This is a genomic window from Desulfosediminicola sp., from assembly GCF_048381775.1.
Classification (GTDB): domain Bacteria; phylum Desulfobacterota; class Desulfobulbia; order Desulfobulbales; family Desulfocapsaceae; genus Desulfopila; species Desulfopila ganghwensis.
This window is the reverse complement of sequence record NZ_JBLXGE010000004.1, coordinates 288357-346027: the sequence shown is the minus strand read 5'-3', so window position 1 is coordinate 346027 and position 57671 is coordinate 288357. Positions and strand designations below refer to the sequence as shown.

The window sequence follows — 57671 nt, the reverse complement described above, 5'->3', positions numbered from 1 at the left end:
TGTTCCGCCAGCCGAGATACCGCTTGTCATTAAGCAGATCCTCATTGTCTGTGCCCACATCTAGGGAAATCGGCAGACAATGCCAGGGAGCAATCCCCCCCCCCTGAGTATAGAGCATCAACTTACCGAGACATATCGCAATGCCGCCCGCGCCCTGATCACCCATTCCGGGAATGCCCTGATTATCAGTGACAACTGCAATCCTGATATCACGGTGCAGGTATCGACGCAGAATATCTTCTGCCATATCGATGTTGCCGGGATAAAAATGTAAACCATTCGCCTGCCGGTACAGTGCAGAAAAACGCTGTACAGCCTGGCCTATCGTCGGGGTGTAGACAATGCCGACATATTTTCTCAGATCGCTCCGTATTAGCGCATGCGCCAGAGTTACGTTTCTATCGAAAAGGGCACGGATAAAAATAAAACGCTCAATATCGTCGACCTTGTTTTCGACAATACGCCTGGTATTTTCAACCTGCTCCTCCAAATCTCGAATACCTGGAGGCAGTGAAGCCTGAAGGCCAAGCTGCTGCCTCTCAGACTCGTTAAATGCTGTTCCTTTGTTTACAAAACTTATAGAACTGACAGCGGTGCCGCTTCCATAGACGATAACTTCGCGCGTATTACCATACTCATCGTACTTGAACTTATACTGAATTTTTGACATTGTCCCCGGAAGCTCCTTCGATATCAATTAGATTCATTGACAATCAACCTGCTTTTCTCCATAATGCCGACCATGAAAACATGGCAACACATACTCAAAGACAGTATTACCACTTATGGCGATTTGAAGAAACATCTTGGTTGCGATAATTCCGTAATTCAAGATGTCATAGAGCGTTATCCACTCAGAATCAATCCGTACTATCTCAAGCTCATCCAGGCCCCTGGTGACCCAATCTGGCGACAAGCTGTACCTGATCCAGCTGAATTTTATGACAACGTTTGTCATATAGACCCACTGGGTGAGGAAAATCTGAGTGTCACACCGAATCTTGTCCACAAATATCCTGACCGCGCACTCCTGCTTGTTACCGGCCAGTGCGCGATGTATTGCAGGTTCTGCACGCGTAAGAGGAAAGTCGGCACCTCCCGCATGGTGATTTCAGAAGATTCGTTACAAGCCGCATACCAATACCTGAGGGAACATCCTGAAGTTCGGGAGGTACTTATTTCAGGAGGAGACCCCTTATTGCTTGCAGATGAAGTTCTGGATGATATTTTGTCAGAGCTCAGGGCAATTAACTCAATCGAGGTGATTCGCATCGGCAGCAGAGTCCCTGCAACTTTGCCAATGCGGGTAACCCCGGAGCTGGTGAATATACTCAAGCGTTATCACCCGCTCTATATCAACACCCATTTCAATCATCCCCGGGAACTGACACCCGAAGCGGAAAAAGCAGCAACAATGCTTGCCGATGCTGGCATTCCACTCGGCAACCAGACCGTACTGCTACGCGGAGTAAACGATTCTGCAGATACCTTAAAACAACTCTTTACAGGTCTTTTACGCCTACGCATCAAACCCTATTATCTCTTCCAGGCCGACCTGTCCCGCGGTACTGACCACCTTCGCACACATAGTTCAGTCGGTATAAAACTCATGCGTCAGCTCTATGGACATATCTCAGGTATGGCGGTGCCTACCCTGGCTTTGGATGCACCAGACGGGAAAGGTAAGATCCCTCTCACACCGCAATACATACTTGAGCACGGAACCTCGCTGGTCTTTGAAAACTTTCAGGGAGAGCGCTGTAACTATCCGGAAGCAATCGAACCTGGCTAGCAGGCTACATCATATTCTCCGGATCAACGTCAAGCAGTAACCGGCAATCTCTGGCCGCCAGTTCATTTTGGTGCTGATGAATATAATTGCATATACCATGCAAAATATTCAGCGACTCTGTCTTAATCATTACCTGCCAGCGATACTTCTTTTTAACCCGGTCAATCGGCGATGGCGCAGGTCCCAACACTTCTGCAGAACCCAGGGTGTTGTTGGCATCCCTGGAACCCTGAGCTGATGATCCGGGTAACGGCTGCTGCAGAAGGGCCTTGCAGACTTGAGCTACTTTCATGGCGCTATCCACCACCCTGTCCTCGGACTCACCGTGAATGTGGATAGCTACCATTCTGACATATGGCGGAAATTTGGGGTTTCTGCGCAGCTCCAACTCACGTTCAACCAGTTCTTCATACCTGTGTCCCCTGGCATAAAGCAAAGCATAGTGGTCAGGTCGCATAGTCTGGATGTAGACTTCTCCCGGGTCATCTCCCCTACCCGCTCGCCCTGTAACCTGCGTCACAAGCTGAAATGTTCTCTCGGCCGCGCGATAGTCAGGGATACTTAACCCGGCATCGGCCCAGACCACGCCAACTAATGTTACCCCCGGAAAATGGTGCCCTTTGGCAACCATCTGGGTACCAACCAGGATATCAATCTCCCCGGCACGGGTCTTTTTCAGTGTCTCCAGAAAAACTTTTCTGTCGAATGCGGTATCTGCATCCAACCGTGCTATCCGCGCCTCCGGCACTAAAGCACGCAATTCCTCTTCCACCCGTTCTGTACCAAACCCCACGGGAACCATGGACGTTGAGGAGCAGTTTTCGCAAACTGTTCGCTCATGCACTGAGTAACCACAATAATGACAGAGGAGTTGCTGCTTGGACCGGTGCAGAGTCAGTGAAACGTGGCAATCAACGCATTCAACCGGCGTACCGCACTCCTGACAGATAACATTTACCGAAAAGCCACGCCGGTTGATAAAAATTACACTCTGCTTACCCCTTTCAAGATTGTCGACCAGGGCTTTCTGCAAAGGCGGCCTGAAAATACTTTTCTTGCCCCCCCTGGCCTTCTGTCTCAAGTCAATGATATTCACTTTGGGAAGGGGGCGGTTTCCGACCCTGTTTTTCATGGTCAGGAGATTATATTTGCCAATTTGAGCGTTATAATAACTGACCACGGATGGGGTGGCGGAGGCAAGCAGTACGGTACACTGCTGCTGCCTGGCCCGGACCACCGCCAGATCACGGCCATTGTAACGTAACTTATCATCCTGCTTGAGGCCGCCGTCATGCTCCTCGTCTACCACAATCAAACCGAGATCCTTGAAAGGCGCAAAGATGGCAGATCTTGCGCCGATAACGATCCTGGCCTCACCCGAGACAACAAGACTCCATTGGTCAAACTTTTCTCCGGCTGTGAGGCCTGAATGAAGCAGAACGACGTTTTCTCCGAATCGTGAGATAAAATGGGTCTCAAGCTGTGTTGCAAGGGCAATCTCCGGAACAATGACCAGTACACTTTTGCCCAGACTGAGAGTTACGGCAGTTGCCTGAAGATAGACCTCGGTCTTGCCGGAACCGGTTACCCCATGCAGCAGAAAAGGCGAATAACCACCCTTTTCAACTGCGGGTACGATCTCGGCAAGAGCTGCCTGCTGTTCCTCTGTCAATACCTCAGGGGCTGGGAAAAATTCGAGCTGCTCCCCCAGCGGACTTCTGAAAACACGGCGCCGCTCCTCGACCACCATTCCTGAGGCTATCAATGATTGAAGCTGCTTACCTGCACCGGAGTAGGATGCCAGCAATTCTTTTCTTGGCACCGCTCCCTTTTCAGAATTCCCCCGTAACAGTTCCAGGTAATACATTGTTTTTGCTTCTGCGACCCCCAGGCTCAAATTGTTTTGCCTGTTAAGTCTGGCCCGATAAATTGAAATTGCATCTTTTCCGGAACCAGGCAAGCCTTCCAGGCCGGCAGGTTCTGCCGTCAGGGAATAGCAAATCTCGTGCTTTTCCTTAGACGTGCCCCCACTCACGGACTCATGCATCTCCAAAACGCCATCAGCAACAAGTGAGTCTATGTATTTCTTTACCTTCTTCGACTTAAAAATTTCTTTGGTCTCTGCTGATGTCAGTTTGCCGTTCTGACTCAATTTCAACAGATAGGATTCCACATCTCTGTGATCCTTACCCTCGCCTGTTCCAAGGGCGATACTACGCAGAATATCCTGTAGTTTTTCCCCGCTGGCCGAACCGGCCTGAAGCTGGCGGGCAGATTTTGGCGTCAGCCCCCCTGGCAGCGCAGACTTGATAACTTCACCGATCGGATAATGGTAATATTCAGATATCCAGCGGAAAAGCGGGATCAGATTTTCCGGAAAAAGTGGGGCCGCATCAAGAATTTCCGAAATATTCTTGATCTTGAATTCTTTGGAGTCTTCCATGCCGGTTGCCAGCACATATCCGGTCACCTTTCGCCTGCCAAGAGGTACCAACACCCTCCTGCCAACCAGAGGTTCCTGGCAGAGTTCAGTATTCAGCAGGTTTGGCGGCAGCCTGTATGTAAGGGTATTTTCAAGCGGTGCCGCGACGGCGATTTCCAGAAGGTCCATAGTGATTTTATAAACGGTAAAGACGAGATACCTGCAGACAGGCAGGTGGTGACATTAACTGTAGACAGGATACCCTGTGTAAAGGCGCTTCCTCCCCTGGCAAAAGACTGACAATTCCCCGCTTTTTTCGCTAACGAAAATGTCTAACGTATGTTATGAATCATGAGCCCGGTCAAGGGGAGCAATACCATAATTCTTTTTCAGCATCCAGCTATTAATGAACATCAATTACCCACACGACTTGCCTGTTTCAGGTAAGAGGAATGAAATACGTCAGGCCATTGCCGACAACCAGATCGTCATCGTCGCAGGCGATACTGGCTCAGGCAAAACCACGCAGATTCCAAAAATCTGCCTTGAGCTCTACCCAGATTCTAATTCGCTCATCGGCTGCACCCAGCCTCGCAGAATTGCCGCATCTTCGGTTTCAGAAAGAGTCACTGAAGAATTGGCCGGACTTGGTAATATTGTCGGCTATAAGATCCGTTTTCATGATCACACCGACAAAAATACCAGAATCAAGTTCATGACAGATGGCGTGTTGCTGGCTGAATCCAGAAATGATCCGTTGCTCAAGCAATACGGGGTAATTGTTCTTGATGAAGCACATGAGCGAAGCCTGAATATCGATTTTCTGCTCGGCTACCTGAAACGAATTCTGCCTAAGCGGCCTGACCTCAAGCTGATTATCACCTCGGCCACCATAGACACTGAGGCCTTCAGTAAACATTTTGGAAATGCCCCGGTGGTCAACGTCAGCGGACGCACCTACCCGGTGGAGGTCCGGTATCAGCCTGCCGGCAGTGTCGACGAGGAGGCAGCGGATGAGGGTAACATTGATGCCAGCTACGTTGAGCATTGCGCTGAAGCCATTATCCAGCTCTACAAGAATGAACCTCCTGGTGATATCCTGGCATTTCTGCCGACTGAAAAGGATATCCGGGCCTGTTGCAATCTGGTTGCGAAACAAGCCACCGGCGCAGTAGTTCTGCCAATGTTCGGTAGATTGCAGTCTTCTGATCAGCGACGCATCTTTCAACATCATTCAGCGCCCAAGATAGTAATCGCAACCAATGTCGCCGAGACCTCAATTACCGTCCCCGGTATCAAATATGTTGTCGATTCCGGTCTTGCCAGGATGTCCTACTACAATGCCCGGGCAAAAACCACCAGCCTGCCTATACACAGGGTATCCCGAGCCAGTTGCGATCAAAGGAAAGGACGTTGCGGCCGGGTTGGTCCCGGATTGTGTATCCGCCTTTACACAGAGGAGGACTACCTTGGGCGGGAAGAGTTCACTTTGCCAGAGATCAAGCGGGCCAACCTTGCTGAGGTAATCCTGCAGATGGTGTCGCTGAAACTGGGAAAACCTGAAGATTTCCCTTTTATCGAACCGCCCCATCGCAACACCATCCGCGACGGTTATAAGCTTTTGCAGGAACTTGGAGCAATTTCCAATGCAGGAGCACTTACCGAATCCGGCAAGATTATGGCCCACCTGCCAATAGATCCATGTATTTCCCGCATTCTCCTTGAAGCAAACAGTGAAAATTGTCTTTCAGAAGTAAAAGTTATAGCCTCAGCCCTGGCTATTCAGGACCCGAGAATGCGACCGGCCGAAAAAGAAAAAGAAGCCGACACAGCACACCAGCGATTTGCCCACAAGCACTCTGATTTCATGACTCTTTTGAATATCTGGAACGACTTCCATGATGATCAGGGAGACACACGTTCATGGTCGAAACTCAAAAAATATTGCAAGGCAAACTACCTGTCATTTCAACGCATGCGTGAATGGCTGGACCTCCAGGAGCAGTTAGGCAGAATTCTTGATCGACAAAAGGAGTTCAGCGACAATTCCATTGATGCAAGCTACCAGCAGATCCACCGGGCTTTATCTTCTGGTTTTTTACGAAATATCGCGGTGAAAAAACAGGGTAAAATATATCAGGGTGCAGGCAACAGGGAGTTAATGATTTTTCCCGGCTCCCACCAGTTCCTCACTGCCGGTCAATGGATTATCGCTGCTTCCTTCCTTGAGACAAACAGACTCTACGGTCTCACAGTTGCTACTATTGAGCCTGAATGGCTTGAATCTCTTGGTTCTCATCTGGTCAAATACTCCTGGTCTTCACCACGGTGGAATAAAAAGAGCGGGCAGGTAATCGCAGATGAAAGAGTGTCGCTCTTCGGGCTGATTATAGTTGCCGGCCGCACAGTCAATTTCCCTAAAAGAGCCGCTAAGAACATTCCCGAAGCACGTCAGATATTTATCCAGGCTGCCCTCCTAGAAGGAGAGATCAAAGGCAACTACCCATTCCTGAACCATAACCAGCAACTCATCACCAAATGGAAAGAGGCTGAGGACAGGCTGAGGACAACAGCCATCCTGCTTGACGACACCGCTCTTTTCTCTTTTTATGACGAGCGTCTGCCTGACTTCGTCTGTGACCGGGCGACGCTGAACAAATTCCTCAAGAGGAAGGGGCAAAAATTACTGCAGATGTCAGACGAAGACATCGTCAATAGCAGGCCTGATGACAACCAGCTCGCCAATTATCCCACTGCCATCAATGTCGGCTCGCTTGAATTACAGGTAGAATATAATTTTTCTCCCGGCAGGGACGATGACGGCATGACTGTCCGCATTCCCCTTTCACTCGGCGCCAACGTCTCCCCTGCTATTTTTGAATGGTTGGTGCCCGGGATGCTCAAAGAGAAGGTGCAGCTGCTGCTCAAAGGTCTTCCCAAAAGCTTACGCAAACATCTTGTGCCTGTAAACGTAGCTGTCGACAGAATCCTCGACGATATCAACGGCTCGCAAGGCTCACTCTACCACGCACTCGAGTCCTCTATTTTCAAAATGTACCGCATATCCATAAAACGATCGGACTGGCCAACTGAACTTCCAGGCCATCTTCGTGCCAGGTTTACGCTTTTTGATCTGGACGGCAGGGATCTATGCTCGGGCAGGGATCTCGGGAAACTGCTCAAAGAGGTGGAGAACACCTCTAATTCCACCAGTGCGTCTGAAAAACTCGTTCCTGCCCAACAGCAGCTCATGGATACCTGGCGTGACCGCCTCACCCGTGAGTGGGACTTTGACGGTCTGCCGGAGTCCATTCCTCTCAAAACACCGGATGGAGTTATTGCCGGCTTTATTTTTCCTGCGCTCGTTCCGTATGTCGATAAAGGCGGTGTTGGCGTCACTTTTGAGAAAGACCGTGCTACAGCGTACAGCAAAAACCTGGAAGGTGTGGAGTTCCTGTTCAAGCTTCAGTTTGCCGACGGTTTCAAGTCTCTTAAAAAATATTGCAATTCCATGCTTTCCGGCCCCACCGGTAAATTTCTGATAGCGACAGGGCTTGATAAGAAGACCGCTGTTGACCAACTCTTACGCTTTATCTTCAGAGCACTTTTCCCGGCTATTAACGGAACGATTCCAGATAAGGCTCTCTTTGAGCAGCAGGTGGCCGAGCAGAAAAAACTAGGTCTGTATCGGCAGGGACAAGCCATTGCCGAATCAGCGGTAGCGGTGTTGAGGTTGCGAAGAGAAGTAAGCGAAAAACTCGCCCACTATGTTCGCCTTGATAGTCGTAAACTTTTGTTTACCAAGGATGCGCAGCAAAAGTTTATAGATTTGCTTAATGATATAGTCCCCGGCGATTTCTTCCTCACATCCTCCCTAGCCGGGCTGGATCTTACCCAAAGGCAACTGCAGAGTTATGCAATTCGGGTGGAACGATTCTACAACAACCCGACCAAGGATGCAGAGAAGGAAAAACAGCTCAAACCCCATCTGGAAAGCCTCAGACAACTGAACAAACGAGAAGAAGAACTCAGCGAAGAGGCAAGAGAACTTCTCAATCAATACCGCCAGATGATCGAAGAATACCGGATAACTCTGTTCTCACCTGAAATAAAAAGCAGGACACCGGTATCAGCCAAGAAGCTGAAGCAACTCCAGCAGGCTGTACTGTCGAAATGTTAGAAAAGCACCATGGCTGGATAGCGTAAAACTCTTTTTAAAAGCCACCTGGACCGAACGTATATCCGGGAGATAAAAAAAGTACTCTTAGGTGTTGTGCTGTGTATGGTCGAGTTGATATGCTGAGCAGGAATCAGCTGGCAATAGGCATAATGCTCTTCCTGCCGGGATTTTCCCGTATGAGATGGCGCCATTGAACCAAGATACTTTATTCAGTTCCTCTTCCCTCATTTGCCTTACTTCCCTGCCGTGACCAGAACATGTCTGAGACTGTCCACAGTAAACGGTTTGGGTAAGGCATTGGAGTATCCGTATTGACGGCAATCCTCGACCACCGAATCAAAAATAGATCTGCCGGTAACGATGATTTTCAGCTCGCTGTTCTGCTCTTTTAAAGCTGAGCATATTTCCTGATGCTCAAGGAGTTCACTGGCTGGGTCAAGAATAACAAACTGGGTAGTTTCACCTCCCTGTTCCCTTTCCGTTCTCAGGTAGGCAAGGCCTTCACTCAAACCATTGACTATCTCAACATCATGATTGAGATAATCGAGCATGGCTTTACCAAACTGCTGCAACTGATTGTCTTTTTCTATAAGCAGCACTTTTTGGGGTGATGCTGTTTTACGCTGTTGGTCAGCGCTACCTTTTGTATTCTTTTTTTCCGTCGCCCCCGTTTGGTAACACGGCAGAAAGCATGATACGGCGGTTCCCTTGTCAGGTTCAGAATCTACCACAACATAGCCTCCATGGTTCCGGAATGTGGCATATACCACAGTAAGGCCCAGGCCAACGCCTCTGGAAGCCCCACGTGCTTTCGTCGAATAATATGGATCAAAAATATTCAACAGCTGGTCCTGATCTATCCCTTCCCCTCTATCCTGAACTGTGACACAGCAGTAGCACCCGGCAGGAACATATTGGCCAGCCATTAGAAGTGGCTCCTCATACTCAGCCAACTTAGTGTGAACTTCGATCTCACCGAGAGGATCTGCCTCCATCGCGTTTTGAAGAATATTGGCAAGTGCTGTTTTGACCTGGCTCGAATCTATCTGAACCATCGATGTTTCAGTGCCAGGCGTACGCTTATAAGGTACTTTATGCTCTTTGGCAAAGTCCTCCAAAACGCTAGAGACGATATCATCGAGGTCGACGCTATCTCTTGAGACTATTCCAAATGGAGAAGAGCTGGAAATCTTACGGGTAAGTTCAACCGCCATATATGCTGCAGTCCTGGCATGCTCCAGCATCGCCCGGCTTAACTGCTCCCCGTCAGACCGTTTGCCTGCCTGGGTGAGCATATCGAGATTGCCGCATATAACCGTCAGCAGGTTATTGAAATCATGTGCGATACCGCCTGCCATACAACTCATTGCATCCATTTTAGTGATGAGCTTTATCGCAGTATCGCGGGTTCTGTTCTCCTCTTCAGCCCTGAACTGCCGGGTAATGTCTCGCAAAATACATAGATTAAACCTCCCGCCCTGCTCATAGACTGCAACAAAAGAGGCAGTAACAATTTTCTCACTGAAAAAAAGAGGGGCTTCTCCTAAAATATCAAGCTGCTCTTGTTCAGCGCTATCGGTCCGCTCCTGCAGCCAGTACTCAACCTCAGCCTGATGGGATCCCCAGCCAGTTGCAACCAGGGGTGATCCAATCATCTGCTCAGCACTATGATCAAGAATCTTCTGGGCAGCATTGTTCATGGAGACGACCACACCTTCCCGGTTCATCCCAATGACACCTTCACTGAGGTTTTCAAGTATACTGTTCAAGTGTCGTCTTTCCGAAAACAGTTCGCCGGCAACCTTAGCAGTAGGGCCCTCAATATCTCCAACATCCGAAATTAATGTATTTTCTTTCCGACTGACGTGACCATCATTCCTATACCTCAAAAGAGCCGAGCGTATGTGCGTTCGAATCTCACCGAGATGCCCTTTTTCAATGCACAGATCGTAATAATCAAAATCCAGTATGGTATGCATGTCTCCGGCAACCATAGCGGTGACAATGACAATGTAAATATCTGAATAACTGGGATTGGTTTTGACAATCCTGCACAGTTGTTCCCCACTTACATAGGGCATTACCAGGTCAGTAAAAAGTAGATCGGGAGTATCTTCCTTGAGCTTATTCAAGGCATCAAGGCCATTTTCTGCTGTCTGAACCAGACAACCTTCCTGCTCCAGAATTGCTGAAACGGCAAGTTGAATAACAGGGTTATTCTCAACTACCAATACGGATAAGGACATACTGAAACCGTCTTAAGCATTAGTCAGAAAGAGGAGCAGAACTGCACGCAATTCTGCGAGGAATTTACGCTATACCATACAAATGCTTATAAAAATTTCATGTCTTTTTTCAGTGGTAATTGAATTTAGCGGAATGAAATGACAGATCTGATAACCCCTCAAGCTCAGCTGCACGACACGAGGCGTGAGGAGTATGGGGGTTAGGAGGAGGAATTGAATAAAGGATAGCAGGGGAAGCTTAGGAATCCCCAACCTGCTTAAAGACTACATCACGGAAGAATTTGATGAGCTTATACCTCCTCCGGGCAACTTTCTTTTGTTCTGGAATCAAGTCGGTCTGGGGGATCTTCATGACCGTCATCTTGTACTCAATCTGTGGGGACAGCCGGTTTTCCAGATACCAGACATATGAAAGCCCCATAAGCAAACCAGGCGGAGTAAAACCCTCATTGCCATTGAGCAAACGAGTATATTCAAGATAGGAGCCACCTCTGAACATCCGGGCCAGATGAAGATAATCATCAAGTTCGCGAGTATTTAAATAACAATTTCGCTCTTGCTCGTCGCGCAACTCAAGGTTATATACCTTCCCCACTATCCGCTCATTTAAGGTAACCTCCTCAACCTGTTTTTTAAGGGCATAATCTCCTAATAAAGATTCACCAATGGCGATCAATATACCTGTTTCCAGTTTAGCCTTATGGCACAACTGGTCTTTGCGGATCTTGATCATCCGGTCAACAGGGTCATAAAAAGCAAAGATATTATCCCATTGCTGGTTTCTTGGCCAGAGTTCCAGCCCAATACAGGCTACTCCATTGATGTATTGAAGATGATCAAGAGGTATGTCATGGTGCCTCCAGATCAAATCTTCAAAAACATCCCGAATATACGATACTCCCCTACAACAGTCAGACGTACATCCGGCATTACACCCTATTTCGAGCTGGTGTATGCGTTCAATCACCTTCTGATAACGAACACTTGGAATCTGGAAATTTCGACACGGGTAGTCGACGGCTCGCCCTGCCTGCAAGAAGGTATCGCCAACAGGGTTCTCAACGCCACTGCCTTTCTCACTGAAATCACTATGCTTACTTTCAGCAAAACATTCCTTGCCGGCGTAAAGCACCCGTACAGCTGTTGCCAGCATCGCAGGGTCGTGTTGCAACACTCCTCTTTCAACAAGTGCCTGGCGGGAATATATACCACATTCGACCGGTATGAACCCCTGGTTACGTACCACCTCACGGTCAAGGTATATTGGAATCTTACCTTCCACCGCATAACTTTGGATTACTGAAGCGGGCACATCTTTCAAGGAAAGACAAAGTACTTCATGAAACAAGCCCTGAATTCCACCAGGAATATTCCGCTCATAGGCCTTGATCATATCGGATACCCTGAACTTTCGCTCAGGGTCACTCATACTCAAATCGGTTTCACCAGCCTGCACCCAGAGATTTGATACCAGAATCTTTAGGGCCTTGCCGTTCCGACGAACGGCATCAGCAAGCCCCGGCACTTTAAAAACAGGAATAATGGAACTGTAAAGACTTCCTGGTGCCATGACAATGATATCTGCATCATCGATATAATCAATTATCTCCTGATAAACCTTGGGCTCTGTACAGAAATCCACATGGGCCGATTCTACAGGAACTCCCCGGCGCGAACCTCCCGCCTTGGACTCACCTGTAGTTTGCACACCATTGGTGTAGACAAGACGCAGCTGGCATGGGGTGGTTGTACAGGGGAGAACAGCTTTTATGCCCACACCCAGGCTGAGTGCCAGATATTCCAAACCTTTATAGATCGGTTCATGAAACAACCCAGGGTCTGAAATAAGTAGCTCATTGTCGACACCTTCGGGCAGATGGCGATATATAGCCGACACCACAATCAGGTTGCCAAGACAATTTGGCCGGTTTAATACCGGCTCCAATTGATCATCTGTAAATACCTGACTTATAAGGTCAAGCAAGACTTCAGACAATCTTCCTGGCATCCGTTCGAGGTCAGCGCCCGTCCAGCTGAAAAGTTGCTCAGCACTATCCGGTTTCGTGGAAAAACGATAATTGAAGAGTTTGGTAAGCTCTTCAATTATCAGCAAAGCGTTTGGCACTGAGACCTGATACGTTCGTTGCAAAGCGGAAAGCTGAATGGATGAAAGCAATACATGACGGATATCGCCGATTGCTATGAGGGGGAGATCCTTCATTATCTCACCCGTGGAACCACCATCGTCGGTTACACAAACCACAGAACGTGTTCTTGGAAAAATCTCTTTAAGACCGTTGAAAGGTGACCTTGCCCAGCCCTCCAGGCGACTGTCACCCCCAATGATATTTGAAAGACCGGTACCGCCACCAAAAACGACCACCTTCGCCCCATCGATTCGATGGGAATTCAATGCCTCGACAAGACCGCTGTATAGTCGTGTGATTTCAGGATCCTGATGTATCGGTTCACCATTCAGGACCAGATCGATGAACTTCTCACGCAGGTTCTTGTGTGAAAGCAGATCAAGCGGCGAGACTTTCTTAGCCAATATTTTTTCCAGGCTATCTGCTACTTTGTCGTCTTTTCTCACTGTCATTCCCCAACCACTCCAAATATTCACCAGGCACCAATCAACATCATCAGGTCTTGAGCACACATCTGATTACTGCCGGTTCTGAGTCAGCATGCCCTTTGAAAAAGCCAATCAACGCTGCTGTTTCAAAAACTCCTCAACTCGAATAAGATCTTCCGGGGTATCGACTTCTATTGAGTCGTGTTCGGTGAGTACAACCTTGATCTTGTACCCATACTCAAGAGCCCGAAGCTGCTCCAGTTTTTCAAAACGCTCCCACTCTCCCTCCGGCAAGGCCACAAATGTGAGCAGGAAACCTTTACGATAGGCATAAAAGCCTAAATGTTTGTAATATGTCGGAGAGATGTTATCTTCTGGGTTACGCTGAAACGGGATTGGAGATCGTGAAAAGTAGAGCGCGTAGCTATCTCTATCAAAAACCGTTTTCACATGGTTAGGGTCGTTAATTTCCTCTTCCCTGATGATCTTGTATATCAAGGTGGACATGGGCAGTGCCGGGTCTTCCAGCAGGGGCATTGCTACCTGTTCCACGACTTCTGGTGGAAACAAAGGCTGATCTCCCTGAATATTTACTACGACGTCATGCTCCGAGATACCTACAAGCTCCGCCGCTTCAGCCAGACGATCAGAGCCTGAAACATGATCATTTCTGGTGAGTACATATTCGCCACCAAAAGATTCTACACAATCACCGATACGCTGATCGTCCGTTGCCACAACGACTCTCGACAGCAGGCTAACCTGTTTGGCCCGCTCAACCACATGCTGAATCATTGGCTTGCCATCAATCTTTGCCAGCGGCTTGCCTCTAAATCTATTCGACTCATACCTGGCAGGTATGATCGCAACAACTTCTATCTTTTCTTTTTGCATTTTTGTACTCGGTAATGTTTGCTATTATTTTAAACGGGTAGTACTGACTCTTTCGACTTTGATCGACGTTACATCATACCGGAACCACAACCACATTTTTGCTACAGCATGACAACCTCTTCACATCTTTCAATTTCATCTACCGCACTTTCTGAGACAATACTACAAAAAGCTCTGGATGCCGCAAAAAAGTTCAACATACCGTACATTACGCCCGATCGTTGTGAAACTCAATACATCCTGACATTTACAGATCAGCGCTTGGAACTCAGGGCCAATCCGGCTAACAAAAAATCCGAAACATTCGCCCCCATATACGTCGACTTTGTCCAAGGCAGCACAGGCTACCGACACCAGAGAAACACTACGATTAAACAACCCCTGGCACGTGCTGTCGGGGTAAAATCAGGATTCAGACCGGATGTCTTTGATGCCACAGCAGGCTTGGGGATTGATGGCTTCGTGCTTGCTTCGCTGGGTTGCAAGGTAATACTGAGTGAACGATCACCTATTCTGCATGCCCTGCTGGAAGATGGCCTGGAACGCGCGGCAAACAATGAACGAACTCATGAAATTGTTACCCGGAGAATCACCCTGCTTTCCGGCAATTCCATTAATAATTTGATAAAAATGGATAACCAGATACACACTGTCTACCTTGATCCTATGTACCCGCATTCCGCCAAATCTGCTCTGAACAAAAAAGAGATGCGGGTCATCCGTGATCTAGTGGGCGATGACGAAGATGGCCCTGAACTACTCAAAGTGGCCTTAGAGGTTGCAGGCAACAGGGTTGTCGTCAAACGTCCTAAAGGCGCCCCCCGCCTTGATGGTTCCTGCGAAAACCCACTAGAGCCAAGTCATGAAATACAAATGAAGAATAGCAGGTTCGATGTCTACCTTACCGCGCATCTCAAAAGGACATGAACCACTATTTATGATACTTTTCGCCTGCTTTTATGGTGTAAGCACGGTAAATCTGCTCAACCAACAGCATTCTCACCATATCGTGGGTAAAGGTCATCTCAGACAGTGAAAGACAGAGATCAGCCCTGCTGATCACCTCCCCGGAAATCCCGGTAGGCCCGCCGATTAGATAGCAAGCACCCTTGACCCCACGTTGTTCCCAACCGCTGATGGTTCCCGCAAACTGCTCTGATGTGTATTGTTTGCCCCGTGAGTCAAGAGCGACAACAAGCCACCCGGCAGGAATTGCCTCCAGCAGTTTCCTTCCCTCCTGGGTGATATCCGCCTTGCCGCCTGCTTTTTTTTCTTTAATAACCCTGGTGACAAACTGGGTGTAATGCTTGAGGCGGGAAGTATACTCTTTTATTCCCTCTGAAATAAAAGAGTCTTTGGTCTTGCCCAGAAAAATTACTTCATGTTTCATCACATTCTTCCTTGCGAAAGTGTGCCTGTATATAGCTCATGGCTTGTAAGCCAGTTAACAGCTTATCTTTTTTCTGGTAGCCATCAACTTTTTCAACGCGCCGCAAAACTCTTCATAGCTTGTGTCTTTCCTGATTCCAGGACAGGAATCTGATATGGTGCTGAAATTGTTAACATCGCTAAGAATAGATGGATGCAGAGGCCACTCCCGACACCGCCAGGGCCTCCCTGCATGTACAGAGCATCCCTCATCGTAAAAAATACAGTGGCCATCAACGATTTTCATCTGCACAACATTAGCGGTAATTCTCCAATACTTTTCTGCTACTTCGTCTCTTTCCATGCCAAGCGCTTCGCACATTATCCGCTGATCGTCCTCATCAAGGGATACAGTTGTCTCTCCCTGACAGCAATAACCACAGCGAGCACACGAGAACAGTTGTTCGATATCAGACATATCTACTCCAAATCCTGCAACACCTTAATTATAAAATGTATAAATGATCACGATATGATCGAAAATGAAATTTTACACCGTAAAATCATATTTCTGAGAGTTGCATATATAACAATTCCAGATGATACCAGCCTCAAAAAAAGAGGCGCTCCCGAAAAAAGGGAGCGCCCTGATGCACTACTGTAAAATTCGTTATTCTATCACGCGTATCCTACAACATCTAAGAATGTACTTATATCAATACCGTACTGAAGTGCAGCCGCTTTCCATTTCATTTCGTTGGGGAGATCGAAAATTATCGTATCATCAGCGGGCACCATTAACCAACCATCATCAACGAGTTCCCTTTCCAGCTGCCCTGGCCCCCAGCCGGTATAACCAAGTAAGAACAGAAACTTCTCCGGGCCGCACTCCTCTGCTATATCCTGCAACACCTTGGTCTCCCTGGAGAGTGATACCGTAGAGGTCACTTCCAGCTGATACTCGGTTTTATATGTCGAGGTATAAAGAATGAACGCTGACTCCAGTTCGACCGGACCACCGATGTATACCGGCGGGAGTTCATTTACTGGGATGGGCAAATCAGCGCCCTGCAACACTTCGGCCATGGAAAATGCGGGGTTAGGCTTATTTATGGCTAACCCCATTGCCCCCTCCTGACTGTGTGCGCATATGTATATTACCTGCTCTTCAAAGCGCGGATCCGGCATTTGCGGTGTAGACACCAGAAACGAACCTGTCAGGTCCTTTATTATCGGGGCTTTATCTTCTTTCATTTTCCGTCTCCGTGAACAATGGCGTATCAGGCCAGTTACAATTCTTGCCTTATTTTGGTCTTGAATTGTACTGTCTACAGTTTATCAAAGGTGTCTTGACCCAGTCAAGTTCGAGCTAGTACGGTAATGCCGGGGCACGGCGTCAGATTTATTTTTCCAATTATCTCCCTCATTGACATGACAAAACTTTTGAGATTACCTAACATGGAATATCCTGACTGGTCGGCATTTTGAGGATATTGATTCAAGCTTTTAGCTAATATATTGATTTACATTTAAATGTGTTACAATCTCTGTAACCTAAAGCAAGGACTTACCAGATCCTTAAAATATAATGTAATGCAACTCCATGATAAATGAACATCTCGAACGTATCCTTTACACAGGTCACCACGATCCCTTTAAATATCTTGGGGTACACTTTTCCAAAAGTGACAGTGAGCTTGTTGTAATCCGTACCTTTCAGCCCCACGCCGATGGCGTCGCCCTTTTGAGCGGGCACAGGCGTAAGGTGCTGCCCAGAATACACAAGGAAGGGTTATTCGAAATTCAGCTGAAACGAGATTGGTTTTCAGATCCCCATCTGGACCCATATACCTACCAATTTGAACTATTTTTTTCGGATGGTTCAAGCAAAAGGATAAACGACCCCTACAGATTTCTCCCCCAGCTCGAAGAAACAGACAGGTATCTGTATAATTTTGGTACCAATTACCGTATTTATGAACATCTCGGCAGCCATAAGGCGATTCTTTCAAATATCAGCGGAACCTCTTTCAGAGTTTGGGCACCAAACGCCAGAAGTGTTTCGGTCATAGGAGACTTCAATCGTTGGGACGGCAGAGTACACCCCATGCGAACGCTCGGCGCTTCCGGCATTTGGGAACTGTTTTTGCCTGGGATCGGGGAGGGAACTCTTTACAAATATCTGATTCGCAGCCAACAAGATAAATTACTGGAGAAAGCTGATCCATTTCAATTTCAGGGTGAACTCCGTCCCAACAGCGCATCCATTGTCAATTATCTGAACCATCACCAATGGCAAGACGAGAAATGGGTGCGACAGCAGCATCATTCAGAGCCCTACGACAAGCCACTGGCTGTTTATGAGGTACATCTTGGTTCCTGGAAACGTGATCCAGAAGATCACTGGCGATTCCTCACGTATAAAGAGCTTGCCGCCCAACTCATCCCTTATGTGAAAAAACTCGGCTTTACCCACATTGAAGTCATGCCAATCATGGAGCATCCTCTTGATGAATCCTGGGGATATCAGGTCACCGGCCCCTTCAGTGTTACCAGCCGTTACGGCACCCCTGAAGAATTCATGTATTTTGTCGACCAGTGCCACCAGCACAACGTAGGTGTAATTCTCGATTGGGTACCAGCCCATTTTCCACGTGACGAGCACAGTCTGGCCCGCTTTGACGGTACCGCACTCTATGAGCATGAAGACCCTTTAAAAGGCGCCCACCCTGAATGGGGCACCTATATTTACAATTATGGCAGAAGAGAGGTCAGTAATTACCTCATTTCCAACGCTCTGTTCTGGCTGGATAAGTTCCACATTGACGGGCTGCGGGTCGATGCGGTTGCCTCCATGCTCTACCTTGATTATGCACGAAAAGACGGAGAGTGGTTGCCAAACTGTTATGGAGGCAGGGAAAATCTCGAAGCTATTGATTTCATCCGCCACGTAAATTCTGTGGTGTATGATCTCTACCCAAACACCCTGATGATCGCTGAGGAATCTACAAGCTTCTTTGGTGTTTCCAGACCGACCAACTTGGGTGGGCTTGGCTTCGGTTTTAAATGGAATATGGGCTGGATGAACGATATGCTCAACTATTTCGCCAAGGATCCTCTCTTTCGGAAATTTCACCATAACACCCTCACATTTTCATTAATGTATGCCTTTTCCGAAAATTTTCTCTTGCCCTTGTCACACGACGAAGTTGTTCATGGTAAGCGCTCTCTGTTAAGTAAAATGCCGGGTGATGAATGGCAAAAATTTGCCAACCTCCGGCTCCTGCTTTTTTCAATGTGGACTCATCCTGGCAAAAAGTTACTGTTCATGGGTGGGGAATTCGGGCAAATTAATGAATGGTACTGTAAAACCAGCCTTGATTGGCACCTGCTTGAAGAAAATGTTCGTCATGCAAAAATGCTTGATTTTGTTTCAGATTTAAATACCATATATCGGAACAATCCCAGCCTTTGGCAACAGGATTTTCAGCACGAAGGATTCAAATGGATTGACTTTGAAGACCGTAACAACTCGGTAATCTCTTTTACCCGATATGCAAAGGAGAACAATGATCACCTCGTCTGCATACTGAACTTTACGCCCCAGACCTATTATGAATACCAGGTGGGCTTGCCAAGCGGACAGAAATATCGATTCCTTTTTTGTTCTGACGATACTGCATATGGAGGAAGCGGTTCGTATACTAAAGAAATGGAGATTCAGCCTGAACCTGGCCCCCACGGCTCAGCACCTTTTAAAACTGCTATTACCCTTCCCCCCCTTGCAGGAATTATTTTACAGCCTGTTGCCAACGCACAGGCTGAAGGAGTAAACGATGACAACAAAGCGCCCGACTGAACTTCCTGGAGATAAACTCAGAAAAGCAATAGACGAGTACAGCCAGTTACGCACAACAACTCCTGAGCTTTCTGCAAACGCGACCATCAATAAAGTCGCCCAGAAATTTGATCTTTCTCCTATAGAATGCGAATTTTTGCGCAGGCAATTACTTGAAAACAGTTAAACAGCACGGGGTAATTTAGAAGTATACAATTGCTACTGATAAAGAGAGAAATTAGGCAGGTAAATCAGTTATGGACGAATACCAGACTATTATCGCAACCATCGCACTGACCATGGGAACAGCATGGGCCAGTGGAATTAACCTGTATGCTACCCTTGCCATGCTTGGAATACTTGGCTCTACAGGCAATATCGCACTTCCAGAAGGACTCGTCGTACTACAGGATCCTCTTGTTATAATGGCTGCCTGTACCATGTATGCTGTAGAGTTTTTTGCTGACAAAACTCCGGGAATAGATACCGGCTGGGATACCATCCACTCATTTATCCGCATACCTGCAGGAGTCATCCTGGCTGCCGGTGCTGTGGGAGATGTAAGCCCTGCCTTCTCTATCGCAGCGGGTATACTGGGGGGAACTGTTTCTGCCACCAGTCATATGCTGAAAGCTGGGTCCCGCGTCCTGATAAACACTTCTCCAGAACCATTTTCAAACTGGACAGCATCAGTTACAGAGGATGTCGCAGTAGTTGGAGGGCTTTGGGCCGCCTTACATTATCCGGTCACGTTTCTTGTACTGTTTGTCGTATTCATTTTTGCCGGAATATGGTTACTGCCTAAAATCTGGAGAGGTATCTGTCTGCTCATCGGCAAGTTGAAACGCTTCTTTTCCCAGGACCGTTCTCCTGATTCGAACATCCAGCCTGAAATCAAAGAGATCGGCAGACAGTAGTATCTGTATAAAAAAAAGCCTGTTATGGAATAAACCACAACAGGCTTTTTAAAACGGTACCGCAATTCTGACTATGTCAAAGCAGTTTCACCACATATTTTACCTTCACCAGCTTAGCTTGAGAGTCCCAAGCGCCCTGCTGCAATACCTTTTGCCTCCAATCTATTTTGCAGGCATCGGTAATAAACATCCACAGTCTGTTCACACATCGACCGTGTCGTGAATTTTTGCAACACACGCTTTCTGCCGTTACCACCGAATTGTTCCAATTCCGGTTTTTCCAGGGTGAGTGCTTTTTCCAGGGCTCTTGCCAAAGCCTGAAAATCAGCCGGCTCAATAAGCCAGCCAGTCACACCATCCACAACAGTCTCAAGACTGCCACCATGGGCTGTGGCGATAACCGGCTTCCCCATGGCCATAGCCTCAATGGAGACTCGACCAAATGCTTCCGGCTCGCTTGAGGACGCAGATACTACAATGTCTGAAAGCAAATACGCTGCAGCCATATCGCTGCAATGCCCGACCATTTTCACACGATCATGCAATTTATGCTTGGCAATTATGGTGTTCAGTTCTTCAGTATAGTTGGGTGTCTCATTCGGATCTCCCACTAAGACTGCCTGAAAATCAAGAGCACTCAACCGCGAAAGGCTCCTGAGAAATACATCCTGCCCCTTCCAGCGGGAAAATCGACCCGGCAACATTACGACGGGTTTGCTCTCATCAAGTCCCCAATCTTTACGCAATGCTTCAACACGGGAAGCAGGTATCACTTCAGGGTTAAAGACCTCTTCGGCCACGCCTCTGAAAATCGGTTTTACGTGAATATGATCGCCATAAAACTCGCGTATGTGTTCTTTCACAGACTCTGAGACAGCTATTACAATCTCACCCTTGGTCATTATGGCGCTATAGGCGTTAACCGAGTAAAAACCATGAAAGGTAGTAACCAGAACTGGTCTCTCGGCTGCAGGCAGACTCTTCCAGGCCAGATAACCTAACCAGGCAGGAAGCCTGGAGCGAAGATGGAGAATATCGACACCTTCCTCACGCATCAACTTTCTGAGAGCGGGGATATACTTCAGACCGCTTAAGGACTTTTTCCCGACACTCATCTGAAAATGTTGACTACCTTCCTGTTCAAGCTGATCAACCAATCGCCCACCACCGGATACGACCAGAGAACGGTGGCCATTTGCGACCAAATGCTTGCCCGTTTCCAAAGTGCCCCGCTCAACGCCACCGCTTTCCAACTCGGGCAACATTTGAAGCACTGTCAATTTCTTATCTTTAAAACGTGAATCCCTTTCTGCAAGCATTTGCCTATACAGTGTGAGATTTCCCTCACACATCCTTTCTGCCGTAAAATACTTCAGCACTCTGCGCCTACCGGCTTCGCCAAGCCTGTTCCGACGGGCTCCATCTCGCAATGCTGTATCAATTGCCTGGGCCATAGCGTTTGGGTTCTGCGGCTCAACCAGCCAGCCAGTCTCTCCGTCCACTATGGTTTCCAAACTTCCTCCGTGGGCAGTAGCAATAACCGGTCGCCCCATCGCCATCGCCTCTACTGCTACCTTGCCAAAAGCTTCCGGTCGAGTGGAAGTTGCTGATACTATAATATCTCCAAGCAACATTGCAGCGGGCATGTCGTCACAATGTCCAACCAGCTTCACTCGTTCGTCGAGACCGTATTGATGAATTTTCGCCCGTATCTCTTTGACAAAGGCCTTGGTCTCGTTGATTTCACCTATACAAAAAGCCTTAAAGTTCCTGTGCTTTATAAGCTCAAGACTGTCTATGAAATCATCTTGACCTTTCAACTTGGTCAATCTGCCGGGCAGTATAATTACAGGTTCGTCATTTTCCTGCAAGCCCCATGTTTTACGAAGATTATCTAGACGTTCACTACTCACGGCGTCAGGTGCGAATTGTTCTCTATCAAAGCCACCGTAAATTATGGTGATTTTTTCTATGGCTGTCTGATAATTATCAACAATATGGTCCTTTATTGTTTTGGAGACAGCAACTACCCGCTCTCCCCTGGTCATTATCTCTGAATATCGATTTACCGAATGAAAACCATGAAAGGTGGTAATTAATGGAGGGCGTTCACTTGGCGGAAGAGATTTCCAACCGTAATAGCAGACCCAGGCAGGAAGACGTGAACGTAAATGGACAATATCGACGTCTTCGTTGAGAAGGAATTGACGGAATTGACGAATATATTTCAAACAGGATAAATTTTTCTTGCCGATACCAGGCCATGTCAGGTGATGACAGCCCGCTCTCTCCAATTTCTCTACGAGCCGCCCTCCTCCTGAAATAACGATGGATCTATGGCCCTTTTCAGCCAGGTAGACTGCTTGATCAAGAGTTTCAATCTCAACACCACCTTCATCCATCTCGGGAAGCACCTGCACAACGGTCAGCTTATCATATAGCATAATGCGCCTGTCCCCCTTGTCCTGAAAAAATAGAATAACCGGTGCAGGGTGTTACATTTCCGCAGCGGCTGACCATCTACTCTTTAACAACTCATTCACGGTACTGGCGGTACTTTATGTCTTAACCTACTGCAAAATACTTTTATCTATCTACAACTACCTGGATTACCCAAACACAGACCATATGGATTGCCGGTCGTAACTGTTTCGTCTATTGCCAGCCCAAGCCTAGGACATACCAGACTTCCAAAAAAATATTAATTGCTGTCCGAGTCTCGATTTTATTTACTAATAGGAACTATTTCAAACATTTTCGAGACATACATCCTTGCAAACTATATCAGCTACAAATAAAAAATGCGAATTTCCATGAAAGAAAATTCGCATTTATATGAATACGAGGGAATGGCAAACAGGACAGTCTTCAACACTGCCTTAATAGCCTAAGTTAGCCTGTCGGCTGAATTTTTCTTAAAATCTCTTCTGCACATCGATCGGCTTCATTAAAATCCTGTTCAGCCATAGATAACAAGGAGGTAGACTCAGCAGGTGAATACACCTTCACCAAACCCTTCAAAAGAAGAAAATCTATACTCCTCTGGAATTTGTTCCTGGCATTTTTCCAGGGAACAGGCAGAATACCCACTCGGCAACCTGCAGTCAGAGCCTCATAGATCATGGACACTGAATCTGCTGTTACCCAGGCTACTCCTGATTTTGCATATTGATCTTCAACCCATCCCCTTGGGGTATCTTTAAAGTCAAAAAAGGTCGCATTCGGCTGTGATTCCGAATAACCTTTCAGGATTTCAACCGTATCATCGGGAGTTCTGGGGGAAGAGCTTATTGACCATTGGATATCTTTCCCCTCATGAACTATGTTGCGGATAAATTCAGCTAATTCGACTCCACGCCAGAAATGACTCGATTCATCTATCCCACCCAGCAGGATTAATCCTTTATCGGGTTCTCTCCGGATATTCTTTTCCGCCGACAAAACAGGAGGTCCGTCTGTGAGCAGGATGTTGTCCTTTTCCTCAAGTTGATCATGCCTTGGCACGCAGCATAGATCAAATTTCCCTCGCAACAGCCTGTCAGGAGCCATACAGGTAACTATTGGTATACCGTAGGAATTCTTGCAAGCGATCAGGGGGGCATGGGTCCGGCTTCCGGTCCCGATTGCCAGATCAAAATCATCGAGACCTTGTACCTTCCCCCTATTACTACCGAGAAAAAGCCTGCCGATATCAAAAAACCTCTGCCATTTTGTACGTTCCGGAAGCCTGAACTCAGTAACTTCCACGCTAACCAATCGCTTAAACCCTTGGATTATTGCCAGACTCTGTTTCTCATGTCCGGGACTTCCCTCCAGGAACAATGCGACTTTCATATTTTTCTCTTTGCTCATTATGGCATCTTCGCAACGCAACTTCAGCTACCAGACTGCATACAATCGCCTGATCGCCAATCTCTCTTTTGCTCTCGAACTTTCTCAGTGGCTTATTTTCTCATGGGAGACGCGGATGGTGGTCTCCTGGAGCCGCCACCGGCAAGTTTGACAATAATCTGATTGGATTTCTGCAGACGAGCAGCCATGGACTTGAACAAATGGTTTGTGACTTCAGGATATTTATCCACCACCTCATCCAATTTATCACCAGGGTAACGCTTAATAGTTGAACGCCCCTGCGAAACAATGGTGGCAGTTCTCTTTTCTCCAGATATTGCAGCCATCTCACCGAAATACTCGCCAGGCTCTGTTAGTTCAGCGATTTTTTTACCACCCTTTATTACGGTCAGCGCTCCTCGTATTAATTTAAAAAAATCAATATCGGTATTGCCCTCTCTGATTATGACATCACCATCCTCGTACTCTTCCACATCCGGGTTGAGCAGGTAGGCTGGCAGACTCTCCTTGTGCGCTACTGTTCTCTTCAAAGCTTCATCAAGGCTGGTAATTCCATCGCGAACTTTATGCAAGGCAGCTACCCGTAATGGTGTCATGCCCTCCTGCACAGCAATTTTTCTGAGCTGATCTTCAGGCACTTCTGAACTGATTGCCGTGGCCACCTCATCGGTTACCTCCATCAGCTCAAAGAAACCAACTCGGCCTTTATAACCTCGACCACTGCATTCCTTGCAGCCTGTGGGGCCATAAATTGTAAGGTCATCTAAATCATCTTCATTGAATCCTGCTGAAATGAGTGTGTCCCTATCGTAACTTACGACTTTTTTGCAGGCATTACAGAGCCGTCTTCCCAATCGCTGAGCGAGCACCATAGTCACAGATGACGCCAGCATATACGGGGGGATCCCGATATCGATCATACGGCCTATTGTCGCGGCACTATCATTTGTATGCAGGGTGGAAAAAACGAGATGGCCCGTCATCGCAGCCTTAATGGCAATCTCTGCAGTATCCATATCACGAATCTCACCAACCATGATAATATCCGGATCCTGACGGAGAAAAGCTTTCAAGGCGGCGGCAAAGGTCATACCGACTTCGGTATTGACGTTTACCTGATTAATTCCCTTAAAGTTGAATTCCACCGGATCTTCTGCGGTCAGGATCTTGATATCCTCACTGTTAAGTGAATTCAATGCCGAATAGAGGGTAACTGTCTTACCTGAACCCGTTGGCCCGGTAACCAGAAGCAGGCCCTGAGGACTGCTCAGACAGCGCCTCAACATATCAAACGTTGACTGTTCAAAACCAAGCATGGTCAGATCGACATTCAGCGATCCTTTATCAAGAATACGAAGAACTACAGACTCACCGAACAGGGTGGGCAGGGATGATACACGGAAATCGACGGATCTGTTTCGCCCCATCCGCATTTTGATTCGACCGTCCTGCGGTACTCTTCTTTCTGTGATATCGAGCCCGGCTAGAATTTTCATGCGGGCAACCAGGGCGTTCTTGATACTTAACGGCAGGTTCATGGACTTAAACAGTGAGCCGTCCTTACGATATCGAACCTGCATCGTTTTTTCGTACGGTTCCACGTGAATATCGGAAACTCCTTCCTGAACAGCCTTAATGAGAATTCCGTTCACCAGCTTGATAATTGGTGCATCTGAAGCGGCAAACTGATCGCCAAGACCATCGTCCTCATCCTTCTCTATCTCAAAATCATCAGCGGCTTCAGCCAGGATCGAGCCGAAGTCATCAACCTGAGTTACTTCAATTTCCTCTTCAAATTCCTCACTCTTGTCAAAGAACGAGTTATACTCTTCATCGGAAATTTTGTAGTACTTTTTATATGCCTCAACAATATCCGACTCAGTTGATACGCACACAGAAAGTTCTTTTCCGAGAAAATCCTGAAGTTCCTCAACCGCCATTGAGTCGGAAGGCTCAGCCATCGTGACCTGGAGGGTGTTTCCAGCCATCCGTAGAGGAAAGGCCATATATTCCTTGGCCTTTTCATATTCCATAATGCCGAGCACATCCTTTGATGGAGGCTCGTTCTTGATGACTACAGGGGGGTAATTATGCTGACGGCTTAAGAAATTGAAGACGGTATCTTCATCAATATAGTCCAGGCGACGCAGAATGGTACTCAACCGGCCACCGCTTTTCTGCAGCTCTTTTTTGGCAAATTCCAGCTGAGTCGGCGTGATGTAGCCAGCCTTACTCAACAATTCACCAATTTTTATTTTTCCTGCACCTGACTGATCTTTAACCGTTTTCCGCATTGAAGATCTATGCTTTAAAGAACTTGATTTGGGTGCCATATACCTACGACCTAAATGAGGAAATGCACTATCCCGCCACTAATGATCCGATGGCTGCCCAATTCACTACTGCCGGAATAGTAATATGTAGTATCAGTATTTGATATAGATCTGAACGTAATAAAGCAAAAATCTAAAACTCCTGCCCTCGGAATCTTAAAACAAAATCCACTGCACATAAATGTTATATACTGCAACATATTGTGAGAATTAAGGATTACTCTAAATAGCTTGTTGCATAACGTCTAAGATACACATAACACAGGGATTTGCCAGATTAAAATAACTCCCAAAAGGCAACTTCAGTATTTTTTTTAACACTTAACCAGTCCAGATATTTCAGGTCTGATCTATTTTTTGATTAATAATCAGCCGATAATACATTATTTTCATATAAGTTTCGTCTAGAAATAATAGTTTTTCAGTGAATTATCATAAAGTTTTTTTTAAAAAGGTAAAAATCTCGCCTCAGAAGTCTCTGAGGGAAAAAAGCAATTAGGACTCCCCTACTTTAGCTTGAAAGAGTTAAGAGAGTAACGTGACGTGCGAGGCGCGACAGATTGGCAAGTGACCCAATCCTGAACCATTATGCATATCGGCTTGTAAAGAAAAGCTTTAGGGGGAATCATGAGAAGAGATAAAAATCCCGAACATTTCATGTTCGGGATTTTTATTTGAGGTCGGTACGTTTGTATTACAGGACAGGGAACCTTTTTCGCATCTCTTCTTCGAGCGGGATCATTATCTCCCTCATTGAAGGCTCTGCCGCAGGAGAAGTGCGCAATGAGAATATATGCTTCCACTCTTCAAGATTACAGTAGGTGATAATCTCTGTCTTACAGGAATTAGGGAGCACAGTTCGCGCTGCCTGTGGAGTCGAATTTTCGAGAAGCCTTAAATAGAGCTTTTCGGTCTCCTCCATTGCCTCTTTCCAAAGCTGATATTCGGGGGAACCATCCTCATAAAACATAGGCTTAATGAAGGTTACCTGGTTACCGAATTTGTCCTGATTATAGCGACAATATCTCTGGCTCTCCTGCAAGTAGGAACACGGTCTATGTCGTACAAGTTCGTGGGTCACTGCCCTGTTAGTGATCATTTTGACCCCCACAAAGCGATGACGGGCAAGCAGATTTACAGGCAGGTCCTCCACCTCATCAAGGCTCAGCTTGGTAATGCTGATTTCCTCATGTGGGGGCAACGACTCCGCCGGCAGATAAACACCCTCAAACAGATATTGGTAGCGTCCGGCAAGGTCACGTACCAGTTCGCTCACTACACTGTTATCAGCATAGTTGCCGTACATTTCACGGAAAGCACGAATCGATCCGGTCACAATAAATCCGGAATCCGTCCTGTCAGTCACAAAGAATTTTGGCTGGCAGGCATGAAATTCAAGCACATGGTCTGGATGACAAACCACGTTATAAGTGGCTACAGCCATCTCAAGCACAGAATTATGTCCATGCGCTGCGATCTTCTTTACAAATGGTACAGCTGACTCTTCGGTGATTTTATCTTCACTCTTGTAGCAGATACGCCCACATGTTTCCAATCGTACAGCGATAGGCTGTCTGTCCAGATCATATTGAATTTCAAATGACGGCTCAACGATTATCATGTTTGATCACCTTTCCAGAATGGGGACATTTTGCGCAGAGACTCAATGATCTCCGGCATCTTCTCCAGAACGAAATCAACTTCTGCCTCTGTATTGTACACGCTGAGTGAAAACCGGATAGAACCATGTGCCGCCGTGAATGGAACACCCATCGCCCTGAGGACATGGGATGGTTCCAGTGACCCGGAGGTACATGCAGACCCGGATGAGGCACAGATTTTATACCGGTTCATATGCAGCAATATAGCCTCTCCCTCAACATATTCAAAACTTACGTTTGCGGTATTGGGAAGTCTTTCTGTTTTATGCCCGTTCAGCATTGAGTTGGGAATAGATGCGAGAAGTCCCTGCTCAAGTTTGTCACGCAGTGCCTTGACCCTGGTGTTTTCTTCTTCCATCTTGGCAGCAGCAAGCTCACATGCTTTACCCAGACCGACGATGGAAGCCACGTTCTCGGTACCGCCACGTCGTCCATGCTCCTGGTGTCCACCAGCAAGAAATGGAGTATATGGTGTACCTCGTTTTACATACAGTACGCCTACACCTTTGGGTGCATGCAACTTATGTCCTGAAATGGAGAGAAAATCCACATCCAAATCTTTCAGATTGATCGGCACCTTGCCTACCGCCTGAACAGCATCGGTGTGAAAGAGAATACCACGTTCCTTCGCAATACGGGCCATCTCTTCAATTGGAAAAATAACACCGGTCTCGTTGTTGGCCCACATTACACTGACGATTGCGGTGTCATCACCTAAGGCAGCTTTGTACTCATCGAGATCCAGCATTCCTTCGGCATCTACCTTGAGGCGGGTGATACGATGTTTATGCCCGGTGAGAGTATCGACTGTATCGCAGAGGTTCTTAACTGCAGGATGCTCGACCCTGGTAGTGACAATATGACGCTTCTCCGGAAACGACTGCAAAGCTGAGAGAATCGCTGTTGAATCACTTTCGGTACCACAACTGGTGAAGGTTATCTCCTCCGGATCTGCACCAATCAGATCGGCCACCTGCTTACGGGCTATCTTCAGGGATTCACCGACCTGGCCGCCAAAATTGTACATGCTGGATGGATTGCCATAAAACTGAGTGAGGTACGGCATCATTGCCTCGACAACCTCTGGGGCAACACACGTTGTGGCGTTGTTGTCAAGATAGACTACTTCTTCGTTTTTCTGGCTCATCAGTTTGCTTCCTCCACAATAAGAGTATCCAGAACCAGTTCACGGAGTTTCACCTCAACATATTCTTTAATCGTGGTCTGAGACTTATGACAACTCTTGCACGCCCCACGCAGCGAAACTATAACAAAATCGCCATCTACGTCGATCAATTCGATGTCACCGCCATCTTTACGCAGGCCGGGTCGAACCTCTCTCTCGAGGACTTCTTCAATTTTTTTAATTTTCTGCAAGGTGGTCATGCGTTTTGGAGCTGCATCTTCAAGCTTCACCAGCTTGGCACCGACAACAGTTTCTTCCAGAATCGCCCGAAGTTTATCTTCACATTTTCCGCAGCCACCACCAGCTTTGGTAAAATTGGTGATTTCTTCGACTGAGCGAAGGTTTGACTCCTGAATGGCACGGCGAACCTCGATATCCGTCACTCCGAAGCACTCACAGACGATTTCACCTTCAGCCATCGGCAGCACCATGCCACGAAAATCAGCGATGGCAGCTTCAAGTGCCTCTCTTCCCATCACTGAGCAGTGCATTTTCTCTTTTGGCAATCCGCCCAGGAAATCAGCAATATCTTCATTAGTGATCTTCTCGGCTTCAGAGACCGGCATACCCTTGATCATTTCAGTCAAAGCAGAAGATGAGGCGATTGCACTTGCGCAACCGAAGGTCTTGAATTTGGCATCGGTAATCACATCGTTCTCATCCACCTTTATGGTCAGCTTCAGGGCATCCCCACAGGCAAGAGAACCGACATCACCGGTACCATTTGCATCATCTACTTCTCCAACGTTTCTCGGATTCAGGAAATGCTCCTGAACCTTATCAGTATATTCCCACATTGATGGCTCCTAAAAATAACAATTCACTATGATTATCTGTTATATGCTGACAATAATACGGAAAGCCTAAAATGCAACTTCGATTTTTTTAACAATTTCTATACCATTGACTTACTGTGGTACTTCTATTTTCCGCAGCTTTAAACGAGCTGAATCTCCCTGAGCAACCTCTGCGCAGTTTCGACCAGATCCTGCGTCCCGTCCGGAGTGCGCGACTCGACATAAAACCGGACCTTGGGTTCAGTTCCTGAGGGTCGTATCATAAGCCACGAGCCATCGTCAAGAATCATCTTTCGGCCATCAATAGTGATGACCTCAACAATCTCTTTTGGCTCACCACCCACAATAAGAGAGCTTCCTCTACCATACTTTTCAAGTTCTTTCAGCCTTTCCAGAAGCTCTTCACCTCGGTAGCTCACTTCAATTCCGTCCCGATCGGCATAAAATGCACCGAACTCCGCCTCAATTTCATCTTTGTATTCACTCAGGTTTTTGCCGGTTGTGAGTACCATATCAAGGGCAAGCAGCAGTCCAATGTAAGCATCTTTTTCCGGAGTGTGTCCAATAATCGATATTCCGTCTGATTCTTCGAAAAAGACCAGGGCCTTCCCCATAACAGGTTTAAATTCCTTAAAACCAACCCTCGGTTCAAAAACTTTTTCACCAAAAGATTCAGCCAGCTGGTTCGCCATGTTGGAAGTGGCAACAGTTTTCGCCACCATCCCCTTCTTCTTTTTATGAACGACAAGGAAATGGTAGGCCATAGCACCAAACTGGTTCATACTGATCTCTTCCCTGCCGTCTGTAAACCGAATTCGATCTCCATCCGGGTCAATGATCGCACCCACCCGGTATTTTTCAGAACGGCCGGCAAGCAATTCATGTATGGCTTTGATATTTACCGATGACGGTTCCGGGGCTATGCCACCGAAAGTCACATCCGGTGTATCCCGTAAGCCAAAGTAGCTGGTTCCTTTCTCTACCTCAAGAAGTTCGCAAATATCATTTCGAGACGCACCGTGAACAGAGTCTATGGCCACAATCAAATCTGTCGCATCGGCACAATCTTTTACTATCTGATCGTAGTCAATCCCGTGCACATCAACATTTTTCCTCACCAGAGTCTTCCAGTAATCCAGTGCTCTGATTTCAGTTACTCCAGACAAGGAAAGTATCTCAAGGCCCGTAATGGCCGAACTTTCGATATCAAAATCACTATCGACAATTTCCCTGGCCAGTCGGGTTATAGTCTCGGTGACTTCTGCTGCTGCCGGTCCCGCATCGGCCGCATTGAATTTATACCCACCATATTCGAGAGGATTATGGGAGGGGGTCAGGTTTATGGAAAATGCCGCATGAAGTTCGAGTACCGCAGCAGACAGTGCACCGGTCGTTGATTCACCTGAGTAATAGACTGTAAAACCATTATCTGTCAGCACTTTTACCACCGCCCTGGCAAGCAACTCCCCGCCGAAGCGGTTGTCATAGCCAAGCACACAACCACGCTTTTTCGCTTCATCAAAATCTTGAACTCCAAGACTGCTGGTCATGACAGGGTCTGATTCCACCAGCCGGTACATCTCGACTATGGCAGCTGTTACACAACCAATCGATCGGGCAAAAACATCTTTCCCAAGTATTCCACGCCAGCCTGAAGTACCAAATTTCAATGGGCTCAATGGCTTACCATGGTTTTCAACCAGTTCTTTACGAACCATGGCATAGACTGTATCTATCTCTGTCTGCCATGAAACTTCACTGGTCTCATTTCTTATTTTTACAAGTTCTTTAATCATGCTGAAATAATCACTTGCAGCATGATCGTCTTCGATTATATACTTGGCTTTAAATTGCTCCACATCCTTATTATGTGACATATGCAGCCCCCGTATTTTGTTGTCAAAAACCGATCCCGGCAACCATTGACACAGATAAACATTCTGAATCCATATGTAATTCTACCGCATCTTTCTTAAGCGACAAGCCTGTCCATGTACAGATTTTTTTCTATTTGCCCCGCTCTACCTTCTTGACATGCATAAGTAACACTTGTACTATCGTGCAAAATTACTGATAATCTAATATGCTCGCGCACAGACTCGGAACAACTTTCGAGTGTCACCCGATACAATACAGGGTATAGCCCTTTTCAATCCAATAGCACGTTTTCGTGTATCACACCCCAAAACAGTTCAGGAGAAATGCCGTAATGAGTGATCAACACGCCACAGAGTTCATTCTCTGGTTCGATGATATCTCTATTGATGACGTGCCACTGGTTGGTGGCAAGAATGCCTCACTCGGTGAGATGTACCGACATCTTACCTCAAAAGGAGTCAATATCCCACACGGCTTTGCGATCACTGCATATGCTTATCGACACCTGATCGAATCCACAGGCATGGACAAGGCTGTATCTGAGATTCTTTCTGATCTCGATACCCACGATCTCCGCAATCTCCAGGAGCGTGGCCGAAAGGTTCGTGAACTCATACGCAAAATCAAATTTCCAGACGATCTTCGCGATGCGATTCTTGAAGCGTATCACAAAATGGAAGCAGAATATGGCAAAAACGTTGATGTAGCTGTTCGCTCTTCCGCCACCGCCGAAGATCTGCCGGATGCTTCATTTGCTGGCCAACAGGACACCTACCTGAACGTTCGCGGCGATGATGCGGTTCTTGACTACTGCAGCCAGTGTTTTGCCAGCCTTTTTACCGACAGGGCCATCTCCTACCGACACGACAAAGGGTTCAGCCAGTTTGATGTGTACCTTTCTATCGTGGTTCAGAAGATGGTTCGCTCAGATGCGGCCTGTTCCGGTGTTATGTTTACCCTTGATACCGAATCCGGGTACGAGAATGTCGTCTACCTTACAGGTTCATGGGGACTCGGTGAAAACGTCGTTCAAGGTGCAGTCATTCCTGACGAATTTTATGTCTTCAAGCCGACTCTCAGGGAAGGAAAACGCCCTGTAGTCTCCAGAAAGGTCGGCAGTAAAGAAATAAAGATGATCTACAACGAGGCTGAAGACGCCGAAGAGACTGTGGTCAACATTGCTACCACTCCGGCAGAACGAGGTAGCTATATCTTAAACGATGATGACCTCCTTAAGCTCTCAGAATGGGCCCTTCACATTGAAGATCATTACGGCAGCAACATGGATATCGAATGGGCCAAAGACGGTGACGGCGAAACCGTCGGTACCGGTGAACTGTTCGTTGTCCAGGCTCGCCCGGAGACCGTTCATTCACAAAACTCCAAAAACATCACTGAGACATACATCCTCAAAGAGCATGGCAACATTCTCACCTCGGGCCAGGCAGTAGGTACCAAAATCGGCCAGGGTAAATCCCGGGTGATTGAGACCGTTGCCGGCATCCATGATTTCCAACCGGGTGAAGTACTTGTCACTGATATGACTGATCCCGACTGGGAACCGGTAATGAAAAAAGCAGGCGGTATCGTGACCAACAGGGGCGGCCGCACCTGCCATGCAGCCATCATCTCCAGAGAGCTTGGTATTCCCTGTGTTATCGGTACAGAAGACGGCACCAAAAAAATCACCACCGGTCAGGACATCACCGTCAGCTGCGCCGATGGTGAGACCGGTAATGTCTATGACGGACTGCTGGACTTCTCCATCAACACGACCAACCTCGACACCATCCCTGACACCCGCACCAAAATCATGCTCAACGTTGGTATTCCGGAAAAGGCATTCGTCGAATGCCAGGTACCAAACGACGGTGTAGGTCTGGCACGACAGGAATTTATCATCAACGCCCATATCGGTATTCACCCGATGGCGCTCCACAATTTTGACAGCCTCATAGAAAAAGCTGCTGCGGGTGACGAAGAAGTTCAGCAAATCGTTGAAAAGATTGAGGAGAAAACCACAGCCTACCCTCACAATAAACGTCAGTTCTTCATCGACAAGATTGCAGAAGGCGTAGGACGGATCGGTGCAGGCTTTTACCCACGCGACGTTATTGTTCGACTGTCCGATTTCAAATCCAACGAATATGCCAACCTCATTGGCGGAAAACTCTACGAACCTGTCGAATCAAACCCAATGATAGGCTGGCGTGGTGCCTCTCGCTATTACGACGATAAGTACATAGATGCGTTTGAGATGGAATGCGAAGGACTCCTGAAAGCCAGAAATGAGATGGGACTCACCAACATCAAGTTGATGGTACCCTTTTGCCGCACTCCCGAAGAAGGCAGAAAGGTTATAGAGACCATGAAGAAATTCGGTCTCGTTCAGGGAGAAAACGGCCTTGAAATCTACGTGATGTGCGAGATTCCTTCAAATGTTATCGCAGCAGATGCATTTGCCGATATTTTCGACGGCTTTTCCATCGGCTCCAACGACCTGACCCAGCTGACCCTTGGCCTTGACCGCGACTCTGACCTTGTTGCTCACATTTTCGATGAGCGTAACGAAGCAGTTAAAACGATGGTGAAGATGGTTATTGAAACCGCCAAGCGCAGGGGCAAAAAGATCGGCATCTGCGGGCAGGCACCTTCGGATTATCCTGAGTTTGCCCTGTTCCTGGTTGAGTGCGGTATAGACTCAATGAGCCTTATTCCAGACACAGCAGTTAAAACCAAACTCCTGGTTTGCGAAAAAGAAAAAGAGATGGGCCTTATTAAATAGGCCACCTGTAGAAACCATCGCCGGAGCAGCATTGTCTGCTGCCGGCGATGGTGTGTTGCAGAAAGTTTTTAACTAGAGGGCGTTCAACCCTCTAGATCCTCAGCCTTTAAGGCCTTTGCTTCCTCTATGACCATGACGGGGATATTCTCCCTGACCTCATAGAGCAGCAGGCATGTTTCACAGGCAAGCCCTTCCTTTGCTTCAAGATATTTCAAGTGCCCCTTGCATTTCGGGCAGGCCAGTATGGCCAGCAAATCCTTATCAATCATATTCTCCTCCCACTAAGAGGCGTATTATCACGGTAAATTCGAATTTTCCAGGTACAATCACACCTTGTCTTCTTCAAGAGTGGGCCACAAGAACCGTGGACACTCTGCCGGAAAGGATACATGGTATTCTTGAATTATCAATTGAAATTCATCATCGACTTGATTAGAACTTGGCAGACAACGTGCTGGCTTGATACAAGAAACAGAGTGCTTCTCTCAAATTCCACTACCTCATAAAACGCATGCCGGGTTATTAGAATGAATACTATCAGCAAACCGTTCAAAGCAGAGCGAAGTATTAAAATTCGCAAAGTTGGCCTTATAACCAAAAAGGACGACGCACACGCCCAGCAGCATGCCGAAAAGATTTCTTCCGTACTCCGGGCCCAAGGCATTTCCGTCGTGCTGAATACTATTTCGGAGGATCTTGACGCGGCTATTGCCCTGGGGGGTGATGGAACATTACTGCACATCGCAGAAGATGCGGCACGTCACTCTATCCCGGTAGCAGGAATCAACCTTGGCAACCTGGGATTTCTTACAGAATTTGCCGCAGAAGAGACTGAAAACGCACTGTCTCACCTGCTCAGCGGCAAGGTAATGATTGAAAACAGACTGATGCTCAAGACCCGGTTACTCAAACAGGAGGGGCCTGAGCCGTACCGCTACGCTTTAAATGACATCGTCATCAATAAGAACACCCTGGACCGTCTGCTCCACCTTGCAACCAGAGCAGGAGACGATTACATCACAACATATAAAGCAGACGGACTGATCTTTTCCTCTCCTACCGGCTCCACGGCCTATAATCTCTCTGCCGGCGGACCACTCGTTCATCCCGGGCTTGCCACGATTCTGGTAACCCCGATATGCCCTTTCATGCTGAGCAGCAGACCTATAATTTTGCCGGCGACAACCCCCATTACTACAGGATTCGAAAGCAATGGTAACGCAGAATGCGCTCAGGTTATCATTGATGGTCAGCCATGCTGGGAAATGCAAGATGGAGACAGCCTGCAGATAAGCACAGCAGAACATCCGCTCCAACTCATCGTCTCCCCCAAAAGAGACTACTTCACTATCCTCAGGAACAAATTGCGCTGGGGGAGCCAGGATCAGCAATCCTGAAATACTTCGCTCCTCCCGATGACTGAACGCAAAAACACCCATACCGCTTGCTCAAGCGGTATGGGTGTTTTTCATGGCTTTTTTGTTATTGATAACTGTTATTTCTTCTTTTTAATTCCGTATTTCTTCATCTTATACTGCAGAAGGCTCTTAGTGATGCCCAGTTTTTCAGCAGCACGAGCCTGCACATAGCCGGTATCCTCAAGGGCCTGGTGCAGCATTTTCTCTTCTACTGTATACAATACGTCATTCAGGCCGACTGAATCAGGCAGCAGTTGCTGCAGGTCAAGGTTCTGACTCCAACTACTCTGTTCCATTGGGCGTATAGAATCAGGCTGAACATCATCCGCTTCAATCACATTGTCATTACAGAGGATGGCGGCGCGCTCAACAGTATTCTCAAGCTCACGGATATTGCCCTCCCACGGTAATTTCATCAGCAACCTCAGAGCTTCAGCCGAAATACTAAGATCTGGCTTATTCAACTGGTCCTTGAATTTCGTAATAAAATATTCCACCAAAAGAGGCATATCATCCATTCTCTCCCTCAGCGCGGGCAGAGATACATGAATAACATTCAAACGGTAAAAAAGATCTTCGCGAAAACGACCTTTTGCAACCTCTTCTTTCAGCTCACGGTTCGAAGCACTGATAATACGAACATCAACCTCAAAGGTTTTGGTCCCGCCAACTCTTTCAAATGTGCGCTCCTGTAGAACCCGCAGCAGTTTGGATTGCAGCGGTAGAGGAATCTCGCCAATCTCATCCAGAAATATCGTGCCCTTGTGTGCCAGTTCAAACCGCCCTTTGCGCATTGCAACTGCGCCGGTGAAGGCTCCTTTTTCATGCCCGAAAAGTTCACTCTCAAGCAGGTTGTCAGAAAGGGCCGCACAATTCACGGTGATAAACGGCCCTTTCTCACGGGGAGAATTCATATGGATTGCCTTTGCCACAAGCTCTTTACCTGTGCCACTTTCACCCGAGATAAGTACCGAAGCAGGGGTTGGGGCAACCTTCTCGATCATCTCGTAGACCTGCTTCATCTTCGGGTTTTTGCCAACCATCCCCGAGAAACTGCTCTTCCCTTTAATCTCGCTCCGCAGTCTGGTGTTCTCCTGAACAAGCACGTACAACTCAATCGCCTTCTGGATGTTAACCAGCAGTTCGTCATTGGAGAATGGTTTTGCCAGATAGCTGTAGGCACCAGATTGCATCGCCGCCACCGCTTTATCCACCTCGGCGAAGGCGGTGATCATGATGACCGGAAGATCCGCATTATATTCCTTAACCTTCGAGAGAAGTTGCAGTCCATCAACCTCCGGCATCTGCATATCGGTAATGACGAGGTTTAAATCAAGACGTTTGACCATCTCAAACCCTTCCGCACCACCAGGCGCGGTAAAGACCTCATAGCCTTCATCTTTCAAGAGTTCAGAAAGAACAATGAGGTAGTTCGGTTCGTCATCGACTATAAGAATGGAGTACATAAGTTTTTCCGTAGTTCTTCCGACTTCAAACGCCGGTGTTATTATTCGTTTGTCGTATCTTGCTTATCTGTCTTTTGAGAGGCTCCAGCACCTTCGCCGGCACATGGACATTTTTGCCTCCAGCGAGCGTTGTTCCTGGACGAATATCACCATGATAGTCGCTCCCGCCGGTTACCACAAGACTATACCTGTCTGCCAGGCTGCAAATATGTTTTCTCTGTTTTGTACTGTGGGTGGGATAGTAGGCTTCAATTCCATCAAGCCCGTTATGTACCAGAATATTCAAAAGTGGCACAATGTTCTGCAGAGATGTATCGATAGTTACCGGATGCGCCATTACCGCGACCCCGCCGGCACCGTGTAACGTATCGATTGCTTCTTTCGCACTCAATACCCTTCTTGGCACATAGGCAATGGCACCGCGTTTTAGAAATCTGCTGAAGGCGTCGTCTATCGAACGAGCCTGCTTTTTCTCCACAAGCACCTGTGCGATATGGGGTCGCCCAGTCTGGCCGAACTGAGATTTTGCCGCGACCTCTTCAGAAGAGATATCTATTCCAAACCCTTGAAGCCTGGTAATCATCTGCTTATTGCGGTCATCACGGTTTGCCTGAATCGTGCTCAATACTCCAAGCAAATGACTGTCATCGTAATCGAAACCATAGCCGAGCATATGAAAATGGGTCTCTTTATGAATGACGCCAAACTCAATGCCACTCACCACCTCAACCTCCAAGCGCTCACCCGCTGCGACAGCCTCAGCCACTCCCTCGGCAGTGTCATGATCGGTCAGGGCAATCGCCTTGAGCCCCTTTTTCTTTGCTAACTCAACCAGCTGGGTTGGTGTCATTGTTCCATCTGAAAAGGTGGAATGTATGTGTAAATCCAAGGCCATAATATATAAAAGTGCAATAAGCTGCTTAACAGGTTGATATCGAGTACGAAACTATACACTGGGTAGGTCAAGGACAACAATCTAATGGATAATGCAGATCCTGCACACAATTTCTCCCACTTTCCGTATCTACAGAGTTAAGTTTGCAATAATTTGATCTTTATCTATATTTCTCAAATTTCTATCCGATAGAGAAAATAGCATGATGTACGGGTTTAGAATGCAACCTTTCTGAAATCACGTTTGGGAACGTTGATCACTTTAAACAGTAAATGATTCAACCACCGTTCTCAATCACCGGGCTGGAGCAAAGCAGATGGCAGGATTTTTTAGCAAAGCAACAACAGTTATCATGGCGATTCAACTCATCACCGGCTGTACGGCCAGAATTCCTGAAGCTACTGCATACCCGTATAGCCAGCAAATGAAGATACAGGCGGTCCATCATTGGCAAATTTGAGCAAAAGATGTTGCCGATCGCGTCAATAACGTGCTCATCCTGAACAGCCATCGTGATCTGATCACCCGGTCTTCCTAAGGGCAACCTGTGGTGATGAAGATACTCCATGCCAGGCTGAACAATCCGGCGCCTCTGATGAAGCATTTCGTGATCTGCCTATCACAAAAGGTTCCGGTGAGACCATACTCTCCCGAGATAACAAAAAGATTTCTTCTTCGACAACAACTTCAGCCATCCTGGTCGGCACCCTTTCCCCAATCATCACCTCCGGAGAAGGGACCACTTCCTTCTCCGCCAGGATGATCAATCCTGTTGACAAATCGATTATCTCCTCGCATGATTACAGGGTTTATATGGACGAGCCGCGGCTCGCCATGTGCGTACTGACAAGGGGATGCGGGATCAATGAGATCCCGGAACCGTCCCGCTCAAAACTGAACCGGATTTTTAACTGACATCACGTATTTCATGGCCCTGGTTAATATAGATACCGCCCTCCACGACGCAATTCGTTTCATCCAGAAAAGCCCGGTTGACGGAGGAGTGGAGATACTCTCCTACAAACGCAACCGCACCGTTGCACTTTTACGAATCGATGAAAAGACCATCTCTGTAAAGGAACGGGGCTACCGTGAAGAAGAGACACGTGTCACCATTTCCGACCTGGCTAAATTTCTCAAACCAATCCTCAAACGTGAGTTCCCCAGAAGTCGCAAAGTCCGCTTTTTCAAAATTACCTCACCCGATGAACTCAACCGAATCCGTCAAAAAATCTAAAACCCACCGTAAAGATGCTGACCATACATTGTGCCGCCTGCAGGAGAAAACTCTGGAAGTATGACAAAATCGGCCATGGCCATGTCGTTCGCTGTCATAAAGACCGAATTAAGAAGTGGTTTGAAACAGAAACTATCGGCCACAAAATTCACTGCCGTTGCGGCAAGGAAATAGGTATCGATAAAGACACACACTACAGAATGATTGCCAACGCCTTCACCCACACAGGCACCAAAAGAAACAAAAAATAGATAAAAGAGTGGTGAAAAGGAAACGTACCCTGTCCCGGTCATCGCTCTGCAAGCGCTTCCTTATCGAGCAAACGAATTGTCTTGCCTTGTACTTCGATCAATCCTTCCTCGCTCATCCTGGCAAATATCCTGGATAGCGTTTCAGGAATGGTGCCAAGCAAACTCGCCAACTGCCCCTTGGAGATCTGGAGTTCAACAGTATCACTCCCCCCTTGTTCACTTGAAAGGTAGAGCAAGTATGAAGCAAGCCTGGCAGGAACTTCCTTGAGAGATAACGCCTCTATCTGACTGGTAAACTGCCTTAACCGCATGGAGAGTGTCGCCAGCATATTCAGGGCAATTGAAGGCGTCCGGTTAAGGATTGCCACAAACTCTTTTCTCGGAAAAAAGAGCAACGTGGTTTTGGCCAGGCTCTCTGCATTGGCAGGAAATGGCTGACCATGAAAGACCGGAACCTCACCAAAAGGCTCGCCTGCATTGAAAATACCGAGGATCTGCTCTTTACCCTGCAGAGAGACTTTAGATATTTTAATCTTCCCGCTCTTTACAATATAGAAACCGTTGCCTTCATCGCCTTCGAAGAAAACCGTCTCGCCCCTGCCGAAAGTTCTCTCGATAGCAATTTTTTCAACCTCTTCCAACTGCTGCCGTGGCAATCCCTGGAAAAGTTTACTCGATGCTATGGCTGTAAATTTGTCCATACTTCCATATCCGCTTACTGGTTAACTACAAAGAAATCCTTCCATCGAACGGTTGCTACAGAGTACTATGAGCGTTATAAGTGGCAACCTGCTTTATCCAGACAACGTATTCTGGTCCGCTCAAGCCATCAACATATTTTTATACCTCATTGTTTTGTCATCAGCTTTATAAAGCCGCTTGAGTCATTTTGACCACAATTGATCCCCTGCTCGTTTATTTAATATTTCATCAAGACAGCCAGCTTTATAGATGAACAGTAACAGAAAAATAGTTCATATAGACATGGATGCTTTTTTCGCCTCCGTTGAACAGCTTGACAACCCTGAACTCAGGGGAAAAGCAGTCATAGTGGGTGGCAATCCCCATAGTCGTGGCGTAGTTGCCGCCTGCTCCTATGAAGCCCGCAAATTTGGTGTTCGCTCCGCAATGTCCTGCGCGAAAGCTGTCCGCCTCTGCCCCCAGGCAATCTTTACCAGACCACGCATGGATCGCTACCGGGAGATTTCTGCCTGGATAATGGAGATTTTTTTCAAGTACACCGACTTAGTAGAACAGCTTTCGGTGGATGAAGCATTTCTTGATCTTACCGAGAATCACCTCGATGAACCTTCAGCCTCTCTTGTGGCTGAATTGATACGGAAAGATATATTTGAAAAGACAGGTTTAACCGCTTCCGCAGGAGTCAGCTGTAACAAGTTTATCGCCAAAGTCGCCTCCGACATAAATAAACCAAACGGTATCAAAGTGATACCACCGGCAGAAGTTCTCGATTTTCTTGCCACGCTTCCTATCGGCAAATTTTATGGAGTCGGGGCAGCGACAGAAAAGAAAATGGAACGAATCGGCGTCAAAACAGGAGGCGACCTGCGAAGATTTACCCTCGAAGAACTTACTTTTCATTTCGGTAAGCAGGGTGGATATTTCCACAGTATTTGTCGCGGACTCGATCCCCGCCCTGTTAAAAGCTCCAGGGAACGCAAGTCAATAGGTAGCGAAACAACCCTGTCGGAAGACATTCTTGACATGGAGCTGATTCAGCATATCCTGAAAGAGCAGGCTCATTCTGTGATCGCCACCATGCAGAAAAAATGCATGGGTGCCCATACCATTTCCATCAAAATCCGCTACCATGATTTTACTACGATCACCCGTTCCATCACTTCCAGAACACCACTGATCAACACCAGGGATATAGGTTTTTACATACCAAAATTACTTGAAAACACTGAAGCCGGCAGACAAAAGATACGACTTCTCGGTGTGACTGTGTCAGGGCTGTTTCAACTCAACTCCAGCCCGATCCAATTACGTCTGCCTTTTCCGGACAAGGTAGATCGGCAGACATTACCTTAGTTCTAACGATGCACTGCTTGTATAGTCCGACAAAAATGATTAATCTCTATCAAATTATATATTTAAAATCTTAAAATTATTCCCCATATACAGTGACTGAATGAAAGACCTCATCAAAGCTATTGCCAATATTTTCAAATATACCGGCCGGGCCATTAGCGTCATACGTAATACCCTGATCAACCTGGTGTTTCTCTTTATCCTTTTTGTTCTCGTTGTCGGGATCTTCAGTTCTGATGCACCACAACTCAATGACAACTCACTCCTTCACCTCAACCTGAGCGGTGACATAGTCGAAGAGCCTCCCACAACAGATGCTTTAACCAGTGCCGTGGACTCCCTGGCAGGCTCTGAGCAGAAACAACGCTATGTGCTTCTCCAGGACGTAATTGATGCAATCGAGACCGCTGCAGACGATAACGCTATCACAGCTATTCTTCTCGATTTGAAAAATCTGGGTGCTGCAGGCCTCAACCAGATGAACGCCATAGGTGAAGCGCTGAACGCTTTTCGCCAAAAAGGGAAAAAGGTCTATGCTTCAGAAGACTTTTATACCCAGAAACAGTACTACCTCGCCTCCTATGCAGATACCATTATAGTCAACCCCATGGGCGGTGTTGATCTGCACGGTTTCGGCACCTACCCGCTCTATTTCAAAGAGGCCATCGACAAACTTAAAGTAAATTATCATGTATTCAAGGTTGGCGACTATAAATCTGCCCTTGAACCCTTCACCCGAAACTCGATGTCCGAGTACGCCAGAAGTCAGAACAGCCAATGGCTCAATGATCTTTGGGAGAGCTTTTCAGGCAGCATAGCCCTCCAGCGTGGTTTTTCGCCTGAAGTTATACCCAATTATATCGAGAATATTGCCACCAACCTTGCTGCCGCAGGCGGAGACACTGCGCAACTGGCCCTCGATAATGGTCTGGTGGACAAAGTTCTGACTCACAACGATTTCAAGCGATTCCTCAAAAAAGCCACAGATAACGCCAGTGAAAATCTGATTACGCTCAATAACTATCTCAGTTTTGTTGATCAGTCTTACAATTCCTACAATAATAACGGAGATGTAATCGGCATCGTTGTTGCTGAGGGAAAAATCGTCGGAGGTAACCAGCCAGCCGGGGTGATCGGCAGTGAATCACTTGGCAAACTCCTGCGGGATGCCCGGGAAAATCAATCTGTAAAAGCGGTGGTATTGAGAATAAATTCCGGTGGTGGTTCAGCCTTCGCCTCCGAGATCATTCGACAGGAGGTTCTTGAACTAAAAGAGGCAGGTAAACCGATTGTGGTCTCTATGGGTGCCCTCGCCGCTTCCGGCGCATACTGGATTTCTGCTGATGCTGATCAGATCTGGGCTTCTCCCACAACTCTCACCGGCTCAATCGGTATTTTCGGCGCCATACCGACCTTCGAAGATACTCTTGCCGAAATTGGTGTATACAGTGACGGCGTCGGCACCACCAGCCTCTCAGCTGGTCTGAACGTAACCCAGCCGCTGCCGGAGAACCTCAGGCGATCAATCCAGCTTACTGTTGAAAACGGCTATGAAAGGTTTCTCTCTATTGTGGAGAATGGCCGTGGAATTGAGCAGGATCGAATGGAACTCATTGCCGAAGGGCGTGTTTTTTCAGGCATGAAGGCAAAGGAAATCGATCTGGTCGACGAGCTTGGCGGCCTCTCAGACGCTGTCGTCGCTGCGGCAGAGCTTGCCGGTTTGGACGATTATTCGACAGTTTACATTAAAAGAGAGATATCTGTTCGTGACAAACTCATCAAACAGCTGACCAATGCGACTATTTCTGTTTTTCCTGACTTTTTTGCGTCGTCTTCTCTGGTAAACATCTATCGAAAGATGCAGCATCAGGTCAGAGATCTCCTGATCATGAATGATCCCAATGGCATTTATGCCGACTCAATGTTACAACTACCCGAATAGAACACACTGTGTTGTCAAGGTACTGAATAACCAGACTGTTCTTCGGTAACTCGGCTATTTATTTTTTTTTTAGTTACGGATCATCCATATGGAGATAACACCGGAATTCTTTGTCATGCTGTGGGGTCAGCTCTGCTGGCCCCTGATTCGACTTCTTATTTTCATTTCCATAGGTCTCATCGTCGCCAATTTGATCGAAGCCCTTAATTGGACCCGATGGATAGCCTCACTCGCCAGACCTCTTGTCCGGCTTGGCAACATGTCGAATACTGCAGGAGCTTCATTTTCAATGGCAATATTTTCAGGTGTTGCAGCAAACACCCTGCTTGCCGAAGCATATGACAAAAAACAGCTTTCCAGAAAAGAACTGATTCTCGCCAACCTGTTCAACAGCCTGCCGACCTACTTTGTTCATTTGCCGACCATATTTTTCATCACCGTTCCACTTATCCACGGTGCCGCTTTCATTTATATAAGCATCACATTAGGCGCAGCGGTACTTCGCACAGGTTTAATTGTGGTTATCAGCCGGCTCATTCTGCCGAAGCCTGACATATCGGCCTCTCCACACGAAACAACTGAGAATAAGGGCATTGACTGGCAGGGGGCGTGGCAAAAAAGCTGGAAACGCTTTAAGCGACGTATCCGCAAAATCATCAAGTTCACGGTACCGATCTATATCATTATATTTATAGTACATCGCATCGGATATTTTCGTGAACTCGAAGAGCTTGCAGCCGGGTACCTCGCTTGGATTCCGTGGCTTTCCCCGCAGGCTATGGGGATCATCACCCTGCACCTTGCAGCTGAACTGACCGCCGGTCTGGCCGCTGCCGGAGCGTTGCTGCAGCAAGGAGCATTATCTCAAAGAGAAATCATACTCGCCTTACTGGTAGGCAATATCCTGTCGTCACCCCTGAGGGCATTTCGCCATCAATTCCCGTATTATGCCGGTATCTTTAAACCCAGGGTAGCCGCACAACTTATCGTATGCAGCCAGTCTTTTCGGGTGATCAGTCTTATCATGGTAGGCCTCATCTACTACTACCTGACCTTATAAAAAGAAAAAAGCCGGGACAGCTCAACACGTTGCCCCGGCTTTTTCAATTCTTCCGACCAGGTTGAATTGATGTTATGCGTACTACTGGGCCTGACCTTACTCTGCAAGAAGTTTCATCTCGTGCCACTCCCAGCCGAAGTTCGACACGGACTATCTCTCATAGCGTCTTCCAAGCCTGCAAACTTTGACGTTACTTCCGCCAACCCCAGTTTTGCCGTCTACGTCGTGTGACAGATCGGTCTTATCCATGATATACCTCCCTGGCACTATACAATTGCGAATTATCCCCATCACTGATGGTGTTCAATCATCGGACAAAACGTCAAACAAAAAATCATGTATAGCTGAAAAACTTCAATATACTCAGAATTTATAATCAATCCTCCCTTTTTGACACTTGACATCCCCTTTCTATCTGGGTAACGAATAACTATACATTCAGGTGCTCATAATAAGGAAATGCATACGCCTTTGAGCTGAAAAGGGAACTTCGTGAAAATCGAAGACGGGCCCGCCGCTGTAACCGGTGACAACCCCCGGAACTATGCCACTGTCCATTACAGGATGGGAAGGCCTGGGGAGAGGATGATCCGGGAGTCAGAAGACCTGCCTGAAAATATGCTGGAGTAAATCGCGGACAGATTTTTCCAGCACATCGATTTCGGATAACCAGGGCTATCCCGGATCACTGTTAGAGTGATTCGGGATTTTTTTTTGTTTTTTTCGCACTTGCCGAATACTACTGCCTGCACTTTCTTCAGTATATGCTGGTGTGTTAATAGCTTAAATGAGCATTCCCCCGGTTCCCCGAAATTTTGTTTGCTGTCCGGATTTTGCTTTTTATTTTAAGGAGAGTAATGCGCGGCAAGGCAAAACTACTTTTTGGCTCACTGATAACTGTACTCGTTGCTGTAATTATCACTGCAACCGGTATGGGCTATATCAACATATCTGCAGCCGATGTTATCACAACACTCTGGCAGACGCTTTTCGATCAACCAGGGCTCAGTGATGCAGCTGTAAATACCACCAACTCTGTCATCATCATGGATGTACGGTTGCCGCGCATACTCGTTGCGGCCCTTGTCGGAGGAGGCCTCGCCCTTGCCGGAGGTATATTTCAGGCAATACTGCTTAACCCTCTGGCCGACCCGTATACTCTCGGCATTTCATCCGGTGCGGCATTTGGTGCTTCTACAGCCTTTATACTATCGATTATCGGCATATCCCTGCCTGTCTCATATTTCGTTCCCTTTTTTGCATTTATTGGAGCTGTTACAACACTTGGAGCGGTGTTTTATCTTTCTTCGGACGATCCGCAACTTTCCTCAAATACCCTTATCCTTTCGGGCGTTATTGTAGCAGCAATACTCTCAGCGGGAATCGGTTTTATAAAATACATGGCTGACGAAGAGGTGGGTGTTATCATTTTCTGGTTGATGGGCTCATTTATCGGTAAATCATGGCACGATGCAGGACTTCTTTTACTGATTCTAGCTCCATGTCTGCTCTTTTGTTGCTACTATGCCAGGGATCTCAATATTATGGCGCTCGGCACCACCACCGCTGACACTCTCGGAGTGGATAGTGCCAAAATCCGCAGGCAACTCCTGATAAGTGCTTCTCTTATTACCGCGATCTGTGTCGCTGTATCTGGTGTCATCGGCTTTGTCGGCCTCATTGTTCCCCATATGCTTCGAATGATAACAGGGCCTGATAACAGGATTCTTTTACCTGCGTCATTTCTTGCCGGTTCCATCCTGCTGCTGGTCGCGGACACCGTTACCCGCGCAATTCTTCCCCACGAAATACCAATCGGCGTCTTGACTGCGCTTATCGGTGGCCCCTTCTTCTGTTACATCTTCAGAAAACGCCAGCTTGGGAGGGGATATGCCTGAAAACAGTTCCATCGTCTACCAGGTATCCGATTGCTATTACCAATACCGCAATCACCCCTGCCTTTCACGGCTTAATTTTCAGTTAAAAAAGGGGAAAATGTATGGGCTTATCGGTCCCAACGGCAGCGGAAAAACTACACTCATCAACCTGTTAAACGGCAGCCGACAGCCAACCCGAGGCAAGGTGCAGCTGCGTGGAACTGTAGTCCACCGCCTGCCAAAACTTGATCTTGCTAAAGTACTTTCATTTGTACCCCAGAACGTGGCGCTTCATTTTGAATACTCCGTCTTTGAAGTGGTAATGATGGGCCGACACCCGTTTATTGACAGGTTCGGCACACCTTCGCAAAAAGATATCGACCTGGTTATGGAAGCCATTAAGACACTTGACATTTACCAACTCCGTAACCGAATGGTAACCAGGCTTTCAGGTGGCGAAAGGCAAAGAGTACTGGTGGCACGGGCGCTTGCCCAGAACACCGAAGTCCTTGTACTTGATGAACCCACAGCAAGCCTCGATGTCCGGCATTCCATAGATATTATGCAGGCACTTCGGGAAAGAGTAGACCATGACTCGATAACTGTAGTTGGAGCTATCCATGACCTCGATCTCGCTGCTGCCTACTGTGATGAGCTTATTGTTATGGAAAATGGGCAAATAGCAGCATCCGGCTCCGTTGAAGACATTCTCACTTCTGAATTACTGCAAACTGTTTTCAGGGTTCATGCCGATATCGTACATCAGTCCCTGGGAAATCCGCATATACAGTACAGGTACAACAATGAACATTAAGAGGATGAGTAAACTCGGGGTGTTGATTTGTCTATTGAGCTTCGCTCTATATGGCCAGTCAGCCTTCGCCCAGATGACCGAAATTACGGATGACGAGGGAAACACCATCCGATTTGACAAGCCATTCAGCAGGATCATTTCCCTTTATCCGGCTCACACTGAAAACCTCGCTTTTTTAGGTTGTGACGAGGAGTTTATCGGTATTGGCCGTTCAGATAACTACCCAGCCTCAATCTCTGATAAGAATCGTTTCAGTTATCGTGACAATACGGAAAAGTTTCTTGCCGCCAGGCCGGACCTGATTCTTATCCGCCCCATGATATCACGCTCAGTGCCAGAGCTTATCTCCAAGCTCCGCTCGGCCGGAATTACTGTTGTATCCCTGCAGCCTACTAATATCGATCAGATGTTTGACTACTGGCGACTGCTTGGACTTCTGACTGGCAAAACCACCGAAGCGGACACAATGGTACAGCAGTTTACCCTCGCCCTTGATCAGCTGGAAGATAGTATCCCGGTTCCAAGGGAAGAGCGACCACGCGTTTATTTCGAGGCTATTCACTCCAAAATGAAAACCTTCGCCCCGGACGCTATATCGATGTTCGCTCTTGAGACTGGGGGAGGCCTGAATATTGCCAATGACGCTGTTGCCAGAAACAACAGCAATATAGCCCCTTACGGAAAGGAGCGTATTCTCGCCAAGGCCAATGAAATAGATATTTACCTCAGTCAGACAGGCAGGATGAACAGGGTAAGTCTTACAGATATATACAACGAACCCGGCTTTCAGCTCATAAAAGCATTACAGACGAATTCTGTCTTTTTAGTTGATGAAGAACTTGTTTCACGTCCCACCATGCGGCTACTCACAGGCATTAGTAAAATCCAATCAGCGCTGTACCCTGTACTGAGACGGGAACAGCCTGATGTAGCCAGCCATGAACCTCTTTTCACTCCTCAGACCCAATTGCAAAAATGGCAATGAAGGTAAAAAAAATGCGATCTACTCTATTTATCGTCGGCACAGGCCCAGGTGACCCTGAGTTACTAACGATTAAAGCTGTAAACACAATCAAGAGTTGTCCGGCTGTGGCTGCTCCCAAGGGCTCCAAAAACGGTAGTTCCACAGCCCTTTCCATTGTTCAGCAAGCAGTAGATGTCAGTGAAAAGGAAGTTTTTGAACTCTATTTCCCCATGAAGAAGGTTCGCCTGGGTGAAAAACTGCATCCGGAAATTGAAGTCGCCTGGCAAAAAGCAGCGGAAACAATTCTTTCATTGCTTGATGCCGGCAAAAATGTGGTCTTTCCTACCCTCGGTGACCCTGCGATCTACTCAACCGGCTATTATCTCTACGAGACAATCTGTTCCTTAAGGGAAGATGTACATGTTGAGTTTGTTTCCGGCATCTCAGCTATGTCCAGTTGCTCTGCTTCCACGGCAACCCCGATATGTCTGGGTGATGATCTGCTCGCCGTTGTTCCCGCCACCTTTTCTGAAGAAAAACTCAGAAACGCCCTGCTTGAGTATGACGCCATTGTACTCATGAAAGTTCACAGGGTGATGGATCGTGTCTGCAGACTGCTGCGGGAGACCGGACTCACCAGCAATGCAGTCTACGTAGAGAAAGCAGGTATGACCGATCAGCGTATCATAGAAGATTTATCAAAAGTACCTGAAAATCCACATTATTTCTCTACTATCATTGTGCGCAAGCGCGAGGGGGCAGCAGTTCAGCTCCGACAAATCGCCACGGCCGCCTGACTGAACTCCCGCCCGCCGGCATCCCCCCCCGGCGGGTCTGATACATTTATGTTGTCCCACAACCCTGAGAATAAACATTTGACTCCCTCCCGGTATCAGTCTTACTCTGTATAAAAAGGAGCTTACGCTGAGGAGGGTTGCAATGAAGAAAAAAATACTGGTCGCGCTTGATGACTCTATAAACAGCTTTCTTTCACTTGATTACACAGCCCATCTTTTCGCTGATCAGCATGACATAGAGATATGTATTCTCCATTGTGACAGCAGCTCCAGATGTTTCGCCGAACCGGAAAATCCGCAACATTCACTCATACCTGATCGCCCGCTCAGCAAACAAGCTCTCAAGGGCAGCAGGCTGCTTGAAAAAGCGCACCAGAAGCTTATTGATCTAAAACTCCCGGCCGAACGGATTTCGCGGATTCATCACAGGGCTGCAACAATAGCTACTTCCATTCAACAGGTGGCGGAACAAAATCTCGTAGACAGCCTCGTCATAGCACGGCGCGGAGTCGGGTTTGTGGGCGAGTTGCTGATGGGTTCTGTCTCCTCCACACTCTTCGATAGCTGTCACTCTATTCCGCTCTGGATCATCGATGGTGAAATCAAATCAAAGAAATTTCTTGTGCCCGTAGACGGCACACCATCATCACTGATGGCCATCGATCATCTCTCCCATATTTTTGCAGGCAGAGATGATCTCTGCTTTTATCTTTTCCACGCAAGGGGTTACCTCTCTCCACCGCCAGCATGTCGCCCCGAGGATTTCTATGACAAGTGGGGTAAAGACTGGTGTGATGCCAACCTGTCAGGAAACGGCTGCATGTTTACAGGCCCTACTGACCTGTTAACAGAAGCTGGGATTCCTCCAAAATGCATTATAACCCTGCCACAACCCAAAGCCCTTGAAGAAAGCTCAGCGATTATAAGCAGTGCCAGAAAAAATGACTGTGGCACAATAGTTATCGGCAGGCGCCCGGCAAGAGAGAGCAAAGGATTTCTTGGAGGTGTTGCCAGGCGGACAATAATGCAGACGGAAGATCTGGCTCTATGGGTTGTCGGCTGAGACATTGTCCTCTTGGCAGATATTCAGCAAAAAAAAAAACCGTAACCCCGATAGTAAAGGAAGTTACGGTTTTTTAGTGTTGCTGCTTTACAAGCAGGCAATAGCGGGATTAATCAGCTGGTTTTCCGGTATCTGCTTGAACGTTATTTTTCGACTCTGCCTGTTTAATCACGGCAGTAGCTGCAGCATCGGGTAACAAATACTGTTTTGCCAGCGATTCAACATCCCCGGTTGTGATCCCCTGAAAATCTGTAAGAATGGACGCAGGCCATTCGAGCTGCTCCGGATGCCGTGTTGAATTTGCCAGGACAGACCTAAGCCAATATGGATTGCTGTTCACTGCGTCCCTTAGAGAGGTAAGGTAAGGTTCAATAACTCTATCGAGTTCTTCTTTGGGAACTGGCTTCGTGCTCAACTCCCTGGCAATGGTCGTTATCTCCTTGATGATCTTATTTTCCTTGCCCGGCGCCACAACCACTTCTGCCTGCAATCGACCGTAATCAGTATACACTCTGCTTGGGGCGCTGAACACCACTGGAGAATAGGTTGCGCCGAGCTTCTCCCGAACGACCTGTCGCAGCCTCTCACGAAAGATTCCGGCAAGCACATTGAGTCGCCTTGTCCTGTTAATATCCCAAAAATCATCAGTAGGCCACGCCACGACTACAATTGATTTATCGATCTGAGAGTTGACCAGTTCTACATGCTGCTGCCCTCTCGGAAAAGTTAATGTTGAGCTGGTGCCGGAGATGGGTTCTCTCTTTTCAAGTCCCCCCAGATACGTCCGTGCGAGTTCTTTTATTCTTTCAGGATCAAAATCACCTACAACAGCCACCTCGACACCGCCAGCGGCAAATTGAGGAACAAGCCACGCCTCTATCTCTTTCAGACTGATCGCCTCAACATCCTCCCAGGGCGGCAATCCCACCCTCTCGTCTCCGCCGGCAAAAAACCGCTCCACACCCGAGGCCTTTGCGCCTTCCGCCTCATTTGCAATACTGTCATACATCTCTTTTAGCTGATTACGTGCAAACGTGTAGGATCTTTCACGAAAACCAGGGTCATTGAGCAGGGTATAGAGCAATTGGAACAGGAGTTCAGAATCTTTGGTAAGACTGCTCCCTGAAAGTCTGAAACTGTCCTCACGCACCTCAAAGTTTAACTGGACGGTGGTTCCAGCGAGTAATTCGTCAAGTGCAGTACTGGTCAGAGTAGCCGTTCCGGAATCATTGACTATATCATTGGCCAACATCCCCATTCCCGGTTTAGGCTCGCTAAGCTTACCACTACCAAAATCAAGAACCAGCTGGATGGTATTTGCGTTGAATTCAGTGGGTTTTAATATGAGCGAAACATTATTCGCATAGATTATACGCTCTGCATCTATCGATTCTATCCTATGCTGTTCTTTGACTATCGAGTCATCAACATCCGGTATCGTAAGATACGGAAATTCCCCTACGATATCCTCCTTATAAGGTGTAACGGCTTTTGTTTTTGCCAAAAGATACTGGTCGAGGATTTTCGCTTCAGCTTTATCACCTGCGATTTCAGTACTGCCTTCAACGGAGACCAATCTGTTCCCCTGTGACCAGTCTTTTCTGATGCCAGCATTAATCTCTGTCATAGTCAAATCATCGAGCATGGCTGAATACAGATCAAGCTCCTGCTGGGGGGACATGATAACCCTGTCACTGACAAACGCGCGCATTATCGACCTGGCAATATTTTGAGACGGCTTGGTGTCGACTGTCAACACTGCACGCTCAAGCATCGAAATGAGCTCTTTCTTCACAAGTTCAAATTCCTGATCCTGAAATCCATATTCCAGCACCTGCCTCAGATAATTTTCCAAATATTCGAGGCCTTCCTGCCATTTGCCATTAACAACACTCGCACTCAGGGTCGAGTACCCGAGCTTTCGAACCATGTCTCCGGAATAGTAACCAATACCCGAGAAGAGTTCCCCTTCACTTTCCTGCAGTTTATTGAGACGTCTCTGCATCATCATGATGTTCGCAACCCGTATCACCTCTTCTCGTTGCATAGCCTTACTGTCATTTCGACGAGTCAGGTTCCAGATTGAGTCTATAGAGACATTTGTACTCCCCAGATCTGGATCATAATGATAATAGGCTTTGTCTTCAGCATGGATTACAGCTCCGAAATCAAGACACACAGGGGCATCTACTGGAGATTCAAGCGGCGAAAACGCGTCTTCAAGAAGGGGCTTCACCTGTTCACTTGACACATCACCGACAACCACAACCACCATGTTGTCGGTTCGATACCATGTGTCATAAAATGATTTCAACAGTTCTCTGTCTGCATCCTTTATCACCGATTCGAGCCCTATCGGTTGACGTGTTGCCAGGAGGGTCCCATCATATTTAAACTCGCTCGCTTTTACTCGTGCCCGGTAGCCGACAGAATCCCTCGATCTCTTTTCTGAAAGTATAACTCCCCGCTCTCTATCTATTTCTGATTCCAGCAGCAGCGCTCTTCTGGCGTAATCAGAGAGTACCAGGAATCCCTTTTCGAGATTTTCACTGGTCCCATCAGGCAGAATGATGTTGTATACCGTCTGATCAAAACTGGTGAATGCATTGGTGTCGCCACCAAAATTCATACCGATATCCTGAAAGAACTTCACCAATTCTCCAGGTTTAAAGTTGGTGCTGCCGTTAAACAGCATATGTTCAAGAAAATGAGCCACTCCCCTTTGTGATTCAAGCTCATTCAGCGAGCCTGCGTTGATGAGCAGATACATAGCCACTCTGCTTTTCGGCTCAGAATTCTCCTTGATGACATAGCGCATGCCATTATTCAGGGTACCGCGGACAAGAGATGGATCAGCCTCCAGATCACTGCGATCCGACGGCCACCCTGGCGTAGCCATACACACCTGATTCGTCATCTCTGCATGCAGTGAACTGGTTATAACTAGAAAAAAGAACGCAACTCCAATAGATAGAACATGTTTCATGATCAACTCTCTGAAACTCGTATTTTTTTTTAAGAATCCTATAGACTTTGAAAAGATAATCATTCAGCGCTAACCATAGTTCCTATCATGGGAAAAACAAGGTTTGCCTTCTATGGCATTTCTGTAATCCAACTCTTATAACAGGAAAAATAGACTTGATAAGGGCATCTGATAATCAGTAACTCTGCTCCATGCGTGATACCTGTTCCGTATAAACGACCTCAACCTGATTGCCAGTTTTCTATTTACTGCTATACTTCAAAATCAGTATTCCCGTTCCCTGAGAGAAAGAATTTGGTTAAGCGAAGAAGCAGATCACCCCTCATCTTCAGCCTAAAAAGTTGATGAGAGAGGTGTGAGTCGTTGCGGATTGGCTCTCCTGGAATCGATTTATGCTATCGAATCGCGGGGAACACTTGTTGAAATTTAGGCTGTTAATTCATATTTTTACTTCTTGCGCCTCACGCCTAGATTCGCGAAGCTGAGCTTTATGGGGAATCAGATAGAAAAATTATTTTAAATTGCAATTACTCCGATAACCTTACCAAACAAACGTAACTATGAATTTATCAGGAAAAACTGTCCTCATTCCAGGTGCTTCAAGATTAATTGGCAGAGCCATTGCCAGGCGTTTTGCTCAGGCCGGGGCAAACCTGGTTCTCCCGTGGTACGACTGGCCGGAATCTGTAAAGGAAATGGACGAGGAGTTTATCCGGTCAGGAACCAGTACGTTATCAATGAAATGCGATCTGCGTAATCTTGACCAGGTGAATGAGCTTCTGGAGCGAGCCAGGGATGAATTTTCCACGATAGATTACCTGGTCAACAATATCGAACGAGGTGGAATGCCCGTCGTTCACGGCTCATATTTCCATGATCACAATAAGGACCAGTGGCAACTTGAAGTTGAGACCACCATAAAAGCCAAATGGAATTTGTATCAATGCACCAAACCACTGATGACCGGTCCTCACTGTGCAATCGTCAATATTTCCTCAATTGCCGGACTGGTTGGTCGTTCCGGTCCAGCTGCCTGCTTTTTTAATGATGGCTATAGCGCAGCGAATAGTGCTATTCGTAACCTTACTGAGACCTGGGCAAGAGAATGTGCCCCCCGGATTCGGGTCAACGAATTGATGATCGGTTTAATCGATGGCCGGCATGGAGATCACACCAGGGGCTGGACGATCCTTACCGATTCAGAAAAGAGGCTGTTGTTGAACCATACACTTCTGGAACGTACCGGTACACCGCAGGAAGTCGCACAAATGGTATATTTCCTTGCTATTGAAGCAAGTTATTTAACAGGTAGTGTTATTCGAATGGACGGAGGGTACGTACTTGGCGGGGAGCACGTGCCTTCATTGCCTGCCGGAGTACTTGGCTGATTTTTTTTTTAGAAAAATGCAATTCCACCAAAATCAAACTTAGCACTCATGGTCAAAGTTGGATCACCCTGGACCAACCGCAATACCTGCCCAGTTAGGTGAGGCTTAAAAGAGTCCCTTTTAAAAAAATATTTTCGCTGTTACAAAATATTATCAGCTAACTCATATCGACTTAATTTAATACAGTATTGTGCTTGACTCACCAGCTAAAAACAGAGACACTTGTCAGGAGAAAGCAAAATGACGTTCTGTTTTGCAAGCCAGCCTTCTCACCTGACCGACATGATATGTAGAGAACATGATCCCTTTAACAGATCGAATTCAATGGAACATATGGCCTCATCCCAACCGCACATATCAAGTCTTAAGAAAAGGTGTGGTGGTCATAATATGACCAGGCTTATTGATCCGGGTACAGTGCTGGCTTTCACCGAATTTGCCAAGGACAGAAATCATAACATTGTCAGGCTCCACTTCGGCAAATATCTTGAATTTTCGTGTGCCGCCATTGAGAGACTGCAGGAGAAGATCTATACTTCCGACTATGTTTCAGTGGAATTGCTCGCCCGTACCTTGCGTGCTACCTCAATACAGGTTGGCGCTCACGAGCTTTCATTGATGTTTCGGAAAATTGAAGAGGATGCGAAACAAAAATGTCTCGACCAGTTCGACGAGAACGCTCTGGCTCAGATGATATCATTACATTCTGCAGTAAACCAGGCTCTCACAACAATTGCTTCAGATCCAGTAAACTGGCTTCAGGACACAAGATGATTTTTCTTTAGAAACACTCTTTTTGCCGATATCCTAGATGGCCCCGGAGAGGTAACGCTCAATGAGTTTTCCTGTGCTGAGATGTGTTGCCTCTCCATCTTTCATGACCGTAAATCTCGTTGTATCTCCCTGCAAGTGACTCACCTCCCGTCGCAGAGTCGCATCCCCCAGCAGACATAAACACCAGAGCGCCAGACCACGAACCACTCCATCTTCTGATGTGAGATATCCTTTCAGATCGCTGACTACATCGTTGGCAAGCATCAGCTCTTTTTGCGCCTCACAAAGCCTCGCTATTCCCCACAGAAGACCGCGCTGCAGCATTGGCAATTCAAGGTAGTTACCATCCTGGTGAAGCTCTTCACCATCCCCATGCATATAAGATAGCAGCATATGCAGATACTCTTTTGCAATTCTTGTATCAGATGCCATTATCTCTGCCATAGCCTCTGGTGCCCCCCAGCCGATACCGCCTGATTCATCATTAAGGGTCCACAAAAAACGACGCATCACTACTCTGGCTGCTTCCATATTCTCATCAGCCAGAGTTGGTACAACCACCCCGAAGGCAACGATAGCATTGTGCCGGGTTGTCTCTGATACAGAACATAAACCCGAAAAAAGTGGACTAATAACCGCTGATGGGGAAAAATCGGAAATTTTTCGTTTTACCTCTTCGACATTCTCCAGGGCGAGAATAGTTAGAACCTGCCTCTTGACATCACGCCTGCTCATATTTCAAGGCTCCCAATCGACGACCTGAAAACAAACTGCTTCGAACCCGATTTCATCACCCCATAGTGTCATCGATCTGCTTCATTCCTTCCATGATAAGACCCATGAAACCACCGATTACCTCCTGTTTTTTTTCTTTGAAGGTCAGGCCCTGCGAAAATGTGAAACGTCCCACATTGAAAGTCAGGATCTTAAAAAATGCCTCACTCCCCTGCAGATTTGCATAATCGGCATGTATCAGTTCGCCCTCATTAAACTTCAAGGTCGCTCGCAGTTTATCTGTATCAAGCTTGAGAACACCGGTTTTCTGGTTGGAGTTGATCATCTGGCAGAGTTCCACAAGGGGAATATCCGCAATCTGGCCAACCATACCCGAAGCAAGTTCTTCGGCGCGTTGCATGTTGATAGCGGTTATCCTGTTGACCAACAGCTTATAGAAGAATACCTGGAGTGCGGGAAATCGAGTAAGGATATGACGGAAATCTTTCTGATTCATTACCGCCAACTTGGTTGGTTCGGCGGCAACAATGGTTGTGGTCACGGGATCACCGGAAAGCAGACTCATCTCGCCGAAGACTTCGCCACGCGTAAGTTCAGCGAGGGTCACTCCTTCTTCATCCATAACCTCAACCTTGCCGGATGCAACAATGTATAGATTGATACCGGGATCACCCTTCTGGACAATTGGAAAGCCCCATGGATAATCCTGCAGTTTGAGCATCGTGGCAAGATCGAGCAGATCATCATCCTGTAGTGGCTCGAAAATATCAATTGTTCTCAGCAATCCGGCAAATCGGGCAACATTCTTTATTTTTTCTTTTCTCTCTGAAGCTGCAAGTAACTTCATCTGCAGCGTCTCGTACCCCTTCTCTTTTTTGAACTCAAAACGAATTAACCCTGTGCATCCACCACAATCGAATTTTGACTTCTTTCTACTGCCGCCCTGGAGGCGCTCATATGACTCATCCTCAGAAGCAATGCGAACAAGTTCGTTGGTAAGAGTCATACAGGTGGGTTTTGCAACCGGCAGAGTGAGAACTCCCTCACTTATCTTGAATTCTTCGCTCACATTATAAAGAGGACAATGATTTTCCTCTGTAACAATGAAAATACCATTTCGAAAGCGCATAAATTTCCTGCTCAGTCAGATCTACCGAAAAATATATAAATAACCAGTCCCAGTGTTACTGCACCACCGAATACTACAGGTAGAATTTTACTCATC

Annotated in this window: 46 protein-coding genes and 1 riboswitch (2 of these 47 cut by a window edge); of the genes, 20 read left to right on the top strand and 26 right to left on the bottom strand. The window is 47.1% G+C overall.

The features are described from left to right. A protein-coding gene (gene maeA, locus ACN5NT_RS09135; RefSeq protein ID WP_136795838.1) for an oxaloacetate-decarboxylating malate dehydrogenase crosses the window boundary here: on the bottom strand, positions 1 to 670 show its 5' end (the start). 1070 nt of this gene lie to the left of the window's left edge; only the first 670 of its 1740 coding nucleotides appear in the window; the start codon lies at positions 668 to 670; its stop codon lies beyond the left edge, outside the window. A 72-nt stretch (positions 671 to 742) separates the two neighbouring features. Between maeA and ACN5NT_RS09130 the strand changes: the two genes are divergently transcribed. Beyond that, entirely contained in the window at positions 743 to 1792 is a 1050-nt protein-coding gene (locus ACN5NT_RS09130; protein ID WP_136795839.1) for a KamA family radical SAM protein, read from the top strand. A 4-nt stretch (positions 1793 to 1796) separates the two neighbouring features. On the opposite strand, the gene priA is transcribed toward ACN5NT_RS09130, so the two are convergent. Then, positions 1797 to 4403 (bottom strand): replication restart helicase PriA, encoded by a 2607-nt coding sequence (priA, locus tag ACN5NT_RS09125; protein ID WP_419175223.1) that lies wholly within the window; start codon positions 4401 to 4403, stop codon positions 1797 to 1799. Between the two features lie 217 nt (positions 4404 to 4620). Between priA and hrpA the strand changes: the two genes are divergently transcribed. Further along, entirely contained in the window at positions 4621 to 8394 is a 3774-nt protein-coding gene (gene hrpA / locus ACN5NT_RS09120) for an ATP-dependent RNA helicase HrpA (protein ID WP_419175222.1), read from the top strand. A gap of 233 nt (positions 8395 to 8627) precedes the next feature. Here hrpA and ACN5NT_RS09115 read toward each other — a convergent pair whose 3' ends face one another. From ACN5NT_RS09115 to kdsB, 3 genes are all read right to left on the bottom strand, one after another. Continuing rightward, complete coding sequence (locus tag ACN5NT_RS09115) at positions 8628 to 10640, bottom strand: response regulator (RefSeq protein WP_419175221.1); 2013 nt, start codon at positions 10638 to 10640, stop codon at positions 8628 to 8630. Positions 10641 to 10878: 238 nt separating this feature from the next. After that, the gene (locus ACN5NT_RS09110) at positions 10879 to 13239 is read right to left on the bottom strand and encodes a gluconeogenesis factor YvcK family protein (protein WP_419175220.1); all 2361 of its coding nucleotides are present in this window, start codon (positions 13237 to 13239) and stop codon (positions 10879 to 10881) included. 108 nt (positions 13240 to 13347) lie between these two features. Then, complete coding sequence (gene kdsB, locus ACN5NT_RS09105) at positions 13348 to 14109, bottom strand: 3-deoxy-manno-octulosonate cytidylyltransferase (protein ID WP_136795845.1); 762 nt, start codon at positions 14107 to 14109, stop codon at positions 13348 to 13350. A 108-nt stretch (positions 14110 to 14217) separates the two neighbouring features. On the opposite strand from kdsB, the gene ACN5NT_RS09100 reads away from it, so the two are divergent. Then, complete coding sequence (locus tag ACN5NT_RS09100; RefSeq protein ID WP_419175219.1) at positions 14218 to 15036, top strand: class I SAM-dependent methyltransferase; 819 nt, start codon at positions 14218 to 14220, stop codon at positions 15034 to 15036. Positions 15037 to 15040: 4 nt separating this feature from the next. On the opposite strand, the gene ACN5NT_RS09095 is transcribed toward ACN5NT_RS09100, so the two are convergent. The 3 genes from ACN5NT_RS09095 to ACN5NT_RS09085 form a co-directional block, all read right to left on the bottom strand. After that, positions 15041 to 15499 carry a 23S rRNA (pseudouridine(1915)-N(3))-methyltransferase RlmH gene (locus tag ACN5NT_RS09095; protein WP_136795847.1) on the bottom strand — a complete coding sequence of 153 codons (459 nt, stop codon included), beginning with the start codon at positions 15497 to 15499 and terminating at the stop codon, positions 15041 to 15043. A 54-nt stretch (positions 15500 to 15553) separates the two neighbouring features. Next, positions 15554 to 15955 carry a YkgJ family cysteine cluster protein gene (locus tag ACN5NT_RS09090; protein ID WP_136795848.1) on the bottom strand — a complete coding sequence of 134 codons (402 nt, stop codon included), beginning with the start codon at positions 15953 to 15955 and terminating at the stop codon, positions 15554 to 15556. A 200-nt stretch (positions 15956 to 16155) separates the two neighbouring features. After that, positions 16156 to 16731, bottom strand: a complete 576-nt coding sequence (locus tag ACN5NT_RS09085) for a YqgE/AlgH family protein (protein ID WP_136795849.1) — start codon at positions 16729 to 16731, stop codon at positions 16156 to 16158. A gap of 349 nt (positions 16732 to 17080) precedes the next feature. Here ACN5NT_RS09085 and glgB point away from each other — a divergent pair, with 349 nt between their 5' ends. The 3 genes from glgB (at position 17081) to ACN5NT_RS09070 (ending at position 20232) form a co-directional block, all read left to right on the top strand. Further along, positions 17081 to 19336 carry a 1,4-alpha-glucan branching protein GlgB gene (gene glgB / locus ACN5NT_RS09080; RefSeq protein WP_419175218.1) on the top strand — a complete coding sequence of 752 codons (2256 nt, stop codon included), beginning with the start codon at positions 17081 to 17083 and terminating at the stop codon, positions 19334 to 19336. Further along, entirely contained in the window at positions 19314 to 19502 is a 189-nt protein-coding gene (locus ACN5NT_RS09075; RefSeq protein WP_136795851.1) for a hypothetical protein, read from the top strand. Before glgB ends, ACN5NT_RS09075 begins: the two co-directional genes overlap by 23 nt. A 70-nt stretch (positions 19503 to 19572) precedes the next feature. Then, positions 19573 to 20232 carry a DUF4126 domain-containing protein gene (locus ACN5NT_RS09070; RefSeq protein ID WP_136795852.1) on the top strand — a complete coding sequence of 220 codons (660 nt, stop codon included), beginning with the start codon at positions 19573 to 19575 and terminating at the stop codon, positions 20230 to 20232. Positions 20233 to 20345: 113 nt separating this feature from the next. On the opposite strand, the gene ACN5NT_RS09065 is transcribed toward ACN5NT_RS09070, so the two are convergent. The 7 genes from ACN5NT_RS09065 to ACN5NT_RS09035 form a co-directional block, all read right to left on the bottom strand. After that, positions 20346 to 22676 carry a glycosyltransferase family 4 protein gene (locus tag ACN5NT_RS09065; protein WP_228721337.1) on the bottom strand — a complete coding sequence of 777 codons (2331 nt, stop codon included), beginning with the start codon at positions 22674 to 22676 and terminating at the stop codon, positions 20346 to 20348. Positions 22677 to 23124: 448 nt separating this feature from the next. After that, positions 23125 to 24066 (bottom strand): mitochondrial fission ELM1 family protein, encoded by a 942-nt coding sequence (locus tag ACN5NT_RS09060; protein WP_419175217.1) that lies wholly within the window; start codon positions 24064 to 24066, stop codon positions 23125 to 23127. A gap of 110 nt (positions 24067 to 24176) precedes the next feature. Beyond that, positions 24177 to 26378, bottom strand: a complete 2202-nt coding sequence (pilB, locus tag ACN5NT_RS09055; RefSeq protein WP_228721336.1) for a type IV-A pilus assembly ATPase PilB — start codon at positions 26376 to 26378, stop codon at positions 24177 to 24179. Positions 26379 to 27111: 733 nt separating this feature from the next. Continuing rightward, the gene (locus ACN5NT_RS09050) at positions 27112 to 28038 is read right to left on the bottom strand and encodes an FAD-dependent thymidylate synthase (protein WP_419175216.1); all 927 of its coding nucleotides are present in this window, start codon (positions 28036 to 28038) and stop codon (positions 27112 to 27114) included. Next, positions 28035 to 29225, bottom strand: a complete 1191-nt coding sequence (gene nifS / locus ACN5NT_RS09045) for a cysteine desulfurase NifS (protein WP_419175215.1) — start codon at positions 29223 to 29225, stop codon at positions 28035 to 28037. The genes ACN5NT_RS09050 and nifS overlap by 4 nt, the downstream gene beginning before the upstream one ends. Then, positions 29225 to 30061 carry a Fe-S cluster assembly protein NifU gene (gene nifU, locus ACN5NT_RS09040; RefSeq protein WP_419175214.1) on the bottom strand — a complete coding sequence of 279 codons (837 nt, stop codon included), beginning with the start codon at positions 30059 to 30061 and terminating at the stop codon, positions 29225 to 29227. The genes nifS and nifU overlap by 1 nt, the downstream gene beginning before the upstream one ends. Positions 30062 to 30201: 140 nt before the next feature. Beyond that, entirely contained in the window at positions 30202 to 31938 is a 1737-nt protein-coding gene (locus ACN5NT_RS09035) for a phosphoglucomutase (RefSeq protein WP_419175213.1), read from the bottom strand. Positions 31939 to 32270: 332 nt separating this feature from the next. Between ACN5NT_RS09035 and ppsA the strand changes: the two genes are divergently transcribed. After that, positions 32271 to 34724: a phosphoenolpyruvate synthase gene (gene ppsA, locus ACN5NT_RS09030; RefSeq protein WP_419175212.1), complete on the top strand. Its 2454-nt coding sequence runs from the start codon at positions 32271 to 32273 to the stop codon at positions 34722 to 34724. An 83-nt stretch (positions 34725 to 34807) separates the two neighbouring features. Here ppsA and ACN5NT_RS09025 read toward each other — a convergent pair whose 3' ends face one another. Further along, positions 34808 to 34993, bottom strand: coding sequence for a Trm112 family protein (locus ACN5NT_RS09025; RefSeq protein WP_419175211.1), 186 nt, complete (start codon positions 34991 to 34993; stop codon positions 34808 to 34810). A 258-nt stretch (positions 34994 to 35251) separates the two neighbouring features. On the opposite strand from ACN5NT_RS09025, the gene ACN5NT_RS09020 reads away from it, so the two are divergent. Continuing rightward, positions 35252 to 36121, top strand: coding sequence for an NAD(+)/NADH kinase (locus tag ACN5NT_RS09020; RefSeq protein WP_136795861.1), 870 nt, complete (start codon positions 35252 to 35254; stop codon positions 36119 to 36121). A gap of 98 nt (positions 36122 to 36219) precedes the next feature. Here ACN5NT_RS09020 and ACN5NT_RS09015 read toward each other — a convergent pair whose 3' ends face one another. The 4 genes from ACN5NT_RS09015 to ACN5NT_RS09000 all read right to left on the bottom strand — a co-directional run bounded on the left by ACN5NT_RS09015 (position 36220) and on the right by ACN5NT_RS09000 (position 39282). Continuing rightward, the gene (locus tag ACN5NT_RS09015) at positions 36220 to 37608 is read right to left on the bottom strand and encodes a sigma-54-dependent transcriptional regulator (RefSeq protein WP_136795862.1); all 1389 of its coding nucleotides are present in this window, start codon (positions 37606 to 37608) and stop codon (positions 36220 to 36222) included. A 25-nt stretch (positions 37609 to 37633) separates the two neighbouring features. Then, complete coding sequence (locus tag ACN5NT_RS09010; RefSeq protein ID WP_419175210.1) at positions 37634 to 38503, bottom strand: PHP domain-containing protein; 870 nt, start codon at positions 38501 to 38503, stop codon at positions 37634 to 37636. A gap of 277 nt (positions 38504 to 38780) precedes the next feature. Continuing rightward, positions 38781 to 39014, bottom strand: a complete 234-nt coding sequence (locus ACN5NT_RS09005) for a hypothetical protein (RefSeq protein ID WP_419175209.1) — start codon at positions 39012 to 39014, stop codon at positions 38781 to 38783. Between the two features lie 10 nt (positions 39015 to 39024). Next, positions 39025 to 39282 carry a hypothetical protein gene (locus ACN5NT_RS09000; protein ID WP_419175208.1) on the bottom strand — a complete coding sequence of 86 codons (258 nt, stop codon included), beginning with the start codon at positions 39280 to 39282 and terminating at the stop codon, positions 39025 to 39027. Between ACN5NT_RS09000 and ACN5NT_RS08995 the strand changes: the two genes are divergently transcribed. Together ACN5NT_RS08995 and ACN5NT_RS08990 are read left to right on the top strand one after the other, a co-directional pair. After that, a complete protein-coding gene (locus ACN5NT_RS08995; RefSeq protein WP_419175259.1) occupies positions 39170 to 39418 on the top strand; it encodes a hypothetical protein in 249 nt (82 codons plus the stop codon). The two genes, ACN5NT_RS09000 and ACN5NT_RS08995, sit on opposite strands and share 113 nt — an antisense overlap. A gap of 13 nt (positions 39419 to 39431) precedes the next feature. Then, positions 39432 to 39740 (top strand): hypothetical protein, encoded by a 309-nt coding sequence (locus tag ACN5NT_RS08990; RefSeq protein WP_419175207.1) that lies wholly within the window; start codon positions 39432 to 39434, stop codon positions 39738 to 39740. On the opposite strand, the gene ACN5NT_RS08985 is transcribed toward ACN5NT_RS08990, so the two are convergent. Both ACN5NT_RS08985 and ACN5NT_RS08980 read right to left on the bottom strand, forming a co-directional pair. Then, a complete protein-coding gene (locus ACN5NT_RS08985) occupies positions 39737 to 40033 on the bottom strand; it encodes a hypothetical protein (RefSeq protein WP_419175206.1) in 297 nt (98 codons plus the stop codon). The genes ACN5NT_RS08990 and ACN5NT_RS08985 overlap by 4 nt on opposite strands. Further along, positions 40030 to 40692, bottom strand: coding sequence for a Crp/Fnr family transcriptional regulator (locus ACN5NT_RS08980; RefSeq protein ID WP_136795867.1), 663 nt, complete (start codon positions 40690 to 40692; stop codon positions 40030 to 40032). The genes ACN5NT_RS08985 and ACN5NT_RS08980 overlap by 4 nt, the downstream gene beginning before the upstream one ends. Positions 40693 to 40942: 250 nt before the next feature. On the opposite strand from ACN5NT_RS08980, the gene dinB reads away from it, so the two are divergent. From dinB to ACN5NT_RS08940, 8 genes are all read left to right on the top strand, one after another. Beyond that, positions 40943 to 42046: a DNA polymerase IV gene (dinB, locus tag ACN5NT_RS08975; RefSeq protein WP_419175205.1), complete on the top strand. Its 1104-nt coding sequence runs from the start codon at positions 40943 to 40945 to the stop codon at positions 42044 to 42046. Between the two features lie 100 nt (positions 42047 to 42146). Continuing rightward, positions 42147 to 43988, top strand: a complete 1842-nt coding sequence (gene sppA, locus ACN5NT_RS08970; protein ID WP_419175204.1) for a signal peptide peptidase SppA — start codon at positions 42147 to 42149, stop codon at positions 43986 to 43988. 88 nt (positions 43989 to 44076) lie between these two features. Then, positions 44077 to 45048 carry a hypothetical protein gene (locus tag ACN5NT_RS08965; RefSeq protein ID WP_419175203.1) on the top strand — a complete coding sequence of 324 codons (972 nt, stop codon included), beginning with the start codon at positions 44077 to 44079 and terminating at the stop codon, positions 45046 to 45048. A 423-nt stretch (positions 45049 to 45471) separates the two neighbouring features. Then, positions 45472 to 45677: riboswitch (cobalamin riboswitch) on the top strand. A 228-nt stretch (positions 45678 to 45905) separates the two neighbouring features. After that, positions 45906 to 46946: a FecCD family ABC transporter permease gene (locus tag ACN5NT_RS08960; protein WP_419175202.1), complete on the top strand. Its 1041-nt coding sequence runs from the start codon at positions 45906 to 45908 to the stop codon at positions 46944 to 46946. Then, positions 46939 to 47739, top strand: coding sequence for an ABC transporter ATP-binding protein (locus ACN5NT_RS08955; protein ID WP_419175201.1), 801 nt, complete (start codon positions 46939 to 46941; stop codon positions 47737 to 47739). The genes ACN5NT_RS08960 and ACN5NT_RS08955 overlap by 8 nt, the downstream gene beginning before the upstream one ends. Continuing rightward, complete coding sequence (locus tag ACN5NT_RS08950; RefSeq protein ID WP_419175200.1) at positions 47729 to 48724, top strand: ABC transporter substrate-binding protein; 996 nt, start codon at positions 47729 to 47731, stop codon at positions 48722 to 48724. Before ACN5NT_RS08955 ends, ACN5NT_RS08950 begins: the two co-directional genes overlap by 11 nt. An 11-nt stretch (positions 48725 to 48735) precedes the next feature. Beyond that, positions 48736 to 49500: a precorrin-2 C(20)-methyltransferase gene (gene cobI, locus ACN5NT_RS08945; protein ID WP_136795872.1), complete on the top strand. Its 765-nt coding sequence runs from the start codon at positions 48736 to 48738 to the stop codon at positions 49498 to 49500. Between the two features lie 142 nt (positions 49501 to 49642). Continuing rightward, positions 49643 to 50563, top strand: coding sequence for a universal stress protein (locus tag ACN5NT_RS08940; RefSeq protein ID WP_136795873.1), 921 nt, complete (start codon positions 49643 to 49645; stop codon positions 50561 to 50563). 109 nt (positions 50564 to 50672) lie between these two features. On the opposite strand, the gene ACN5NT_RS08935 is transcribed toward ACN5NT_RS08940, so the two are convergent. Next, on the bottom strand, positions 50673 to 53549 hold the full coding sequence (locus ACN5NT_RS08935) for a M16 family metallopeptidase (RefSeq protein ID WP_419175199.1): 2877 nt from the start codon (positions 53547 to 53549) through the stop codon (positions 50673 to 50675). 560 nt (positions 53550 to 54109) lie between these two features. On the opposite strand from ACN5NT_RS08935, the gene ACN5NT_RS08930 reads away from it, so the two are divergent. Beyond that, positions 54110 to 54937: an SDR family NAD(P)-dependent oxidoreductase gene (locus ACN5NT_RS08930; protein WP_419175198.1), complete on the top strand. Its 828-nt coding sequence runs from the start codon at positions 54110 to 54112 to the stop codon at positions 54935 to 54937. 390 nt (positions 54938 to 55327) lie between these two features. After that, positions 55328 to 55711 carry a hypothetical protein gene (locus ACN5NT_RS08925; RefSeq protein ID WP_136795876.1) on the top strand — a complete coding sequence of 128 codons (384 nt, stop codon included), beginning with the start codon at positions 55328 to 55330 and terminating at the stop codon, positions 55709 to 55711. 33 nt (positions 55712 to 55744) lie between these two features. On the opposite strand, the gene ACN5NT_RS08920 is transcribed toward ACN5NT_RS08925, so the two are convergent. The 3 genes in view from ACN5NT_RS08920 to ACN5NT_RS08910 are tightly spaced (at most 55 nt apart) and all read right to left on the bottom strand, a layout consistent with a single transcriptional unit that may run on beyond the window. Then, positions 55745 to 56446, bottom strand: coding sequence for a DVU0298 family protein (locus ACN5NT_RS08920; RefSeq protein WP_419175197.1), 702 nt, complete (start codon positions 56444 to 56446; stop codon positions 55745 to 55747). A gap of 55 nt (positions 56447 to 56501) precedes the next feature. Then, a complete protein-coding gene (locus tag ACN5NT_RS08915) occupies positions 56502 to 57575 on the bottom strand; it encodes a cyclic nucleotide-binding domain-containing protein (RefSeq protein WP_136795878.1) in 1074 nt (357 codons plus the stop codon). An 11-nt stretch (positions 57576 to 57586) separates the two neighbouring features. Continuing rightward, positions 57587 to 57671: the final stretch of a hypothetical protein gene (locus tag ACN5NT_RS08910; protein ID WP_419175196.1), read on the bottom strand. Its footprint extends 248 nt past the window's final position; the window shows 85 of its 333 coding nt (coding positions 249-333); the start codon falls outside the window, past its right edge; its stop codon occupies positions 57587 to 57589.

Excerpts from the sequence above, each read along its gene's own strand:
- ACN5NT_RS09130 (WP_136795839.1), top strand. The coding sequence starts at position 743 with ATGAAAACATGGCAACACATACTCAAAGACAGTATTACCACTTATGGC.
- priA (WP_419175223.1), bottom strand. The coding sequence starts at position 4,403 with ATGGACCTTCTGGAAATCGCCGTCGCGGCACCGCTTGAAAATACCCTT.
- hrpA (WP_419175222.1), top strand. The coding sequence starts at position 4,621 with ATGAACATCAATTACCCACACGACTTGCCTGTTTCAGGTAAGAGGAAT.
- ACN5NT_RS09115 (WP_419175221.1), bottom strand. The coding sequence starts at position 10,640 with ATGTCCTTATCCGTATTGGTAGTTGAGAATAACCCTGTTATTCAACTT.
- ACN5NT_RS09110 (WP_419175220.1), bottom strand. The coding sequence starts at position 13,239 with ATGACAGTGAGAAAAGACGACAAAGTAGCAGATAGCCTGGAAAAAATA.
- kdsB (WP_136795845.1), bottom strand. The coding sequence starts at position 14,109 with ATGCAAAAAGAAAAGATAGAAGTTGTTGCGATCATACCTGCCAGGTAT.
- ACN5NT_RS09100 (WP_419175219.1), top strand. The coding sequence starts at position 14,218 with ATGACAACCTCTTCACATCTTTCAATTTCATCTACCGCACTTTCTGAG.
- ACN5NT_RS09095 (WP_136795847.1), bottom strand. The coding sequence starts at position 15,499 with ATGAAACATGAAGTAATTTTTCTGGGCAAGACCAAAGACTCTTTTATT.
- ACN5NT_RS09090 (WP_136795848.1), bottom strand. The coding sequence starts at position 15,955 with ATGTCTGATATCGAACAACTGTTCTCGTGTGCTCGCTGTGGTTATTGC.
- ACN5NT_RS09085 (WP_136795849.1), bottom strand. The coding sequence starts at position 16,731 with ATGAAAGAAGATAAAGCCCCGATAATAAAGGACCTGACAGGTTCGTTT.
- glgB (WP_419175218.1), top strand. The coding sequence starts at position 17,081 with ATGATAAATGAACATCTCGAACGTATCCTTTACACAGGTCACCACGAT.
- ACN5NT_RS09075 (WP_136795851.1), top strand. The coding sequence starts at position 19,314 with ATGACAACAAAGCGCCCGACTGAACTTCCTGGAGATAAACTCAGAAAA.
- ACN5NT_RS09070 (WP_136795852.1), top strand. The coding sequence starts at position 19,573 with ATGGACGAATACCAGACTATTATCGCAACCATCGCACTGACCATGGGA.
- ACN5NT_RS09065 (WP_228721337.1), bottom strand. The coding sequence starts at position 22,676 with ATGCTATATGATAAGCTGACCGTTGTGCAGGTGCTTCCCGAGATGGAT.
- ACN5NT_RS09060 (WP_419175217.1), bottom strand. The coding sequence starts at position 24,066 with ATGAAAGTCGCATTGTTCCTGGAGGGAAGTCCCGGACATGAGAAACAG.
- pilB (WP_228721336.1), bottom strand. The coding sequence starts at position 26,378 with ATGCGGAAAACGGTTAAAGATCAGTCAGGTGCAGGAAAAATAAAAATT.
- ACN5NT_RS09050 (WP_419175216.1), bottom strand. The coding sequence starts at position 28,038 with ATGATAATCGTTGAGCCGTCATTTGAAATTCAATATGATCTGGACAGA.
- nifS (WP_419175215.1), bottom strand. The coding sequence starts at position 29,225 with ATGAGCCAGAAAAACGAAGAAGTAGTCTATCTTGACAACAACGCCACA.
- nifU (WP_419175214.1), bottom strand. The coding sequence starts at position 30,061 with ATGTGGGAATATACTGATAAGGTTCAGGAGCATTTCCTGAATCCGAGA.
- ACN5NT_RS09035 (WP_419175213.1), bottom strand. The coding sequence starts at position 31,938 with ATGTCACATAATAAGGATGTGGAGCAATTTAAAGCCAAGTATATAATC.
- ppsA (WP_419175212.1), top strand. The coding sequence starts at position 32,271 with ATGAGTGATCAACACGCCACAGAGTTCATTCTCTGGTTCGATGATATC.
- ACN5NT_RS09025 (WP_419175211.1), bottom strand. The coding sequence starts at position 34,993 with ATGATTGATAAGGATTTGCTGGCCATACTGGCCTGCCCGAAATGCAAG.
- ACN5NT_RS09020 (WP_136795861.1), top strand. The coding sequence starts at position 35,252 with ATGAATACTATCAGCAAACCGTTCAAAGCAGAGCGAAGTATTAAAATT.
- ACN5NT_RS09015 (WP_136795862.1), bottom strand. The coding sequence starts at position 37,608 with ATGTACTCCATTCTTATAGTCGATGACGAACCGAACTACCTCATTGTT.
- ACN5NT_RS09010 (WP_419175210.1), bottom strand. The coding sequence starts at position 38,503 with ATGGCCTTGGATTTACACATACATTCCACCTTTTCAGATGGAACAATG.
- ACN5NT_RS09005 (WP_419175209.1), bottom strand. The coding sequence starts at position 39,014 with ATGGCTGTTCAGGATGAGCACGTTATTGACGCGATCGGCAACATCTTT.
- ACN5NT_RS08990 (WP_419175207.1), top strand. The coding sequence starts at position 39,432 with ATGGCCCTGGTTAATATAGATACCGCCCTCCACGACGCAATTCGTTTC.
- ACN5NT_RS08985 (WP_419175206.1), bottom strand. The coding sequence starts at position 40,033 with ATGACCGGGACAGGGTACGTTTCCTTTTCACCACTCTTTTATCTATTT.
- ACN5NT_RS08980 (WP_136795867.1), bottom strand. The coding sequence starts at position 40,692 with ATGGACAAATTTACAGCCATAGCATCGAGTAAACTTTTCCAGGGATTG.
- dinB (WP_419175205.1), top strand. The coding sequence starts at position 40,943 with ATGAACAGTAACAGAAAAATAGTTCATATAGACATGGATGCTTTTTTC.
- sppA (WP_419175204.1), top strand. The coding sequence starts at position 42,147 with ATGAAAGACCTCATCAAAGCTATTGCCAATATTTTCAAATATACCGGC.
- ACN5NT_RS08965 (WP_419175203.1), top strand. The coding sequence starts at position 44,077 with ATGGAGATAACACCGGAATTCTTTGTCATGCTGTGGGGTCAGCTCTGC.
- ACN5NT_RS08960 (WP_419175202.1), top strand. The coding sequence starts at position 45,906 with ATGCGCGGCAAGGCAAAACTACTTTTTGGCTCACTGATAACTGTACTC.
- ACN5NT_RS08955 (WP_419175201.1), top strand. The coding sequence starts at position 46,939 with ATGCCTGAAAACAGTTCCATCGTCTACCAGGTATCCGATTGCTATTAC.
- ACN5NT_RS08950 (WP_419175200.1), top strand. The coding sequence starts at position 47,729 with ATGAACATTAAGAGGATGAGTAAACTCGGGGTGTTGATTTGTCTATTG.
- cobI (WP_136795872.1), top strand. The coding sequence starts at position 48,736 with ATGCGATCTACTCTATTTATCGTCGGCACAGGCCCAGGTGACCCTGAG.
- ACN5NT_RS08940 (WP_136795873.1), top strand. The coding sequence starts at position 49,643 with ATGAAGAAAAAAATACTGGTCGCGCTTGATGACTCTATAAACAGCTTT.
- ACN5NT_RS08935 (WP_419175199.1), bottom strand. The coding sequence starts at position 53,549 with ATGAAACATGTTCTATCTATTGGAGTTGCGTTCTTTTTTCTAGTTATA.
- ACN5NT_RS08930 (WP_419175198.1), top strand. The coding sequence starts at position 54,110 with ATGAATTTATCAGGAAAAACTGTCCTCATTCCAGGTGCTTCAAGATTA.
- ACN5NT_RS08925 (WP_136795876.1), top strand. The coding sequence starts at position 55,328 with ATGACCAGGCTTATTGATCCGGGTACAGTGCTGGCTTTCACCGAATTT.
- ACN5NT_RS08920 (WP_419175197.1), bottom strand. The coding sequence starts at position 56,446 with ATGAGCAGGCGTGATGTCAAGAGGCAGGTTCTAACTATTCTCGCCCTG.
- ACN5NT_RS08915 (WP_136795878.1), bottom strand. The coding sequence starts at position 57,575 with ATGCGCTTTCGAAATGGTATTTTCATTGTTACAGAGGAAAATCATTGT.